Source organism: Streptomyces albireticuli (assembly GCF_021228125.1).
GTDB lineage: Bacteria > Actinomycetota > Actinomycetes > Streptomycetales > Streptomycetaceae > Streptomyces > Streptomyces albireticuli.
In genome coordinates this window covers 1-45392 of sequence record NZ_JAJQQS010000029.1, presented here as the reverse complement: position 1 = coordinate 45392, position 45392 = coordinate 1, and the positions used below count along the sequence as shown (strand labels likewise).

Here is a 45392-nt window from a genome sequence, read left to right as displayed (position 1 = left end):
TCCAGTACGTCATCCGCCCCCAGACCCCCACCCACCCCGACTACCGCGGCTACGCCGGCCAGATCGCCTCCGGCACCTTCCGGGTCGGCGACCACGTCACCGTCCTGCCCTCCGGCCGCACCAGCACGATCAGCGCGATCGACGCCCTGGGCACCGCCGTCGACACGGCCTTCGCGCCCCAGTCGGTCACCCTCCGGCTCACCGACGACCTCGACATCTCGCGCGGCGACCTCATCGCCCCGGCCGCCACCGCTCCCGTACCCACCCAGGACATCGAGGCCACCGTCTGCCACGTCACCGACCGGCCCCTGCGCGTGGGTGACCGCGTCCTGCTCAAGCACACCACCCGCACCGTCAAAGCCATCGTCAAGACCATCCCCTCCCGGCTCACCCTCGACGACCTCTCCCACCACCCCCACCCCGGAGAACTGACCGCCAACGACATCGGCCGGGTCACCCTCCGCACCGCCGAACCCCTCGCCCTCGACCCGTACGACCGCTCGCGCCGCACCGGCGCCTTCCTCCTCATCGACCCCGCCGACGGCACCACCCTCACCGCCGGCATGGCGGGCACCGCCTTCGCCGCTTCCCTCCAGAGGTGACTTCCCGCATGGCTCCTGCACCGCGCCCGCAGCGCTGGCTGCTGCGCAAACCCAAGGGAGACGCGCCCACCCGGCTCTTCTGCTTCCCGTACTCCGGTGTCGGGGCGTCGATGTACAACCGGTGGCCCAAGCACATCGGCCCCGCCGAGGTGTGCCTCATCCAGCTGCCGGGCCGGGAGAACCGCCTGCGCGACCCGCACTACGTCACGTACGAGCAGCTCGCCGGGCCGCTCGCGGAGGCGCTGCTGCCCTACCTGGACCGGCCGTTCGGCTTCTTCGGGCACTGCGGCGGCGCCCTGCCCGGCTTCGCCACCGCCCTCCACCTCCTGCGCGCGGGGCTGCCGACCCCGTCCGCGCTCTTCGTCTCCTCGCAGGTCGCCCCGCACGACGGCCCCTTCGGCCGGTTCCTCGGCATGACGGACGGCGAGCTGGCCGTCGAGCTGGGCGAGCTGACCCGGGCGATGGGAGGCACACCGCACCCCGGACTGATCGACATGAGCCTTGGGGTGCTGCGGGCCGACGTGGACGCCAACCGTGCCTACCACCTGGCCGAGCCGGTCCGGCTGCCCTCCGTGCTGCACACCATCGGCTGGGACGCCGACCGGGAGATCAGACCGGACCAGATGGGCGGCTGGGAGAAGTACGCGGAGCCCGGCCGCTTCCGGTCGACGGTCCTCCAGGGGGAGCACTACGCGTTCCTCGGCGCCCCCGATCACCTGGTCGACGTCCTCGCCGCCGGTATGCGGCGGGCGCACGAGGAGCACGAGAGGCAGGAAGGGGGTGTCACCGGTGGACCTGGCACCGACGCCTGAGCAACGGGCCTACCGCGACGAGGTGCGCGCGCTGCTCGGCACCGACGAGGTGCGCGCCGAGACCGCCGCGATCCGTACCCGCCCCGGCACCGAGGGCGGCCTCCTCGACGTCTACCGGAAGCTGGGGGAGCGCGGGCTGCTGGCGCCGAACTGGCCCCGGGAGTACGGCGGTAGCGGGCGCGGCATCGCCGAGAAGGCGATTCTCACGGAGGAGCTGATCGCGCACGGTGTGCCCGACATCGCGCACACCCTGAGCGTCGACATCGTCGGCCTGGCTTTGTTGCTGTTCGGCACCGACCGGCAGAAGGAACGGCTGCTGCCGCCGATCGCGCGCGGCGAGAGCGTCGCCGGGGTGCTGTTCAGCGAACCCGAGGCCGGGTCCGACCTCAGCGCCCTGAGGACCCGCGCCGAACGCGACGGCGACGGCTGGCGGCTCTCGGGCCGCAAGGTCTACAGCGCCAAGACCCAGCTGGCGGACTTCGCGCTGTGCGCCGCCCGCACGACCGAGTCGGAGGTCCGCTTCCACGGGATCACCGTCTTCCTGGTGCCCCTGCGCACCCCGGGCGTCGGCGTGGAACCGCTGTGGAACATCGGCGACGAGCGGTTCAACGAGGTGACGTTCTCCGGCATCCGCGTCACTGCGGAGGACGTGCTCGGCATCGTCGACGACGGCTGGCGGATCATCGGCGAGGTGCTCGGCCTGGAGCGCACCGGCATCGAGTTCCAGGCCAAGGCGCGCCGCTGGCTCGACGCCGCCCTGGAACGGACCGGCACCGCCGGGCTTTCCCCCGCCGAGGCCGGCCGGCTGGTGGCCCTCGACGCCGAGGTACGCGCGGCCCGGCTGCTGGCCTGGCGGTGCGTGGACGACATCCACGCCGGGCGGAGCGACGAGGTGCGGTCGGCGATGGCCAAGTACTGGGCGGGCGAGACGGGCCGCGAGGTCGCACTCGCCGCGTCCGAGACGGTGGGCCTCGACGCCCTGCTGGCCGGGGACGACGAGGAGAGCCTGGGTCACGGCGTCCTGGAGGCGGCCTGCCGGGAGGCGCCCGGCCTCACCCTGGCCTCGGGGACGTCCGAGGTCATGCTGACCGTCATCGCCTCCGCCGGTCTGGGACTGCTCGCCTGAGCGGGCGAGAGCCTTCGCGGGCCTCGCGCACCGGACAGAGCCCAAGCCACCAAGAGACCTCGAGCCACCAAGAGACCCCGAGCCACGAGAGAAGCCCGAGCCACCGAGAGAACCGGAGAGACCGGACCGTCATGGACGTCACACTCGACGCGGAGCACGAGGAACTGCGCCGGCTCGTCACCGAGACCCTGGGCGACGAGATCGCCCCGCTCATCCGCCGGATGGCCGACCGCCCGCGCCACGGCGCCGGTCCCGACGACACCGAGATCCGTGCCCTGGTCTGGCAGGCGCTGACCGGGATGGGCGCCCTGGGCCTCAACCAGTCGCCCGCCCCGGGCGCCCGCCGCGGTCTGCGCGCCCTCGCCGTACTGGCCGAACGGCTCGGCGAGGTCCTCTACCAGGGGCCGCTGCTGGACACGGTGCTCACCTCGGAGGCGCTGCTGCGCTGTACGCCGGGCCCGGAACGCGACCGATTCCTCAAAGAGATCGCCGCGGGCGCGTCCGTGGCCGCCGCCGTGCGCGACGGGGGCGTCCGCCCGTACGACACCCCCCTCACGGTGGGTGCGGCGGGGGGCACCGTCAGCGCCGAGCGGCGCTTCGTCGCCTTCGCGGCCGAGGCCGACTGGCTGCTGATCCCGGGCCTGACCGCCGACGGCGCCCACCGCACGGCACTGGTACGGCGCGACCGGCCCGGCGTCCACCTGTGCAGACACGAGGAGCTGGGCCGGGGCGAGCTGTACGCCGTGCGGCTCACGGACGCGCCGGTCACTCTCTGGCTCACCCCGGAGGACGACGCGGAAAGCACCTGGCACGAGCTGATCGCGTCCGCCCGTACCCTCCAGGCCGCTTACCTCGTCGGCCTCGCCCGGGCCGCCCTGCGGCTCGGCACCGACCGCCTCAAGGAGCGCCGGCAGTTCGGCGCCGCTCTGGCACGACAGCAGGCCCCGGCCTTCCTGCTGGCCCGCCTGGCCACCCGCGTGGACGCCGCCCACCTCCTCACCCGGCAGGCCGCCTGGGAGGCCGACACCGCCCGCGACCACCGCCTGACCGCAGGCCAGGCCCTCGCCATGGCCGCCGAACTGGCCCGCGACACCGGGCGTGACGTACTCCATCTGCACGGCGCCCACGGCATGACGGAAGCCAGCGACGCCCAGCTGTTCTACCGCCGCGCGACGGTCGAATCACGCGTACTCGGCTCACCCGCCCGGGTACGGGCCGACGTCCTGCCGCTGCTGCCGGCAGGGTGCCCGGGAGACTGAGGCCGGGGCCCGTCATCCCGCGCGGGACCGTGAACTCACGGGTGGTCCGCGAGGCGGCGGGCTTCGGCCACGACCTCGGCGTCGACCTCTTCGACTGTTCTGTCGGTGCAGCCGAGGCTGTCGTACACGTCGTCGAGGTCGGCGAGGGGTTCGGCCAGGGGCAGCCCATGGCCGAACAACTGATGAATGCGGAAAGCGAGCTCCCGGGGCGATATCCCGCCGGCCAGCATCCGGCCCGCGAGCGCGCGTGCGGCGGCTTCCCTGCCGGCATCGCTGCCGTACGGGTGGAAGTCGAGCCCCAGCTCGTCGAGAGCTTCAGGAACGAGCTCGGGCACGTCGCGATCCGCCTCGGCTCGCGTGCAGGCGGCCAGGGTCCTCAAGGTGGGGCTGTCGAGTCCGGCTACGAGCGCGTCGCAGGCGGCGTCGACGACTTCGACGGCGCGGACTCCGCCGATGCTCCAGAGCGCGGCGAGGTTTTGCAGGTCACGGGCTGATGATGCGGTCGGCGGCATCCGCCCATGATCTCTTGGCGGGTCCGTCCCGGGGCGAGCGGGGTCGCCTGTCGCCCCGCTCGCCCCGGGACGGGTCCGTGTGCGATCACCGGTCGCGGAGGGCGAAGATGGAGACGAGGGGCCGGAGTCCGCTGACGTGGCCAGGACGCAGGGCGCAGGACGCAGGGCGCGGCTCCGCGGAGCCGGAGCGGCGCTTCGCCTGCGGCGCGGTGGCAGCGCACCGGGGCCCCGACCGCCCCCCTCCCCGACGAGCAGGCAAAGGAGCGGAACCATGTCCTCCATGCTCGACCACCAGAGCGAACACGCCCAGACGGCAGCCGCCGGGCTGACGGTGTTCGCGGCGGTGATGCTGCTCATCGCGGGATTCCTGGACGTGTTCCGGGGTGTCTCCGCGATCGTCAACGACACGGTGTACGTCAGCGCGCCCGACTACGTCTACAAGTTCAGCCTGGCGGGCTGGGGCTGGGTGCACCTCTTCCTCGGGATCGCGGCCATCATGGTGGGCGTCGGCCTGTTCAAGGTCTCGACCTGGGCCAGGGTGCTGGGCATCGCCATCGCGGCGCTGCTCCTGATCTCCAACTTCCTGTTCATCCCCTACTACCCGCTGTGGTCGATCGTGGTCATGGCTCTGTGCGCCTTCGTGATCTGGGGCCTCTGCGTCGTCCGTCAGGAGTGAGGGCCGCCGCGGGGCTTCCGTCGGAGACGGGGCGTGCGGATGCCCGGAGACCGCCGCGCCGGCCCGCGCGGAGGGGACGGCCGAGGGCGACTCCGGCCAGGACCAGGGCGAGTCCGCACAGTTGCCGACCGGTCAGTACTTCGGCGGCGACCACTGTGCCGAGCAGCACGCCCGTCACGGGATTCAGCAGTCCGATCAGGCCGACCGTTCCCGCGGGCAGACGCCGCAGACCCGTGAACCAGGCGGCGAAGGCCAGCGCGGTGGCGACCAGGGCGACGTAGCCGAAGGCGAGGAGCGCCGACGCGGAGAGTGCGGGGGGAGGGCCTTCCACGACCGCGGCGGCCGGGAGCAGGAACAGGCTTCCCGCGGTGAGCTGCCAGGCGGTCGAGGCGAGCACGTCGGTGTCGGTGCTCCAGGTGCTCCACCGCTTGGCCAGGATGTGACCGAAGGACGAGACGAGCATGGCGGCGGCCGAGGCGAGGACTCCCCGGACGCTCACCCTCTCCGCTCCTGTGAGCAGCATCAGACACACCCCGGCGAGCCCGATCGCGGCGCCGGCCAGGTGGGCGGTCCGGGGGCGCTCGGACACCAGCGGCCAGGCTATGAGCATCATCGTCAGCGGGGACAGGGCCATGACGGTCGCGGCGACGCTCGTCGGCAGCAGCTGGGAGGCGACGTAGACGAGGACGAAGAACACGCTCACGTTGAGCAGTCCCAGCACCGCGGACCGCCACCACCACGCGCCACGCGGCCGCCGCCTGCACAGGGCCAGCAGGGCGAGGCCGGCGGGGAGCGCGCGCAGAGCGGCTCCGTACAGCGGACGGTCCGCGGGGAGGAACTCGTGCGTGACGAAGTAGTTGGTCCCCCACGCCACCGGTGCGACGGCGGTCAGCAGCACCCAACGCGCATTAGCTTCCATGGAAGGTAATATAACTTCCATGGAAGCTAACATGGTGACCATGGAAGAAAAGCAGCCGCTGGACCGTGTGGCCCGCATCCAGGCCGACTGGCACCGGGAGCGGCCCGACCTCGACGTCGGCCCGCAAGGTGTGATCGGCCGGCTGCACCGCCTGGCGGACCGGCTCACCGAGGAGCTCTGCCTCGTGTACCGCCGCTACGGCCTCAGCGAGGGGGAGTTCGACGTCCTGTGCGCCCTGCGCCGCGCGGGCGAGCCCTACGAGCGGGCGCCCGGCGAGCTCGCCGCGCACACCATGGTCACCACCGGCGCGATGACGAAGAGGATCGATCGCCTGGAGCGGGCCGGCCTCGTCACCCGCCGCCGTTCCCGGGACGATCAGCGCGGCCGGATCGTCGCCCTCACCGAACCCGGGCGCCGGCTGATCGACGAGGCGTTCACCGACCACATGCGCAACGAACGCCGGCTGCTGGACCTCCTGGCGTCCACCGAGGCCGAGACGCTCGAAACGCTGCTCACGACCTGGCTCTCCCGCATGGAGGATCCGAGCTCTCCCGGCGGGGAGTGACCCGCGCCCGTTCCGCCCGGCGTACGAGTGCCGGCGCGGCGAGTGCCGGGGAGCAGAGCGCGACGCCGAGTACGGCCCATCCGGCCGGCCCGTGGTCGATGCAGAGGAAGGTCACGAGAACGGGTCCGAGAGCCTTGGAGGCGCCGTACCCCAGGTTGAAGAATCCTTGGTACTGGCCTTGACACCCTTCCGGAGCGAGGGTCATGGACACCTCGAACCCCCCGGCTGTTGCCAGTAATTCGCCCACGGTGACCACGAGGGCGGCAGCGAGGAGCAGAGCGGCGTCGAAGCGCCCACGGGAGGTGAGGGCGGGCAGGGAGCATCCGAGGAGGAACAGTAGCCCGGCGTGGCGCAGCAGGCGGCCCGCGGTGCTGAGGGAGGAGGCGCTCCGTGACACGCGGACCTGGAAAAGGACGATCACCACGGTGTTCAGTGTGAGGATCACGGACGCCAGCCAGGCGGGGCCGGCGCCGGTGCGGTAGATCCACAAGGGCAGCCCGAGGGAGATCACCTGGAGGCTGACGGACAGTACCCCGTGCACCATGGTGAGCGCGATGTACGGGAAGTCCCGCAGGACCGGACGAGCGGTGTTCTCGATCCCTCGTCCGCCCGCGGCGGCCCGCCGCTCGGGGGTGCCGGGGGCCGTGAGCAGCTGGACGCCCGCCGCGGCGGCGAAGCTCAAGGCGTTCACCAGCAGGGCCATGACGAACGCGGCCCTGCTGTCCGCGTTGATCACCAGTCCAGCGAGCGCCGAGCCGATGGCGACCGCCGCGTTCGACAAGGCGGTCAGCTGCGACCGGTACCGGACGCGCTGCTCGCCCCCGATCTCGGCGATCAGCGCTCCTTGTGCCGAGCGGGCTCCCTGGGCGGCCAGCGCCCCGACGCAGGCGATGACGGTGAAGGCCGCCAGGCTTGCCACGAAGGGAACGGCCCCGGCGCTGACGGCCTGCACCCCGTACATGAGCAGAAGCGTCTTGCGGGAGCCCCGGCGGTCCGCCAACTTCCCCACGGGAACCGCGGAGAGCAAGCCGACGAGCCCGGCGATCCCGAGTCCGACACCCACGTCCCCCGCGGAGAGGCCGATCCGGGATGTGAGGTAGAGCGGGGCTAGCACGACGTACAGGCCGGTGCCGAGACTGTCGATCAGCACCGCGTAGGAGAAGATACGGGCCGGACCGGAGGGTGGCAGAAGGCCGGTGAGCCGGCCCCTCGCCGCTGTCACCGCACCGTTACCAGCACGCCGCATTCCTCCAGGGCCTGCACAAGGGCCTCCGCGTCCTCGGTCTTCGTTTCGGAGCCGGTCGCGACGAGGCCCGCGGTGGTGAAGTCGGCACCGCCCAGAACGCGGTCCAGCATGGGGGCGAACCCGCCGGGAATGCCGATCTCCGTTTCGGGAGTCCGTAGGCAGACGTCGTTTCCCTGGGGCAGGAGGTCGAATATCAGGCCTTCGCGTAACCGGTACCTGACCTCCCCGGGGCGGGCGGTCGGTACGTGCTCGTCTCCCGGCAGAACGGTCAGCGGGCGTGGCGGGAGATCCGCCCACGCGAGCTGCCGCAGCTTCCATCGGGCCTCGGCCGCCGGGGCGTCGAACGACGTACGCCGGGCCAGCTCCGCGAAAATCTCCCGAGCGTCGCTCCCCGTGAGGCCGGCTACGGGTACGGCTTCGCGAAGCCATTCGTCCTCGGCGGCCATGACGTCGAGCAACTGACGGAGCACATCGATCCTGGTGATCGGAGCCATGGCCGCGGTCAGATGGACAGAGGTGTGATCGACGGCCTCCGCTCCGTGCAGAAACCCTCGCGGTATGTAGAGTACGTCGCCTTTGTGGAGGGTCAACTCATACGGAGCCCCCAGTGATTCGAGGATCTCCGTGCGTTGCTGGTCCTGGAACTTCGTCCACGCCTGACTCGGCAGCGGGCTGAGGATCGGCGGATCCCAGATCTTCCAGAGTTTTTCCCCTGACATCTGAAAGATGAACACGTCGTCGTAGTCGAAGTGGGTGTTCACCGCCTGACTGTCCGGGGGTGTGACGAACACGTTCATGGTCACGGGGTGGCCGAGCCGTCCCGCGAGCCGCCGCGCGAAGGAGCCCGCCCGGGGCGAGTAGCGGTGCACCGAACGCAGGATGAGCGAGTACCCTCCGCGTACGGCCTGCCGGACCTTGTCGGGGTCGACGTAGGGCGGGGAGCCGGGCGTGTCACCGGGTGCCGGACGGCCGTAGTTCTCCTCGGGAAGATATGCGTCGTTCCGGACGACTCGCAGTGACCGGGTCCGCAGACCGGAAGAGGCCAGTGCCTCCTCCACTTCCTGTGCGGTCATCGGCACTTCGGCGTGCTGTCCCAGTTCCTCGGCGGTCGTGTGCAAGGGGGCCGTGCCGAAGAACCGCGCGAAGAAATCCTGGTGGGGCAACGCGACACAGGAGGAGAGGACATCGCTCTTGGTCATGAGTCCGCCTCCCGGGCGGGCGTAGGCACCGACGCGATCGGGATCTGCGGCGGAAGGCCGTCGGTCCGCCCGGCCGGAACTCCGGCTCCCAGTATGTAGAGCACGGTCTCGGAGATCCCGTCGATACCCAGGAACTCCTCGATCTCGCTGTCCCTGAAGGCGTCGGTCTGGAAGGGGCCGAGCCCGGCTGCCGTTGCGGTGAGCAGGAAGGTCTGCCCGAGGTGGCCCGCGTTGAGGAACAAGGCCCGGAGGATGCGGCCCTGACGGTACTTGTACGCCGCGCGTTCGATCTTCGCGGTCAGGAAGCACACGAACCCGGCGGCACCGACCATGTGCTGCCCGAAGGCGAGCCTCTGGACGGTCTCACGAGTGACTTCCTCACGCAGAGCGGCCAGGGAATGGTCGGACGGGGAGTAGTGGTAGAGGCCGGGCTGGATTCCTTCGACGTTGAGGACCGCCACATAGCACTCGTTCTCGTGCCGGGAGCCGGCGCAAGGACTTGTGCGCATCATGAGTGTCCCGAACCCCTCGCCATCGGCGAAAAACATCGGACCGAAGGTGAAGTGGAGAACCGTGGAGAAGGTGCGCAACGGAACCGGGTCGGTAAGGAATTCCCGATGGGTGCGGCGTGAAGTGATCGTGTCTTCGTATTCCCGGCGCAGGGGGAGGTATGCCTGCGGAAGGCGGAGTACGGGCGCGCCCGGATGGCGGGAGAATATCTCGGGACGCGGGCCCGATTCAAGTATTCTGTTCTTCTCGGCTTCCCGGTGGGAAATGTCGGATGCCTCTTCCGCGAGGTAGGTGACGTCCTTCGTGCCGAAAAGGAAGAGGCGCGCCTCGGGGCCCCAGTTCTTCCAGTGCCGCTCCAGCGTCTCGTCGCGCTCCGCCTGCTCGCGGGTCTGCAGGAGCCCGCTCGCGTGTAACTCCTTGACCGCACCGAGTACGTCCTCGCGGCCGTAGCCCTCCAGGAGGTGTGCGACGTCCTCCGGGTCGGCCCAGTCGTCGAAGAGGGTGAGGACCTCGACGGCCGCGCCGTTCACCCTGGTCGCCGGTATCCGGTCCGCTCCCTCTGGCTTTTGGGTCAGATAATCCTGGATCGCGAGCCCTCCGTCGTGCCAGTAGGCGACCAGGGACCGAGGCCGGCGCAGTTCCATTTCTCTCCTAGACGTCTCCGGGCCGGGCTATGGGCGGCGCCGCGCGGGATTTCTGTCGGCGCCACCCATAGTTACATCCTTACCAGGCTCAACGGGTCGGGTCGTGCAGAACCTTGTTGCTGCCCGTGGTCACCGGACGGATTTCGATCTTCTGCATGCTTCTTCCTCCTCTCCCATATCGGGGACTTGGAACAGTAAGGCGATTCGCGTGCGCGGTGCAACTATATGGGCGGTCTTGTTAAGTGGGGTGAAATCTGCTAGCCCTGGTTCTCGTGCGCATTTCCTGTCCCGAAAATAGCTACGGCGAGTCTGTCGTATGCCAGGGGAATTGCCAGGTCAGCCGAGAAGCGGGCTCAGGGGTTGCGGACCCTGCAAGCGGATCTTGAGGGGGATTATCGGGAAAGATTCACACATGAGACGCTTTGTGTGCGGTATTTTTGCGCCACTTCCGGGAGGGGGCCCGTAGGCCGGCCGTGCCGCGCGGAGAAGTGCGGCAATGCCGACCCTCGGCATGCTCTTGACCACCGTGACCGTGTCACGCGGTGCCCTCGGTACCCCGCCCGGGGAAGGAGGCCGACCCCCTCCCATCGGAGGGGGTCGTGTGGACCGGGGAGGAAGCTGAATAGCCGTTCGGGTGACGATTCACCGCCGTGGGAATTGAAAAAATCCGGACACCGGATCGAAATTCTCGCACGGCTACGGCAGAGGCAAAAAATGAGAAATGCAGGACGGCAGCGCGTCATACCCGGCGTCATACCCCGCGTCATCACGACCGTCATGGCAGCGGCCGTGGTGTTCGCCGTCACCGGTGAATCCACCGCTCTGGCCGCCCCGCCCGAAAAGCCGGGCAGTGCGGCCGCCGCACCGCAGACGCACGCCGATGAATACACCCATATCGTGGTCGACAAACGACCCCGGGGAGAAGCGAACCCCGACGAACTGCGCGCGTCCCTGAACAAGAACGGCCTCCAGACCTCGAAGAGCCGCTGGCTCACCGAAGGGAAGGACGTGGAGGCCGAACTGCGGAAGATGGGCTCCGGGTACGCGAAGCACGGGCACCACGAGCACGTCTTCATGTGGGACTCCACGAAGAAGGGCATCGAGGGCGGCAACGCCATCGAGGGCAACGGCGACGCCGTCCGGGTCAAGATCCGGTGGGACGCGCTGAAGAAGGACGGCAACTTCCTCAGCGGCACCCTCAAGGGGGACCACGGCGGCGGCCCGCTCGGCGGCGCGTCGACCAACGGCGCCTGGGCGTACAAGGGGGACATTCCCCGGAAGTACCTGTTCATCGTGGGGGTCGACGACCCCTCCCACCCCGGCATGAGCCAGTGGCTCGCCGGAAAGGGCTGGCCCGACGGCAACGGCGTGTGCGGCACCGGCGCCGCGTCGGGCAGGGCGAAGCGGTCGGCGGACGCGTGCGCCGTGGCCGCCGACGACGCCAAGGTCGCCCGTACCCACCAGGAGCGCCTGCGTGCCCAGGGCGCCGACGTCGAGTACGTCACCTCTCTGGAGGAGTTCGAGAAGAACCCCAAGGCGTTGATGTCACCGCTGCGCGAGACCAACAAGGTCCTCAACGACGCCGCGGCCGCCGAGCTCGGCGCGAAGGACTTCGAGTCGTTCTCCACCCAGGTCACCGAAGCCCTGGGCCGAGACCTGAAAGCCGTGCACGGGCTCACCACCGACACCGGCCTGCTCGCCAAGGTCGGCCGCCAGGTCGGCCGGGCCGGCGAGCTCGGCGTCAAGATCCTGCCGTACGCGGGGATCGCCGCCACCGGCTACGCCGTCGCCGAGGACGTCAAGGCCGGGGACTACGGCAACCTCGCCTTCGACTCGGTCGCCGAGGGCCTTCAGGTCGCCATGGTCGCCCAGCCGGAGCTCACACCGCTCCTCGAGCCCGCCCTGCTGGCCGAGCAGCTGGCGCAGCTCGTGTACGGCGAGGTCGCCGGGTGGATCGCGGAGCAGAAGCAGCTCGCCCACGACCGCGGCCAGTGGGACGACGCCGTCAAGGACCTGGTGGCACACCGTGACACGCAGTGGCGCGACCGCCTCGAGGGCCAGGCCCTCCAGGAGCTCTTCCCCCAGCTCAACGAGAAGTTCAACCGTGTACTGACGTCCGACGTGGTCACCCTCGGCAAGTGGGCCAAGGCCAAGAAGGCGGCCGTCGCCCGAATCGCCGAGCAGTCCCGGGCCCGCGCCGGATCCGACGAGGAGAAGCGGCGTATCAGCACACACGAGTCCGCGCTGAAGAAGAAGATCGACGCGAAGATGTGGGAACAGCAGGACGCCCGCACCGAGCTCTACGCCCAGGAGATCGTCAAGGTCGCCACCGGGGCCTTCGCCTCGGTGCTCAAGCCGGGCAAGGACGGCAAGAGCGGCTTCGACACCTTCAACGGCCACTTCGTCGACAAGAGCGCGAAGCCGTATCTGGACAAGCTGATCGGCAAGATCTCCGACGACGAGTTCCGCGCCGGCGGAGCCAGGGTGTGGGACCAGCGGGAGCTCAACCGCCGCCAGGCGCGCTGGAAGAGCATGACGGACGGCAAGCTCGCCGAGGTGCGCGAGGCCCTGTCCCGGGCGCCCGGAACCACCTTGTCCGGGGAAGAACTGCGGAAGATGCAGCAGAAGTACTTCCCGGCGAAGGAGGTCTTCCGCGACCCGGAGCGCGACCGGGAGCGGATCTTCCAGGAGCTCGTACGGGACCAGCGGAAGCCCTGAGCGGGGCAGCGCCCGGCAGGCCGGCGGCACTGTCCGGAGGGTGGCCGGAGGATAGACTTCACCACCCATCCGGACATAGTGTGATCATCTGAGGGGTGCACGGACATGGAGTGGTACACCGCGCTGTGCGACAGCCGGTGGAAGAACACCGTCCTGGCCGTGGCCTACGGCATCCCGCTCGTCGACATCGCGCTGGTCGTCCCGGACGCCGGGCTCGTCCCGAGCCGGACCGCGGGCCTGCTGGTGTCCCTCGCCATCGCGGTGACCACGGTGTGGCGCGAACGCCTCCTCCTGCCCTACAGCGTGCTCTCCGCCGCCGGAGTGATGATCACCGGCCATCTGCTGAGCACCACGGTGGCCTGCTACACCGCGGTCCGCAAGGGCCACTCCGTACTGGCCGCCACCCTGGTGCTCGTCTCCCTGGTCTTCGCGCTCGCGACGCCGGAGGCGCTCATCGCGCACGCCCCGCACCCGGAGGCCACGTTCTCCGGCGCCGCAGTCATCGTGCTCGTACCGGTGCTCATGGGCTGCCTGGCCAAGGCGAACAGGAAGATGGCGGAGCTCACCGCCGAACGGCAGGCCAGGGAAGCCCTCCTCCAGGAGGGCCGGCTCCGCGAAGCCGCCCTGCGCCAGCGCGAACGGCTCGTACGGGACATCCACGACGGGGTCGGGCGCCAGATCACGCTCATGGTGCTCCAGGCCGGCGCCATCGAGGTCCGCGCGGACGCCTCGGCACCCGTCAAGGACGGGTGCCGGGTCATCTCCGACGCGGGGCGCGACGCCGTCCACGCCCTGCGCGAGATCGTCACGCTCGCGAAGGCGCCCGACCCCGGCGACGTACCTCCGGCCGGACGCCGGCACACCCTGGCGGACCTCGCCCCCGTGATCGGCCGCTACCGCGACGGCGGCCACCCGATCACCGTCGACATCCACATCGCCCCGGTCCCTCCCGGCCCGGCCGCCCAGGACCTCGCCCACAAGGTCGTCACCGAAGGGCTCAGCAACGCCGCGCGCCACGCCGGCGGCGCCGCCGTCGACATCCGGATCCACCAGACCGGCACCGCACTGGTCGTCACCGTGGCCAACGAGACGCCCCCGCCGGACGGCGACCCGCTGCCGGGCACCGGCCACGGCCTGGCCTGGCTCCGCGAGGAGGTCCGGGCCTCGGGCGGCACCCTGACGGCGGCCCCCGCGCCCGGCGGGGGATTCGTCCTGCGAGCCCGGCTGCCGCTGCACGGCGACGACACCACCCGCCCCGCGTCCCCCGCCGAGGAGATCGTGTGATCCGCGTCCTGATAGCCGACGACGACACCCTGGTCCGCGCCGGCATCCGCGCCATCGTGGAGGCGTCCCCGCAGATCACGGTCACGGCGGAGGCCCGGGACGGCGTCGAGGCCGTCGACCAGGTCCGCCGGTGCCGGCCCGACGTGGTCCTGATGGACATCGAGATGCCGGGCTGCGACGGCCTGGCCGCCACGCGCCGGCTCCTCCAGCGGCCCGATCCGCCCAAGGTGCTCGTCCTGACCACGTTCGGCATGGACGAGAACATCACCGCCGCGCTGCACGCGGGGGCCTCGGGCTTCCTGCTGAAACAGCTCAACCCGGAACAGCTCATCCACGCGGTGTGCACGGTCGCCGCGGGCGGCACGGTGCTGTCCCCCACCGTCACCCGGCAACTCCTCGCCCGCGGGACGTCCGTGCCCCGGCGCGCGACCGAGACCCGCGCCCTGGTCGCCAGGCTCAGCACCCGCGAACGGGAGGTCTTCGCCTGCCTCGGCGAGGGCATGAGCAACGCCGAGATCGCCGAAAAGCTGTACATGAGCCCGTCCACCGTCAAGACGTACGTCTCCCGCGCCCTCACCAAGCTCGACGTCGACAACCGCACGCAGGCGGCACTGCTGGCGTACGAACTCAACCTGAGCGGGCCGGGCGATCGCGACCCGTAGAGCTTGTGGAGAGAGCCACGGGGACGACGGGACGACGCTGCACCTCAGACGGTCAGCCGGGAGCGAAGCAGTCGCCTGTCCGGCTTGCCCGCCGCCGTCAAGGGGAGGGCAGGCAGCAGGTGCAGGGCCTCGGGAGCGTAGAGGCGGCCCTTGCGGGCGGTGACGAAGTCCCGGATCTCCTTCAGCGAGGGCTGCTGTCCGGGTGCCGGAACCACGGCCGCGTGGACATGCTCCACCGACTCCTGGTCCCGGCTGCCGAAGACCACGCACTGGGCTACCGCGGGATGGCTCAGCAGCAGGTCTTCCAGCTCGGCCGGGTAGACGTGGCCCCCGACGACCACGATCATCTCCTTGATCCGGTCCACGATGTAGAGGTAGCCGTCCTCGTCGAGGTAGCCGACGTCACCGGTGTGCACCCAGCCGTCCCGCAGCACCTCGGCGGTCAGCTCCGGCCGCTTCCAGTAGCCCTGCATCATGTAGGGCGAGCGCACCTGCACCTCGCCCCGCTCCCCGGCCGGCAGGGTGGTGCCGTCGGCGTCCCGGATCGCGATCTCCACACCGGGCAGGGCCCGGCCGACCGTCAGGTGCCCGCCGACACCGGTCAGCTCCTGCTCCCCGGGGCCCGCCTCGGTGATGGACTGCGCCTCGGCCTGCCCGTACCAGCCGTAGAGCACGGGGCCCAGGGCCTTGACCGCCTGCCGCAGCCTGGCCGGTGACGCCGCGGTGCCGCCGTAGGTGACCCGGCCCAGGCTGGACAGATCGGTGCCGGGCAGGTCCGGGTGGTCCAGCAACTGGTAGAGCAGCGGGGGCAGCAGCCAGGTGTGGGTGACGCGCTCGCGCTCGATCGCGGCCAGCACGTCGCCGGGCTCGAAGCCGTGCAGCAGGACCACCGAGCCACCCTGGTAGAGCGTCATGTCGGTGAAGATCCCGGCCAGGTGGGCGAGGGAGGTGCAGGCCAGGTAGCGGGGCGGCTCGCCGGCGTCGGTGAGCCGGTGCTCCAGGCCCCGCCGGTACGCGCCATGGGTCATCCGGATGCCCTTGGGGATCCCGGTGGTCCCGCCGGTGTGCCGGACGCACCAGTCGTCGTCGGGACCCACCAGGCCGCCCATCGGCCGCGCCGGGCGCCGCGCGGCCGCCGCCAGCACGTCATCGGCGAAGCCGCTCGGTCCGAGCGAGAGCGCCGGGGGAACGTCGGCGAGCCGCAGCAACTCCTCGGCGGTGGTGTGCCGCCGGTCGTCCACCAGGAGGAGGGAGCAGTCCACGCTCTCCATGATGAGCTTCATGGTCGACGGGCTCGTGCCGTCGTAGAGGCTGACCACCCGGGCCCCGGCCAGGTTGGCGGCGTAGCGGGCGACGAGGGCTTCGGCGGTGTTGCCGGTGAGCAGGGTGACGGTGGTGCCGCGGGTCACCCCTCGCTCGGCCAGCTCACCGGCGAGCCGGTAGATCCGGTCCCGGAGCTCCTCACCGCTGATCACCAGCCCCTCGGCGGTGGTGACGACCGCACGCCGCGGCTCGGCGGACAGCACGGCGAGGACGGCCTCCACGTAGCCGCTGAAACCGCCGTCCTCGGTGGCGCCTTGCTGGCTCATCGCTGTTCTCCTTCGTCGGAAGCCGGTGGGCCCCTCCGACGGTAGTGAAGCCCGCTCATGCCTTCCACGACCTGTTCCGCCATGTGCTCATGCCTCCACGGGCATGATCCGTTCCATGGCCAGCCGACGGAATTCCAGGGCGGCGGGGGAGAGGTGGGCACCCTTGCGCCACACCAGGGTCAGCGTCCGGTGACAGTCCGCGGCGTCCAGCCGCAGCCAGGTCACCGGGCTGCGCTCACCCAGGGTCAGCCGTGCGACGGCCGGCATCAGGCCGATGCCCAGCCCGGCGCCTATCAGCTCGGGGGTGGCGGCGGCCTCGTCGCCCTCGCAGACCACCCTCGGCGCGAGCCCCTCGCGGGCGAACAGGCGCTCCAGCAGCGAACGTTGCCAGTGACCGGCACGCGTGCTGACGAACTCCTCACCGGCCAGCTCGGCCACCGTGACGCGCTCCCGGCCGGCCAGCGGATGCCCGGGCGGCACGGCCAGCAGTACCTCCTCCCGGGCCAGCTCCACCGAACACAGTTCGGGGCCGGCCAACGGCTGGGAGGCCAGTGCGAAGTCCACTTCGGCGGACCGCAGATGACGCCGCATCGACTCCAGGGGAGCCTGGAACAGGCGCACCTCCACCCCGGGACGGCGCTCCCGGAACGCGGGCAGCACCCCGGCCAGCTGGAGCAGCGTCTCCGCCGCTACGGCCACCCGCCCCGGGCCGTCACCGGCGGCGTCGGCCATCTCCCGACGGGCGTCGTCGAGCTCGGCCAGCGCCCGCTCGACCCGGCGCAGGAAGGCCGCGCCGTGCTCGTTGAGCCGTATGCGCCGACCCTGGCGGTCGAACAGCGGAATACCCAGTTCTGACTCCAGCCGGATGATGGTCCGGCTCACCGACGGCTGAGCGACCCGGAGTTCCTCCGCGGCCCGGCTGATGTGCTGATGACGGGCCACGGCCTGGAAATATCGCAGGGAGAGAAGATCCATGACGGTAGTCTCGCCGGATCTTTCGATCGGTGCGGTTCCGCGGAGACCGGCGATCGGTGGCGGCGTGAAAGCAAGGAGGACTACCCACTCCTTTCCATTTTCAAGATATAGCGCACCAAGGGGCTTGCGGCAAGGCCCCTGCCGTGCCGCAGAATCGCCCACCGAAGCCGGAAACCATGGAAATGGGGTCACGAAATGCGTGCGCTGTTGTCGACGTATGGATCGCGCGGGGACGTCGAACCACTGGTGGCACTCGCGGTGCGGCTGCGGGAACTCGGCGCGGAGGTGCGGGTCTGTGCCCCGCCGGACGAGGATTTCGCGCGGCGGCTGGCCGGTGCGCGTGTGCCGCTGGTACCGGTCGGCCCGTCGGCGCGGGCGCTGACGAAGGCCGGGGCGGCGCCCTCGTCACTGCCCCGGCGCGCGGCCGAGCTGATCGCCGAGCAGTTCGACACGGTCACCGCCGCGGCCGAAGGATGTGACGTGCTGGTGGCGACCGGCATGATGCCGGCCGCGGCCGGCGCGCTGTCGGTGGCCGAGAAACTGGGCGTCCGCTCCGTGTCCGTGACCTTCCAGCAGCTCACCCTGCCGGCGCCGCACCGCGCGCCGCTGGCCTACCCGGGCCGGCCGTTCCCGCCGGAGGTGACCGACAACCGGGTGCTGTGGGACCTGGACGCCCGGAGCAACAACGCGCTCTTCGGCGAGGCGCTCAACACCAACCGGGCGTCGGCCGGCCTGCCCCCGGTGGACGACGTCCGCGCCTACGTCATCGGCGACCGGCCCTGGCTGGCCACGGACCCGGCCCTGGACCCGTGGCGGGAGACGCCGGAGCTCGACGTCGTACAGACCGGCGCGTGGACCCTGCCGGACGAACGCCCGCTCCCCGCCGAGCTGGTGGAGTTCCTGGAAGCCGGAGAGCCGCCGGTGTACGTGGGCTTCGGCAGCATGCCCATGGGGACGTCGGAGGACGCCGCCAGGGTGGCGATCGAAGCGATCCGCGCGCAGGGCCGCCGCGCCCTCGTCGGGCGCGGCTGGGCCGACCTGACCCTGATCGACGGGCACGCCGACTGCTTCGCCGTCGGCGAGGCCAACCACCAGGCCCTCTTCGGGAAAGTGGCGGCCGTCGTGCACCACGGCGGCGCGGGCACCACGACGACGGCCACCCGGGCGGGCACACCTCAGGTCGTGGTGCCACAGGCGACGGACCAGCCGTACTGGGCCGCCCGGGTGGCCGATCTCGGCATCGGTGCGGCACATGACGGCCCGACTCCGACCTCCGAGTCCCTGTCGGCCGCCCTCCGGACGGCTCTGACCCCCGAGACCCGCGCACGGGCGAAGGCCGTGGCCGGAGCGGTACGCGCCGACGGGGCGTCGGTGGCCGCGAAGCTGCTGTTCGACGCGGCCGGCCGGTAGTCCTCCGGGCCGGGGTCGGCCTATCGGTCTCCGCCGGCGGGCGGCGACGTCACACGCGCAGAACCTGCGGCCCCAGGAGCGAGTAGCGGTGCGCCTCGCTCTGCGTCAGCCGTGTGTCCGTGACGATCGTCTCGAACGCGGTCGGCTCTGCGAAGCGGCAGAAGCTCACCGCCCCGAACTTCGTGTACACCCCGGAGAACACCCGTCGCCGCGACACCCGCACCGCCTGACGCTTGACCTCGCCCACCGCCGGATCGGGCGTCGTCAGCCCGTACTCGCGGGAGATGCCATTGGCACCGATGTACGCCAGATCGATCACCAGCCCCGCCAGCATGCGGGCCGCCCAGTGGTCGACCGTCGCCATGGTCGCGCCACGCACCCGGCCGCCCAGGAGCATCACCGTGACGTTGTCGCGGGCGGCCAGCAGCGCGGCGGTGGCCAGGGAGGCCGTCACGACGGTGAGCGGTCGCTCACGGGGGAGCGCGGCCGCGATCAGCTGAGGTGTGTACCCCTCGTCGATGAACACGGTCTCGGCGTCGCTGAGCAGCGCCGCCGCGCACGCCGCGATCCGTGCCTTCTCCGCCACGTGCATCGTGGTGCGGAACGCGAGGGTGGACTCGTAACCCGCGCTCTCCACCGGGTACGCGCCACCGTGCGTACGCCGCACCAGGCCGTGGTCCTCCAGGACCCGCAGGTCCCGCCGTACGGTCTCCTTCGCCACTCCCATATCCGCGGCGAGCTTGGCCACGTTCACCTCTCCGGCCCGGCGGGCCGTCTCCACGATGCGGCGCCTTCGTTCCTCGGCCTCCACCTCACACCCCTGTACCCGGCCCGCTCCCGCCGTCGACGCGGCGGTCGGGCCGGTGTCGGTCGTGCTCGACCTGTCGTGTGCGTACGCCCGTTCGGGCTTCGGGTCCTTTCTATCGGGGGTTCGGGGACTCCGGGGGAGGCTGGCCGGAACCGGTCTGCCCTCGATCGCGCGTACGGGGATTCCGGCGGCGAACCCGCGGACCGCCTCCGTGACCGTTGAGGACGCGGACTCGTCCGGGAAACGCGCCGATGTCCGCCCTGAACTGGGCCTGCCTTCATGCCCGTTCGGGCAGGGCGTCCGACGGGCGTGCCCGCTTCACCGCGACGGGAACGAGCGCCCCGCCACGTTGTCGCGGCCCCTTTGAGACGAACCGGGCCGGGGCTCTGGTTCCCGGCCCGGTCACGGGATCACCATGTTCTCCCACGTGTCTCCGGTTCACGGCTTGAGATCGCTCATCACTCCACTGACGTTGAGTACCTCGTGGCACCCGGATGCCTGCTGCCCGGTGGCTGGGGTGCCGGGCTTCGCGCAGGTCACGGCCGCGGTGACGGTGGCGTTCTCGGGCACTCCGAGGGGGGTGACCCAGTGGTAGTCCTGATTGCGGAAGGTCTCCAGCGCGATCGTAGTGATCTTGCGGTCGCCGAAGGTGATGGTCAGCACGCCCTCGTCGCCCTGGAAGTTGGCCACGACGACATCGGTGATGCCGAGGACCTTTCCGGCCGGCACGCGGTACGTCCCCACCTTCTCGGCGCCGCCGTCCGTCTGGACGTCGATCGTCGCCGAGCTCTGCCGCCCGCTGCCCGGCACCGTGTCCGCCCCGCCGCCCCCGCCTCCGCTCCCGGCACCGGGGCCTGCGCCCGTGCCCGTACCCGCTCCGGTGTCCGTGCCGCCCGTGGCGGGCGACCCCGGCTTGTCCTTCCCACCCGAGGCCGTCCCGGAGCCGCCGCCCTGCTTCCCCTCGCCACCGGTGGCCGGGCTGTTCCGGACGGCCTTGTCCGCGGCCTCTTCGGCTGCGCTCCGCACCGCGGGCCGGACCAGCGTGAACCAGGCGAGGAGCAGGGCCAGCAGCGCCGCGAGCACGGCCAGCAGCCACTTCGGCAGCACCGACAGCTGTACGAACTCTCCCCGCAACGCCTCGCGCCGTTCCGCCGGCACGGGGCCGACAGGGCCGACAGGACCGACAGGACCGACAGGGCTGACGGGGCTGACGGGGCTGACGGGGCCGCCGGGGACCTCGGTTCCGGCCTCGGTTCCGGCCTTGGTTCCGGCCTCTGTGACATCGAGCTCGAACGGCCAGGTCACCGGCGGGCCGAACCAGGTGAGCCGGTGGACCCGTACCCGCAGGCCCACCTCGACGGACTCACCGGGTTCGAGGGCCGGCCGATCCGGGGCGAAGCCGAAGCGCAGTTCCTCCCCGTCCTGTCTGCCGCCGAGGGCGACGTCGACAGATGTGTTCCCCAGGTTCCGCACCGCGGTCCGGTACCGCGCGCCCAGCCAGCCGCGCCGGCGGTGCGGTTCCAGCTCCGCCCGCAGCTCGTGGAACGCCTCGACGTGCACCGTGGTCTCCGGTACCGACACCGCTTCGGGGTGCTCGGCGGGCAGGACACGGATGCCCAGCGGCATCTGCCCGGCGCGGACCTCCGGCGACCGCGGCGGGGCGAGGCGCACCGTCACCGTCTCGGAGGTCCCGGGGTACAGCGAGACACGCGCCGGTTCGACGGTGGTCCACGCGGCACAGTCACCGACCACCTCCAAGGAGTACGCCTCGACGATGTCGCCGCCGTTGCGGACGGTCAGGCTCGTGGTCGCCTCTCCTCCCGGAGACACCCTCACGGCCGGGATTTCGAGTTCGGCAGATGTGGTCACCACCTGAACGTAGGACGGCCGGTCCCGTCGCACGAAGGACGACGGGGGCAATCGGCGGGCAGGGGCGCTGCCCCCGCGGAACCCGTCGTACTGCCCCGGCGCCCCCCCGGAAACCCGCCGGGCCGGGGGCCCGCGGCACCCGGGTTCCGGGCCCGGCCACTTGAGAACACCCGATTGAGAACACCCGATCCGAAGCGAAGAGGAAGAGAGCGGACGCGGATATGGCATCCACAGCGGATATGGCATCCATGACGGAGCGACACGTACGCGAGACGGCCCGTCGCCGGTACGGGCCGCCCGTGGAGAACACACCGGTGCGGCCGGCCGCGAGACCGGAGCCGGTGGCCGAGCGGCCGGCACCGGACGTACCGGTGTCTGACCGGTCGGCACCGGACAAGCCGGTCTCGGACCGGAAAGTGTCGGACAGGATCTCCGTGGCGGTGTACGCGGAGGACCTGATCCTGCACACCGGAGTCGTCCAGCAACTGCGGCAGCGGCCGGAGATCGAGCTGCTGTCGGGCGGCGAGGCCGACGGAGCGCGGACCTCGCTGGTGGTCGTGGACGCGCTCGACGACCCCACCGTCCAGCTGCTGCGCCGGCTGCGACGCGACACGAGGACCCGTGTCGGCCTGATCGTGGGCTCCTTCGGGGCCCGGGACCTCCAGCCGATGATCGAGTGCGGGGTGGCGGCCGTCCTACGGCGCTCGGAGGCCGACCAGGACCGGCTCGTCCACCTCGTCACGGCCATGGCGAAGGGCGAGAGCGTCCTGCCGGGAGACCTGCTGGGCAAGCTCCTGGAGCACGTCAACAGCCTGCAGCGGATGGTGCTCGACCCACGGGGGCTCTCCCTGTCCACGCTGACGACGCGGGAGGCGGAGATGCTCAGGCTGGTGGCGGAGGGCCTCGACACCGCCGAGATCGCGCAGAAGACCTCGTACTCCGAACGCACCGTCAAGAACGTGCTGCGCGAGGTGACCATCAGGCTGCAACTGCGCAACCGGGCACACGCCGTCGGCTACGCCATGCGGTACGGGCTCATCTGACCTGATCTGACCTGACCTGTCCTCGCCTCACCTCATCTCATCGGCCGGACCTGACCCGAGCCCGCCCGGTTGCCCCGAAAGGGCGGCTGCCGCTGCCCCCGGACCGGGCTCTCCCGGCCTGTCCTCCGCCGCGCGCCGCCGCCAGGCTCGTCCCCGGACTACGTCTCCCGGACTGTGAGGTGGATGTGATGGGCACCGCTGGCCCGGCGGGGAGATCCCGCCTCGGCAGACCGGGCCTGGCGGCCCTGGCCCTGGTGCTGCTGGTCCCGCTGCTCGCGGTGGGCGCCGTGTCCTGGCCATCTGCCCCCGTCGCCCGGCGGGACGCGGCCCCGGCGGCGGAGGACGCCGGGCGCATCGTCTACGCGGGCACGGAGCACCGCAGCCTCGGCCGGGTGACGGCGCCCGGGTCCAGTGAGCCGCTCTTCGGTTCCGGCCCCGCCCATCTGGACCGGCAGCCCTCCGCGCGCGGCGAACTGACTGTCTTCACCAGCCTCCGGGACGGTCCCCGGCCGCAGGTGTACCTGCGTCAGGGCGACGGCTCGGTACGCAAACTGACCACCGGCCGGGACGCCGCGCACCCCAGGCTCGCACCCGACCGCGCGTCGGTGGTGTTCGACTCCGTGGAATCCGGCGGGCGGCGGGACCTGTGGATCGTGGGCGTGGACGGGTCCGGGGCCCGCAAGCTCACCGACTCGGCGGCCGACGAGAGATCGCCGACGTTCTCCCCCGACGGCACCCGGATCGCGTACTCCAGCGACACCGACACCGCGCGCGGACGGCAGATCTACGCGCGGGCGCTGGCCGGCGGCCCGCAGACCCGGATCAGCCACGGGCCGGCCGGCGACGCCACCGAACCGGTGTGGAACCCGGTGGCCGACCCCGCGCACCGCGACCTCGTCGCCTACACACTGAAGCCGCGCGAGGCGTCGGGCACCCGGCTGCGGGTGACGGACGGCGGCGGCCTGGACGTCCCTCTGCTCGGCGGCGCCGCCGCGAACTGGAACGCCCGCTCGGCCGACTGGCTCCCGGAGGGGGACGAAACGGTCTTCGTCAGCCCCGAGCGGATATGCGACTGCAACACCACGTACGACCACGTCTACCGGGCGCGGGCACGGGCGGCCGAGGAGCCGCGGCTGGTGCTCGAGGAGGACCGCGCGGTAGCCTCCCCGACCTGGCTCGGCTCCCAGGCGGACGGCGCCGCCGTCGTCGAGCGGACCTCGGCCCCGGCGACCCGTACCGCGACCGTGCAGGACATCAGGGCGGACGGCGCGGACCCGAGAGACCTCGGCCTGACCGTCCTCAAGGAGGACCCGGCCGCCGACACCACCACCGACCCCGCGGCCGATCCGCTGTTCAACCCACGGGAGGGGTACGACCCGTGGACCGAACGGCAGAACTACACGCCGGACGGCCGGCGGATCGTGGTGACCCGCTTCGAGGACTCCGAGGCCGGCCGGATCCAGCGGATCTGGCTGGCCGACGCCGACGGTACGAACGCGGCGCCGATGCCGCTCGCCGGGCGGGGACCCAGGGACTGGGACACCGACCCCGCCTTCTCGCCCGACGGCAAGTTCCTGGCGTTCACCCGGACCTCACCGGGCGGCACGGGCGGGAAAGGGGGCCCCGGCCGGATCCTCATCGCCGACGCCACGAGCGGAGCGCTCGTCGGCCGGATCGAACCACCCGCCGGGCAGCGGCCCGGTGGCGACGCCCAGCCCGCCTGGTCACCGGACGGCACCGTGATCGCCTTCACCCGCAACCACGTGATCGACGGAGGCGGCGGCAACAAACACGTCTGGACCGCACCGGTGGCCTCGCCCGACCGGCAGCGTGACCTGAGCGCCGCCCTCTGCCCGGGCAACTGCCAGGTGATCGACGACAGCCCGGCGTTCTCCCCGGACGGCCGGACCGTCGCGCTCAACCGCAAGGACGGCGGCGGCCGGATCAACGAACGCAACGGCGTCCTGCTCGCCTCCCCGGCCGGCGACGGCTGCCGGGTCGTCCTCCCCGTCGGTCTGCGCGACGACCCCGGAGCGTGCCGCCGGGAACTGCCCGACAACACCACGACCGGCCCGTTCCAGCCCCGTGACGTGGCCTGGTCGGCGGACGGCGGCACGCTCGTGTTCAGCGCGCGCCGGGCCCTCGCACCGAACTCACCGGAGGGCCTCAAGACCCTGGACCTCGCCGACGGCAAGCTCACCCACCTCACCCGCGCACTGCCCGGACGGCAGAAGGAACCCGGCGTGCGGCAGTCGGTCGACCTCGCACTCGACGCCCCCTCCACCTCACCCCCTGTGAAGGTCGGCTCCGCCACGTCCGTGACGGTCACCGTGACCAACAAGGGCCCGGCCGCCTCACCGGGCACCGTGTTCACCGCGGCCCTGCCACCCGGCGTCCGCCTCGACCGGCTCTCCAGCACGACGGGCCGCTGCGCCGACGGATCCCCGCAGTGCGCCCTGGGGGTACTCGCGCCCGGGGCGTCGGCACAGGTGACGGCGCGTCTGACCGGTGTGACGACCGGACGGCAGCGGCTGGACTGGTCCGTGGCCGGTGCCGTGATCGACCCCCGGCCCTCCGACAACGCCGCGTCGACAGGCATCGAGGTCGAGGACCGGGAACGCCCGCCGACCCGGCCCCCCACCACGGCACCGCCGACCCCGACCACCCCGCCGACCCGGCCTCCCACGACCACGCCCGCCCCGCCCACCGTCCGGCCGCCGGCACCACCGGCACCGCCCCCACCGCCGGCCGCGGGCCCCGGTGTGACCGTCATGGCGCAGCCGACCCCCGGCTTCGTCGGCGGCCGGGTCGTCGTGACCTACCTGGTCCGCAACGGCGAGAACGCCCTGGCCACCGGGCTCCGCCTGAAACTCGGGCTGCCCGCCCGGGTCCCCGCCGAGCCGCTGCCCGCGGGCTGCGCCGCCGGTGAGTGCGCGCTGCCCGACCTGGCACCCGGCGACACCACGGTCACCCGCGTCGTCCTGAAGCCGGACAAGGCCCTGACGGCCCGGATCGTCGCGACCCTGACGACGACCGGCACGGACGCCGACCCCGGCGACAACGTCGCCCAGGTGCCGCTGCGCATCCTGCGACCCCGCATCGTCGCCGTGCCCCCCGTCGGCAAACCCGGGTCCGTCACCCTCGTGCGCGGCAGGGACTTCCCGCCCGGCGCGCCCGTGACGCTCACCTGGGACCCCGGCATCACCGCGGCCGCCGCGCCGAGCAGGCCCGGCGCCGACTTCCGGTTCACCGCGCAACTGCTGATCCTCACCAAGGACCGGACCGAACCGCGCACCATCACCGCCCGGGGCCCCGGCTTCAGCCCCGTCACCACACCCTTCCTGGTGGTCAACGGCAGCGTCCAGCCGCCGTACGAGGTGGACCGCCGGTGATCCACGAAGTCGACGAAGGGCTGCGGCTGCTGCTGGACGAGGCGGGCCTGCGGGACAGCGGTGTCGAGGTGGTCTTCGACGCGCCCACCAGGGACTGGTCCGCACGCCGCAACGCCCCGACCGTCAGCGTGTACCTCTACGACATCCACGAGGACGTCACCCGGCGGCAGACCGGCTCCACCGAGGTGTACGACGGCGACGGCCACGTCACCGGACGGCGTGTTCCGCCCCGGTGGTTCGCGCTGACCTACATGGTCACGGCGTGGACCACCCGCCCGCAGGACGAGCACCGGCTGCTGTCCCAGGTGCTCCGGTGCCTGGCGTGGGTGGACGTGCTGCCGCCGCGTCTGCGCACCGGCTCGCTCGCCGAGCTCGGCCTAGGCGTCGAGATCGACGCGGCGGGGCCGAGTACGGCCGGGGCGTCGGTGGCGGACGTGTGGTCGGCACTGGACGGCGAGATGAAGGCGTCGATCGAGGTACGGGTCACCGCGCCGCTGGCCGGTGACGTGTGGCCCGCGGGGCCGCCGGTCACGGAGGGACTGACGGTGAGGTCCGCCGTGCGGGTCGGCGGTGACGGGGACGAAGGCGCCGGGCGCGACGGTGACGGGGATGCGAGCGCCGGGGGCGACGGTGACGGGGATGCGGGCGCCGGGCGCGAAGGCGGGCGCCGGCTGCGCTACGAGGGGGTGCCCGACCCCGGACCGCGGGGGTTCGCCGCCCCGCGCGCACGCGAACTGCCACCCGGCCGCCGTCGCCGCCGGGGAGGTCCGACCCCATGACGACGCCGAGCGTACGCGCGCGACCGGACGCCGACGCCGGGACGGTCGGCCGGGACCACCTCTGGGAGAGGCTGTGCCGGGTGGAGCGTAGGGTCCGGCGGGTCGTCGCCGAGCGCCGGGCCGCCGACCCGGAACCGGACGACCCCTACCGGGGGCAGTACCTCACCCCCGAGGCCGTCGAGCGGATCCTCGACGGACCGTCCGCGTTCCTCCCCGCCTCGCCCGACGACCGCCGGCCGTCCCCGCAGCCACCGCCGGGGTCCCGTGTCGAGCGACTCGCCGCGGACTTCGGCCTGGTCCCGCTGGACGTCGAGCTGTTGCTGATCGCGCTCGCCCCCGACGTCGACGCCCGCTTCGAGCGGCTCTACGGATACCTCAACGACGACCTCCTCCGGTGCCGGCCGACCGTCGGGCTGGCACTGGAGCTGTGCGGGCTCCCCGTGGCGGGAGCGGGCCGGTTCCGTCTCTCCCCGTCCGCTCCGCTCGTGGCGGGAGGGCTCCTGGACGTCACGGACACCGAACGTCCCCTGCCGTCACGGGCGTTGACGGTGCCCGACCGGGTGACCGCGCACCTGCTCGGTGACGACGAGCTCGACGCCAGGCTGTGCGGACTGGTGACCGTGGGCCGGGCGGCGGGGGAGGCCGCCGAGGGGACGGCGTGCCGGGTGGCGGCCGCCGCGGGCACCGGCGGCGGCCTGGTGCACCTGCTCGACCGGGGCGGTGACGCCGGCCGGCTGGCCGTCGACGCCCTGGTGGCGGCGGGCCGTACCCCCCTGGTGCTCGACGTCGCCGGGCTGGCCTCCGGGCCGGTCCCCGCCGAGCTGCCGCGCGCCCTGGCGGCGGAGGCCAGGCTCAGGGGCGGCGGCATCGTCCTCGGCCCGCTCGAAGCACTGGAGCCGGAACGGCCCGAGCGCGCCCGGCTCCTGCGCGGCCTGTGCGCGGCCGCCACCGGGATCCCGCTGATCGCCCACGGCACCAGGCACTGGGACCCGCTGTGGACCGCGGAGAGCCCGGTGACGTTCACCGTCGCACCACCCACCCCCGCGCAACGGACACGGCGGTGGCGGCACGCACTCGCCGCGGCATCGCCCGGCCCTGACATGCACGAGCCGCCGGAGGACGGTTCGGCCGACGCGCTCGCGGAGGCGGTCGCCGGGTACCGGCTCGACGCCGAGCAGACGCGCAAGGCCGCCGCCGTGGCGACGAGGACCGCTGCGGCCGAGCGACGGCCGGTGCGCACAGAGGACGTGCGGGCCGCGGTCCGGGCGCAGAACGGCGCCGGTCTGGCCCGGCTCGCCCGGCGCGTCGAACCCGCGGTCGGCTGGGACGACCTCGTCCTGCCCGCCCCGACGCGCCGTCAGCTCGGTGAACTCGCCCTGCGCGCCCGCCACCGGGACCAGGTGCTCGGGCAGTGGCGGATGCGGCCGGGCGGCGGCCGCGGACGTGGCGTGGCCGCGCTGTTCGCGGGGGAGTCCGGCACCGGGAAGACCATGTCCGCGGAGGTCGTCGCGGCGGAGCTCGGCATGGAGCTGTACGTCGTCGACCTGTCCACCGTCGTCGACAAGTACATCGGCGAGACCGAGAAGAACCTCGAACGGATCTTCGGCGAGGCGTCGGAGGTCAACGGCGTGCTGCTCTTCGACGAGGCCGACGCGATCTTCGGCAAGCGCTCGCAGGTCAAGGACGCGCACGACCGGCACGCGAATATGGAATCGGCCTACCTGCTCCAGCGCGTGGAGTCCTTCGAAGGGATCGCGGTCCTCACCACCAACCTGCGGGCCGATCTGGACGAGGCGTTCACCCGGCGCCTGGACGCCATCGTGGACTTCCCCATGCCCGCGACCGAGCAGCGGCTCGCCCTGTGGGACCGCTGCCTGGGGCCGGAAATGCCCCGCGAGGACGGGCTCGACCTGGAGTTCTGCGCCCGCCGCTTCGAACTCTCGGGCGGCTCCATCCGCGCCTGCGCGGTGACCGCGGCCTATCTGGCGGCGGACACGGGCCGGCCGCTGACCATGGCGCAGGTGATGACGGCGGTCCTGCGGGAGTACCGCAAGCTCGGCCGCCTGGTCCTGGAGAGCGAGTTCGGGCCGTGGCTCGGCCTCGACGAGGAACGAGCCGAGGCCGGACCGTCGTAGTGCCGTGGGTGTACGGGCGCCGATCGCCTCGCCGGAGCCGGAGCCGGAGCCGGAGCCGGCTCCGGTGACGGGCGGTGGCGGTCAGGCGTTCGGCGCCCGGCCGGTCACATGATGACGCAGCACTTGCAGCTCGCGTCGTGCTCCGCCTCCGGGGCGTACCTGACCACGAACGCGTTCCTGCTCGCGATGTACGCGGCGAACCCGTCGGCGTCGCGCGTGGTGGTCCGGCCCGTGTTCGGGTCGTACATCAGGAACTGCCCCGCCGCGGCCACCACGGCCGCCTCGGCGTGCCGGCTGGTGCCGAACCAGATCAGCGTGCCCGGGGGCAGCTTGCCGGAGGTGGCCTGACCGGCCAGCCTCGTGCCGTCGACCGTGGCGCCGCCCAGCCTCGTACGGGCGTACTGCTCCTGGGCCTCCAGACCTCCGGAGGCCGCCCAGCGGCGCACCGTGTCGGAGGCGTCGCGCCGGGTGGCGTCGTCGAAGTCCTCGTAGCGCAGCCCGGTAGGTGTTCCGTGCAGCAGCCAGTGGGTGGCCATGTACGCGCAGTGCTGGTCGACGTCGAAGAAGCCCTCAGGGGGGTTCGGACCGACCCAGAACTGTGTGTCGCCGTCGGTGTAGAGGAAAGGGTTGGCGGGGAGCGACGGGGCGAACGAGAAGACCGGCTGGGTGGACTGGTGCGAACCCGCCCCGGAGTGCTGCGACCCTCCGGAGTCCGCCGCCGGAGCGCGCTGGACGCACCTGTGGGCGGACGACACCGACGGGCCCGCCGCCGTCGCCCGCTGCACGGCGGGCGCCCCGGCGGCTGCCCCGGCCGGTACCGGCGAGCTGATGAGCTCGTGGGCGACCGCCGCCGCCTCCCGCTCCTCCGGGGAATCCGGTTCGGAGACCTTCAGCCCGTCCCCGTTGTCCCTTCCGGAGACCGGCCCACGGCTCTGCTGGAAGGTGTGCCACACCTCGTGGAGGACATCCTCCGTGGTGCTTCCGGCCCCCAGGACCATGTGGTCGCCCGACGTGTAGGCACGGGCACCGATCTCGGCCGCCGAGCGCTGCGCGACGGCGCCGGTGTGCACCCGCAGGTGGGAGAGGTCCGTACCGCCGTAGCGCGCTTCGACCTCGTCGGCCAGCGCCCCCGTGAAGGGACGGCCGGGTTCGCTGAGGACCTCGTGGACGGCTGAGCGCCGCACGGGCTCCTCTTCGGAGGCTTCGGACGTCCGGTCCTTGCTCCTGGCCACCAGACCGGCCACCGCGGCGTTGCCGGCGCTGCGCTGAAGGGCCCGGAGGGCCCGCGGGGAGGGCCGGGGCGGTCCGCCCGCCGGGCGCCGGGGGACGGCCGGTGCCGTCGTGCCGGTGGGGCGCCGGGACGCGGCAGGCCCCGTGGCCTGACCGGTCGTCCTGTCGGGCCGTGGCTCGGGTATCCGCACGGGTGACCTCCTGTCGGTGCGCTCGGACTTTCGGTGCGCTCGAAGCCCGGTGCCGGGTCACGGGGCCGGTGCGCGCCAAGCCTAGGACCGGGAGAGCGGTGGCGGGGATGTGCGAGGAGGAACCCGCCCCGGACGTCCGGCAGTCGTGCCCTGGCGAGGTGCCCGTAAGGGCAGCGTCCCTGCCCCGCGCCGGGGACCCGGGGGCCTACTGCCCGGAACAGCCCCCGCTGAGACTCGGCGGTGACCGATCGGCGACCCGAAGGAGCGAGCATGCCGTCGTACCTCACCCCGGGCGTCTACATGGAGGAGGTGCAGTCCGGAGCACGGCCGATCGAAGGAGTCGGCACGGCGGTCGCCGCCTTCGTGGGCTTCGCGGAGAGTGGGCCCTTCCACCAACCGACCCTGGTGACCACCTGGGACCAGTACGTACAGACCTTCGGCTCCTTCACCGAGGGCACGTACCTGGCGCACGCGGTCCACGGGTACTTCGCCAACGGCGGCGGCACCGCCTACGTCGTCCGGATCGGTGGAGCCGCCGACGGGGCCGAGGTGCCCGGGGAACCGCCCGTGACACCGCCCGCCGCGCCGCCGGCGATCGGCGGGTTCCTGGTCTCCGCGCTGCCGGGCGCCGGCGGTGACATCTCCGTGGAGGTCGCCGACGCGGAGGGCGAGAACCCGCCCGAGGACCGCTTCAAGCTGGTGGTCCGCAAGGGCGGCAAGGTGGTGGAGACCTTCGACGTCACCACGCGCAGGAACGTCAAGGGCTATCTGGTGCAGCAGGTCGCCGAGTCGAAGCTCATCGAGGCCGTCGAGCAGCCGGGAGTGCAGCAGACCCGCCCGGAGAAGCAGACCGTCCGTGTCCCGGCGGCCCCGCGGGCCGCGGCCGCCCCCGGGCGCCGCGGCACGCCGCGACTGGATCCGGGCGAGTACGTCGGCGACGCCGAGGCGCGCACCGGCTTCGCCGGACTCGAAGCGATCGACGAGATCACCATGGTCGCGGTGCCCGATCTGATGAGCGCGCACCAGCGCGGCGAACTGGACGCGGAGGGCGTCAAGACCGTACAGCTCGCGGTGATCTCGCACTGCGAGCAGATGGGCGACCGGGTCGCCGTCCTGGACACCCCACCCGGAATGAACGCGCAACGGGTCCGCGCCTGGCGCACCGAGGGCGCCGGGTACGACTCGCGCTACGCCAGCGTGTACTACCCCTGGATCAAGGTGTTCGACCCGGCGACCGGCGGGAACACCCTGGTGCCGCCCAGCGGCCATATCGCGGGCGTCTGGGCGCGCAGTGACGGTGAACGCGGCGTCCACAAGGCCCCGGCCAACGAGGTCATCCGCGGTGCGGTGGACCTCGGTATCCGCCTCAGCAAGGGGGAGCAGTCCCTCCTCAACCCGATCGGGGTCAACTGCGTACGGGCCTTCCCCGGCCGCGGCATCCGTATCTGGGGCGCGCGGACGCTGTCCTCGGACCCGGCCTGGCGCTACCTGAACGTGCGCCGGCTCTTCAACTACCTCGAGGAATCCATCCTGCTGGGAACCCAGTGGGTGGTGTTCGAGCCCAACGACGACCGGCTGTGGTCGAGCATCCGGCGCAACGTCACGGGGTTCCTCACCGAGGAATGGCGCCGGGGAGCGCTGTTCGGCCGCGTCGCCGAGGAAGCCTTCTACGTGAAGTGCGACCGGGACAACAACCCCCCGGAGTCGATCGACCTCGGCCGGGTGGTGTGCGAGATCGGAGTGGCCCCGGTGAAGCCCGCCGAGTTCGTGGTCTTCCGGCTGGCGCAGTTCTCCGACAGCACCAGCCTCGTCAGCGAATGACCCCTGTGGGCCCTCCGCCGCGAGGGCCCGCGGCACGGGTCGGCGCACACATCGGACTGTAACGGACTGTATCGGACTACATCGGACCGCATCAGATCAAGGGAACAGGTGACACACGGTCATGGCAGAGGGCGACGCTCTTTCCACCCATATCTTCGGCGTCCAGCTGGGCGGCTACCTCGTCGAGTCCATCCAGGAAGTCAGCGGCTTCACCGTCGAGGAGGAGGTCGTCGAGGTCCGCCAGGTGACCGCGGAAGGGAAACACATCATCCGCAAGCAGCCCGGCGCCCGGCAGGCCGGCGAGATCACCATCACCCGCGGACTGGACAAGAGCAGCGAGTTCACCACATGGATCAAGGAGACCCTGAACAACGGCGCGGTCGACACCGCGCGCCAGAACATCACCATCGAGGTCAAGGACTCCACGGGTGAGACCGTCCGCCGCATCCAGCTGATGCAGGGCTGGGCGAGCAAATGGGAAGGGCCCTCGCTCAGCGCCCGGGAATCCTCGGCCGCCACCGAATCCGTGACCATCACCTTCGAGGAGATCGTGGTCGAATGAGACGCCGGACGGTGACGGCCGGCAACCTCGACGAGACCCACGAGGGCACCGACCCGGCCGAGCGGGAGACCACCCCCGCGCCGCGCGCCGCGGCGCGGCACCAGGAACACCGCACGGAGTTCACCTTCGAGCTGCCGCGCGGATACGTCGACGAGGACGGCAACGTGCACCACGACGGTGCGATGCGACTGGCCACCGCACGGGACGAGCTGCGCCCGCAGATCGATCTGCGGGTGAAGGAGAACCCGGCGTACCTGAGCGTGGTGCTGCTCAGCCAGGTGATCACCAGGCTCGGCACGCTCAGGGACGTGCACGCGGGTGTCGTGGAGCGGATGTACGCCACGGACGTGGCGTTCCTCCAGGACTTCTACCGGCGGATCAACAGCGAGGGGCACACGCGTGCCGCGGTGACCTGCCCGCTGTGCGAGGGCTCGTTCGAGGTGGACCTCTCGGGTGGGCGCCTGGGGGAATCGTGACGTACGCCCTTCCCCGGCTGCGGGAGGAGATCGCGTACGTCGCCTACCACTTCCACTGGCGGCTCGAGGACATCCTCGACCTGCCCCACGGGGAGCGCCTGCGATGGGTGCGGGAGATCGCGCGGATCAATACCCGCGTCAATGAAGGCGGGTGAGGGTGTGGGAATGCGGGACGCGCTGCGTGGGCGGGGGAGCCGGTCGCGTAGGGAACGGCGGGGCGGCGGGGCGTCCGCCCGCGGACGTGTGGACGCAGGACTGCCGGGGGAGGCGGTGGCGCCGGCCGCCGACCCGGTGTCGGCGACGGGCGGGTACGTCGCGCCGCCCGGCTGGGACGGCGGCTGGCGGCGGGTCGCTCCACCGGAAGTGACCGTCGCGCGGTCGGCGACCGGAGTGAGCGATGGACTCCGCTTCCGGTCGGGCCTGGCCGCCTGGCAGCGGACCGTCTTCGGCGCGCCCCTCGGCCACGCGGTGCTGCCGTCCGCGCCGGCCGGAGTGATCCACGGGGTCACGCGCCCGTCCGCGCCCGGTACGACTTCCGGTGGCGGCCCGTTGCTGTTGGCTGTCACCGGGCCGGAGCCCGGGTCCGGGGGACAGGTGTTCTTCGGCGGGGGCACGACGGGGTACGGGCACGGGCCCGGGCCTGGCACCGGTGCCGGTGCCGGGAGCCTGCCGGTTCAGCGGCGGGAGCGGGCCCGGGGCGAGGCGGGTGGACGGTCGGCGCCGACGACGGGCTCGACATTGACGACAAGCCCGGTGGCGAGGCCGGTCCCGGAACCGCAGCGAGGGCGGCCGGGCCCGGCGTCGGGGTCTCCGGAGTCGCGACCTCCGGCGTCGGGATCTCTGATGCCCGTACGACCGGCGCCAGGGCCCGGCGCGGCGGCGGGGCCGGCCTGGGCGTCAGGGGTGGCAGACGCGACAGGGACAGCACACGGCCCCCGGTCCGTGAAGGAAACGGGACCGCTGCGCCGAGCCATGGTGAGGCCTGATCCGGCCTCAGAGCCGTCCCCGGCCTCAGAGCCGTCCCCGGCCTCAGACCCGGCCCGGGGCTCAGCCCCGGGCCCAGTGCCTGCCTGGGTCCCGCCGCAGACCTTGGCCCCAGCCGTAGCCCCGGCCCCGGCCCCGGTCTCAGCCTCAACCTCGCCGCCCTCGGCCCCGCGTCCGCGATCGAAGGCGCAGGCCGGATCCGGGAGCGCCGTACCGTCATCCGCTCCGACGAAGCACTCGGCCGCTGCGCCGGGGACGTTTGGGCACCTGCCGACCGGCCCACAGCCCCGATCCGTCCCACCGCTGCCCCGGCCTGCCCTGGTACGGCCGAGGCCCCTCGGCCCACCACAGATCGTGGCCAGAAGTCCGGCGATGCCGGTGCGCCGGATCCACGCGGTCCCGGCAGCCGGCAACCGCCCCTCGTCGGCCCGTGACTCGGGCGCGGTGCCCCCGGCCGGTGGACGCGGTCCCGCGGCGGAATCCGCAGCCTCCGCGCAGGCCGGACCGGTTCCGGCGGGCGCCGGTCCGGCCGTGTCCCGCACCTCCGCGTCGGCACCGGACACCCGGCAGGGCTCCGGCCGCTCGCGCGAACAAGTGCGCCCGGCGTTAGGGGAACCGCTCCGGCGGCTGCCCGACGGCGCCGTGCCACCGGTAGGCCATGGGCCGGTGACCGCCCCCGGCCACGCGGCGGCGGTGGACGTCGGCCCGATGCCCGTACCGCAACGGCGAACGGCCCCGGGACCCGTGGACCTGCCGGGTGTTCCGCAACCGCCGACGGGCTCGGCCCGCGCGGGCGGCGCGGCGCCGTCAGCGCGGCCGAGCGCGCCACTGCCGCGACCACCGAAGCCGTCGCAGTCCGACGGCCCGACGCGTCGGCCCGGGATCCACGGGGGGATCGGTGCCCCGCTCTCGGAGCTACCGCCCACCGCTGTGCCCCTGCCGGACGGATCCGGCCGGACGCACGGAAGCGCCGGACCGGTACAAGGGCCACTCGCTGTTCCCCGGCCGGTGCCGGAGCCCTCTCGCGTTCTGCCGGTGCGTGACGTCTCCAGCCGGACCCGGAGAAGTGCCGGACCGGTACAAGAGCCGGCCGCTGCTCCCCGTTCCGCGTCGACGCCTCCCCGCGTCGTGCCGGTGCTTGACGGCCCCGGCGAGATACGGGGAAGTGCCGGACCGGTACAGGGGCCGGCCGCTGTTCCCCGGCCCGTGCCCGCGTCTTCTCCCGCAGCCCTGCCCACTTCTGCCGCTGCCGGTGACAGCGCGGCGGTCCAGCGGAAGACGATGCGAGGTTCCGCGACCCCCGAGGCGGACGGCGGGCCGCCGTCCGCACCCCTGCTCGGCGAGCCTGACCGAACGCGGGGAAGGGTCCTGGAGCCGGACGCCGGGAGCGGTACACGGCCCTCGTCCGACCCGATGCCGGAGGCCGGTCCGCAGCCCATGCCGTTGCGTTCCCCGGACGCCTCACCGCCTGAGCGGTCACATACCTCGAAGACCACACGGGTCTCCTCGCGGCGTGACACCCAGGGTGCGAGACAGGGCCGCGACAGCGGGGGAACGAACACGGAGCGCTCCACCGGCACGCGACCAGTCGGCCACGACTCTCCGGTGCCGGTGCGGCCCGTCACGTCGGCTCCACCGGGTCCGTACACCGAGCCCTTTCCCGCGTACACCGAGCCCTTTCCCACCGGTGGTGGTGGACAAGCGGCACCCGTCGTCCAGCGAGCGCTGGGACTGCTCCCGGCCCGGCCCTTGACGGTCAAAACAGGTGCGGCAGAAGACTTTTCGCTGCCCCGGCAGACTGCCGCACCCGGCCTCCCGGTCGTACCCGCGACATGGAGGCGGGATCCGCGACCCGTGGCGAACACAGGCCGGACGCCGACGTCGACCCCGGCGTACCCGCATCCGCGGACGACCGCAGCAGGACACAGTGGCACTCCCGCGAAGCGAGCCCGGCCGCTTCCCCCGGCCTCCCCGGCCGCAACAGCCCGTCCGGTCCATGCCGTACAACGCGCGCGATTGTCCGACCCGGAAGCGCCACCGACGGCCGACACACCCCTGCCGATGGTCTCCCGCCCGTCGGCGCCCGCCCACCCCGCGACCGGGACTCCGCCGCCCGGAGCCCCGCGGGCCGCACCCGCCGGACGCGCCCTCCAGCGGTCCGCGTCCGGCGCGGTGACGATGGGCGTCCCGATGACGACCACCCCCACGCGCGCCCCCGTACAGCGCTCCGAGGCACCAGCCGCACCGGCAGGCAGCGGCGGCGGTACGGGCACGGCCGGCAACCGGGCCACCGCCCGATCCGACGGCATCGACACCGAGGAGCTGGCCCGGCGCCTGCTCGACCCGCTCAGCCGGTTGCTGCGCGCCGATCTGCGGCGGGGACGGGAACGCGCCGGACGGCTGTACGACGACCGCCGCTGACCGGCGGCTCCCCGACGGCGACCGACGGTCTCGCGAGGGCAGGTGACGCAGCGACAGGTGACGCGGCGGCAGGGTGACGGAACGACAGGGTGACGGAACGACACGGATGACGGAGAGGCTCGGATGACCGACAAGACCTTCGCGACGAGCGTGTTCTTCACCCTCGCGATCGGCGGCAACGACCTGGGCGCCTTCCACACCTGCGACGGGCTCGGCGCCCAGGTGGAGGTGGAGACGTACGCCGAGGGCGGCAACAACGGATTCGCCTGGCAACTGCCGGGGCGCATCACCTGGTCGAACATCACCTTGACCCGCCCGGTCACCTCGGACACGGCCAAGATCGCACGGTGGCTCGACGAACTCGTCCGGCGGGTCGAGCCGAAGAACGGCGAGATCGTCGCGCTGAAGCCGGATCTGAGCCGCATCGTCAGCTGGCAGGTGCTCGGCATCGTGCCCGTCCGCTGGCAAGGCCCGTCCTTCGACCCGTCGAGCTCCCGGGCCGCGACCGAGACCCTGGAGATCGCGCACGAGGGCCTGCGCCCGGCCTGACCCCGCGTCGGTCCGTCGCTCGTCCGGCCCCTGCCGCCCCCTGAACCGACAACCGACAACCGACAACCGACAGCACAGCGCAGCACGACCCCACACACCGCGCCCCGCCGGAAGGAGGACCGGATGGCAGCCGCCCGCGCGAACCGCGCCCGGGCCCAGTTGACGATCATGGAGCCGCCCGCGAAGGTCGGCGGCAAGCCGGGCGCCACGCTGGTCCGGCTCAGGCTCCAGTTCAACCCCGCCAGCCTGTCGATGAGCAAGAGCACCGAGTGGCGGCGCACCCCGTCACGGATGGCCGGGCAGTCCGCGCTGCCCGAGTTCGTCGGCAGCGGTCCGAGGTCGCTGTCGCTGGACGTCTTCCTCGACGCGACGGCGAAGCACGACAACTCCGTGGAGGAGGCGGTGGAGAAGCTGATGCGGGCCTGTGTGCCGACCGCGGCCAGCCTGGCGCGCAAGGCACCCGCGAGCCCTTGGGTGCGGCTCGACTGGGGCAGCGCGAAGACGACGTCGTTCGACGGGGTGCTGTCGAGGCTCTCCGTCGACTACACCCTCTTCGACGTCGACGGAAAGCCGCTGCGGGCCACCTGCGGCCTCTCCATCGAGGAGGCCACCGTCGATCCTCCCGGACAGAACCCCACCTCCGGCGCGCGGGAGGCGCGCAGCACGCGCCGGGTGGTCGCGGGTGACAGCCTGCCGCTGCTGGCCTGGCAGGAGTACGGCGTCCCCACGGTGTGGCGCGTGATCGCGCGGGCCAACGGCATCGACGACCCGATGTCCCTCACCCCCGGCACGGAGCTGATCGTGCCCGGACCGGACGAGGCACGGACGGCGGAGGGGGCCGACGGGGCCGACGGGACGGAGGCGGCTGCAGAGGTGGGAGAGTCGGGGCAGTACGGGCCGCACGGCACGGCCGGAGTGCCGAGGCCTCCCCTTCCCCTGCCGGAGGCCCGGCGGTGAGCGGCGCTCAGGCGGGCGGCGGCCGGTCGTTCGCGGCGGATCCGATCGTCGAGGCGCCCGGCGAACTGCCCCGGTTCTGGGCCACCCAGCTGGTGAGCTGCGTGGTGGACGAGAACGTGGGCCTGCCCGACAGCGCCGAGCTGACCTTCCGGGACCCCCAGCACACGATGCTCACGGAGACGGCCGTCACCATCGGTACCCGGCTGACGGTCTCGGTGGTCACCGTGCGGGGCGGGGCCCGGCAGCGGCTGTTCGGCGGCGAGGTGACCGCGCTGGAACTGGACTCCGACACCACCGGCTCGTTCACCGTCGTCAGGGCGTACTCGAAGGCCCACCGGTTGCAGCGCGGCCGGAAGGTGGTGGCGTTCCGCAACATGTCGACGGCGGACATCGTCCGCAAGGTGGCCGCGGGCGCCGGTCTGCGGTGCGGCAGGATCGACGCCGCACCGGTCACCCATCAGCAACTGTCTCAGGCCAACGTCTCCGACTGGGAGTTCCTCCAGTACCTCGCGGGCGAGAGCGGGGCGCGGGTGAGCGTGGACGACGACGGTCTGCTCCAGTTCACCCGGCCCCGGCCCGCCGCGTCGGCGCCGCCGCCCTCGACCCCCGCCACCGTGAACCCGATGGTCCTGGAGTACGGGCGCAACCTCCTCGCCCTGCGGGCCGCGCTGACCAGCGCCGAACGGGCCGGCAGCGTCGAGGTGCGGGGCTGGGACGTACGTACGAAGAAACCGCTGGTGGCCAAGGAGCGGTCCGTCATCAGCAAGGTGGTGAACCCGGGGCTCGGCCCGGGGGTGATAAGCAGCGCGTTCGGCGCACCCGCCCGGCTGACCGTCGCCGACACCCCCTACCGCACCCAGGCCGAGGCCATGGCCGTGGCCGGGTCCCTCGCGGCGTCGGTGAGTTCCGGCATCGGCGAGATCGAGGCCGTCGCCGAAGGGCACCCCCGGCTGCGCGCGGGCGCGCCGGTGGCGCTCGGCAACGTCGGCCCCGCGTTCTCCGGGCGCTACACCGCGACCTCCGTGCACCACGTCCTGGAGCCGTACCGCGGTTACCGCACGACCGTCACCGTCAGCGCCGCGCCCGACCGCTCCCTCGCGGGCCTGACGACGGGCGCGAACGCGCCGTCCCGGGGGCCGCGCATGCCGGGTCTCGCGATCGGCGTGGTCACCGACATCCGGGAACAAGGCGGTCAGCGCGGCTGGGTGAAGCTGAAGTTCCCCTGGCTGGACGACACCTACGTCACCGACTGGGTCCGCACCGTGCAGTGGGGCGGCCAGGGTGGGGGAGGAGTGTTCAGTCCGGAGGTCAACGACGAGGTCCTCGTCGGGTTCGAGCAGGGCCTGCTGGACAGCCCGTACGTCCTGGGCGGGCTCTACAACGGCGTCGACAAGCCCTCGCCGCACGACGTGCCGCTGGTCGACCGGACGAGCGGAAAAATCAACCGCCGCTCCCTGGTGTCCCGTTCGGGCAACCGGATCGAACTGCTCGACACCCCGCGCGGCCCCTCCGGCGTCCGGCTGACCACCGGCGACAAACAACTGGTCGTCAACCTCGACGAACGCCGGAACCGCCTGGAGCTGAAGGTGCTCGGCCCGGGCGGCAGACGGCCGCTGAGCTCGGTGACCCTCAGCCCGACCGGCATCACCCTCGACGCGGGTACGGGCGAGGTGAAGGTGCGCGGGCGCTCCGTCCTCGTCAACGGCACGCAACAGGTCGTCGTGAACGGCGGGCTGCTCGGCATTCTCAAGGCCAAGCTCATCCGCATCAACTAGTCAGGAACCCAGCGGCCCGACGCGTCCACCGCGCGAGCGCCCCCGCCGAGCAAGGAGAAACGACCATGCCTCCCGCAGCCCGCACGGGCGACATCACCGCACACGGCGGCGTCATCGGCACCCCGCCACCGGGGGCCGTCCAGGTCACCACCGTTCTGATCGGCGGCAGGCCGGCCGCCGTCACCGGGAGCCTGCACGCCTGCGTACCACACGCGTACCTCGGCCCCGGGAACGTCATCGTGCCCGACCCGGCCGCGGCGGTCACCGGCCCCGTACTGATCGGGGGGCTGCCCGCCGCGCGGATGCGGGACCGCACCACGTGCGGGGCGGTCATCACCAGCGGAGCCCCGAACGTGCTGATAGGAGGGCCGGTGTGAGCGAGCGGTTCATCGGCCGGGGCTGGGCCTTCCCCCTCCGGGTGGGGCCCACCGGCGGCATCGGCATGGTCGAGCGGGACCGCGAGATCGCGGAGGCGATCCGCCTGGTGCTGGGCACCGCGCCGGGGGAGCGGCCGATGCGCCCGGACTTCGGCTGCGGCATCCACGACTACGTCTTCGCGCCCGGCGACGGCGCCACCGCCGGCCGCGTCGCCCACCACGTCCGGGCGGCGCTGGAGCGGTGGGAACCGCGCGTCGAGGTCACCGATGTGGCGGTCGCGTTCGACGCGGTCGACGACGGCACCCTCTACATCGACGTCCGCTACACCGTGCGGTCCACCAACGACCGCCGCAACCTCGTCTTCCCCTTCTACACGATCCCCTTCACGGAAGACGCCCCGGACGGAGGCGCGCACTGATGGCGCTCCCCTCGCCCAACCTGGACGACCGCCGCTTCCAGCAGCTCGTCGACGAGGCCAAGCGCTACGTCCAGCAACGCGCCCCCGAGTGGACCGACCACAACGTCTCCGACCCCGGCGTCACCCTCATCGAGACCTTCGCCTACATGGTCGACCAGCTGCTCTACCGGCTGAACCGGGTGCCCGACAAGAACTACTCGGCGTTCCTGGACCTGCTGGGCATCCGGCTGTTCCCGCCGGCCGCGGCGACGGCGGACGTCGACTTCTGGCTCTCCGCCCCCCAGCCGGAAACGGTGACGCTCCGGTCGGGCACCGAGGTAGCCACCGCCCGCGGCGAGACCGAGGAAGCCGTGGTCTTCACCACCACCGCAGACCTGCCGATCGTCCCCAGCGCCCTCGAACGGCTGGTGACGGCACCGGTGTCGGGCGAGCACACCGACCGTACGGCCGAGCTCGCGGAAGGCCGGGACATCCCCTGCTTCCAGCCCCGCCCCGAGCCCGGCGACGCGCTTCTGTTCGGCCTGCCCGCCGCCGTACCGCGCTGCGTCGTCGCCGTACGCCTGGACAGCCGGGTCGAAGGCGTCGGCGTGGACCCGCGCCAGCCGCCCCTGGCGTGGGAGGCGTGGGACGGCGCGCGCTGGAGCGGCTGCGAGACCGGCACCGACACCACCGGCGGGCTGAACCGGCCGGGCGAGATCCTCGTGTACGTCCCCGCCGGCCACGTCGCGTCGGTGGTCGCCGGGACCCGCGCGGGATGGCTCCGCTGCCGGGTGACCCGGCCGGAACCGGGCCAGCCGTTCTATTCCGAGTCGCCGACGATCCGCGAAGCAGAGGTGTTCACGGTCGGCGGCACCGCCACCGTCGAGCACGCCGAGACGCTGACCGACGTGCCGCTGGGCGTCTCCGAAGGCGTCGCGGGCCAGCGGTTCCTCCTGGACCGCCCGCCGGTCCTGCTCGACGGCGAGCCGCCGGTGGTCGAGGTGTCCTCGGCCGAGGGATGGCAGACCTGGACCGTCGTCGAACACTTCGGCGGCGGCTCGCCCGAGGACCGGCACGTCGTACTCGACGCGACCACGGGGGAGTTCGCCTTCCCGCCCGCCGTGCGCGAACCGGACGGCACGCTGCGCGCCTACGGCGCGGTACCCGAGAAGGGGGCGTACCTCAGGGTTCCCCGCTACCGGACGGGCGGGGGAGCGGCGGGGAACGTCGCCCGCGCCACCGTGTCCGTCCTCCGCAGCTCCGTGCCGTACGTCGCCAGGGTGGAGAACCGGGAGGCGGCCCGCGGCGGGGTGGACGGTGAGACCGTCGCCAACGCCAAGACGCGGGCACCCCACGAACTGCGCGTACAGGAACGGGCCGTCACCGCGCGCGACTACGAGTTCCTCGCCCGCCAGGCCGCTCCCTCGGTGCGCCGGGTGCGCTGTCTACCGGCGGTGGCGGGCGAGGGTGGCGCGGTACGGGTCCTGATCGTGCCCGACGCGGTCGCCGACGAAGGGGACCGGTTGCGCTTCGAGCAGCTGATCCCGTCCGAACAGGTGCTGTCCGCGATCACCGCGCGCCTCGACGAGCGGAGACTGCTGGGCACCCGGCTCGTGGTGGAACCACCCGTCTATCAGGGAGTGACCGTCGTCGCCCGCATCGTGGCGGACGGCGACCCCGACCGGGTGCGCGAGGACGCGCTCGCCGCGCTGTTCCGGTACCTCAACCCCTTGCGCGGGGGAGCCGGCGGCGACGGCTGGGCGTTCGGCAGGCCCGTGCAGTACGGGGAGGTCTTCGCCGAGCTTCAGCGGGTGGCCGGAGCCGGCCTGGTCGAAGGGATACGGCTCTTCCCCGCGGACCCGATCACCGGGCGGCGCGGGGCGGCGGCCGAACGGATCGACGTGGCGGACAACGCGCTGGTCTTCTCGTACCAGCATCAGGTGATCGTCACCGAGAGCGACTCGGGCGGCTCCTCGTGACGGGGGCGATGTCATGACGCAGGGTCATCTTGGAGCAGGGGAAAACTCATGACGCGACGTCATTTCATCAACGGGGCGGCCGTCTCATGACCAGAGCAGCGATACCCGGACTGGCCGGACGCCATGCGATCGGCACCCTGCTCCCCGCCCTGTACGCGGACGATGACCTCGCCCAGCGGTTCACCGCCGGACTCGACACCGTGCTGGCCCCCGTCCTCTCCACCCTGGACAACCTTCCCGCCTACCTCGACCCCCGGCTCACGCCCGCGGACTTCCTCGACTGGCTGTCCTCCTGGGTGGGCGCGGGCCTCGACCCGGCGTGGCCCGAGGAACTTCGCCGGGCCGCCGTGGTCCGAGCCGTGGAACTGCACCGCCGGCGCGGCACCCGGCGAGGTCTGGCCGAACGGCTGTGGCTGTGCCTCGGCGCGCGGGCCGAGATCTCCGACGGCGGCGGCGCGCGCTGGTCGACGACCGCGGACTCGGAACTGCCCCCGGCGCCGGCCGGGGAACTCCTCGTACGCGCTTGGCCCGTGCGCACCGACCGGCTGGACAGGGCCCAGGTCCTCGACGTCGTCCGGGCGTCGTGCCCGGTCCACCTCACCTGCCGGGCCGAGATCCTGCCCGGGCCGCCCGACCGCGGAGAAGGGTGACCTCATGCGCGCATGCCCGAACTGCCAGGCGGCCAACGAGGAGACCGACGACTTCTGCGGGAACTGCGCCTCCTATCTGGGCTGGTCCGAGCCGTCGGCGGCTCGAGCCGAGGAGCCGCCCGTCGCGCCGCCGCGCCCCGGAGCCCGGGGTCCCTCGGCGGCGCCCGGAGCCTCCGGCCGTGGGGAAGGGCCGGAGCCCGCCCCGGAGGACAGGGCGCCACTCGCACCGGCGGATCCGACGGTGCTGTACGAACGTGACGGCGCGGCCGGTCCCGACGCGCCCGCGCACCCGGACGTGAGTGACCCGGTGGCCCCCGTCCAGCCCGCGAGACCGGTCGCGCGCCGCCCTGTCGTCCGTACCGCTCCGGTGACCGAGACCCCGGGCGGTCCGCCGTGCCCGTCCTGCGGCACGCCCAACCCGCCCGAGCGGCGCTTCTGCCGGCGCTGTGCCGCGCGGCTGACGCCATCTCAGCAGGTGGCGGCGCTGCCGTGGTGGCGTACGCGGTGGCCCTTCCGGCGCCGGGTGCGCGGCGGCTCCGGCCGGGGATTCCGGAGGCTCCTCGCGGTGCTGGTGGTGGTCGCCCTGGCGGTCGGCGTGTTCCTGCTCCTCCCGGCCGGCCGTGCCCTCTTCGAGGACACCCGGGACAAGCTGGGCAAGGCGGCGGAGGTCGGCCCGGCAGCGGTGACCGCGAGCGCCGAGCTGCCCGGCCACCCCGCTTCCCAGGTCGCGGACGGGCTGTCCAACAGGTACTGGGGAGCCCCCGCGCTCGGCGACTCGGTCTCGTTCACCTTCGGAGCACCGTTCCGGCTGGTGGCCCTCGTGGTGCACACGGGGCCTTCGGCGAAGCCGGAGGAGTTCCGGCGCGAGGCACGGCCCGTCCGGGCGGACCTCGTGGTGAACGCGGCGGACGGCAAGGTCCACACCACGGCCCTGACGTTCAACGACAAGCCCGGTCCGCAGACGGTGCGGCTCGGCGTCAGCGACGCCGTGAAGGTCACCCTGGTCGTACGCGCCGCGGCCGGCCTGGAGCCGGGCCGGCACATCGCTCTGGCCGAGGTCGAGTTCTTCAAGCGCGCCTGAAGCCAGGCCTCGTGCGGCGGACGTGACGCGAGGCTTCGCCGGCTTCGTTCACATGGTGCCACCGAGAACCGCGGCGGTGAACTTGGCGAGCTGGCCCCGTAGTTCTTCTCGTCGTGCCCCCTTCTCGTCGGCCAGGTAGGCGACGAGGTCGGCCCGGGTGGCGGCGAGAAGCGCGTGGGCGGTGAAGTCGCTGTCGGCCGGCGCCGGGACGCGTCGCAGCAGGTCGCGGAGCAGGGTGTGCCAGCGCTCGTAGTGTTCCGTCCGGTAGGGGCTGTCCGCGCCGGTTCCCTCCAGGGCCTGCGCGAGGTGGCGGTTGTCGAGCTTGAAGCACAGGAGGGCGTCGAGCAGGGCCGGTACGCGTTGCGGCGGCGGGGTGGCGGGGCCCAGCGGCGGCGGGCCTTCTTCGATGGCGTTCCCGAGGGGTTCGAGCCGGGCCTCGAACAGGGCGCGGATCAGCCCGGTGCGGTCGCCGAAGGCGCGGAAGAGAGTTCCCTTGCCGACGCCGGCCGCTGCCGCGATGTCGGCCATGGTCACTTCCTCGGGGCTCCGGCAATCGGCGAAGAGCGCGTCGGCGGCCGCGAAGACGGCTGCCCGGTTGCGGGCCGCGTCCTTGCGTGGCTTGCGTGGTTCGGGCATGAGGTTCCTCCGGTCGCGATGCGGACCGGCGGGCCGTATCTTCGCAGGAAAAAGCGGACCGCTGGTCCGTATCGTACGGGACGGAGAACCCCATGCCCGAGATCGTCTCACCGATGGATCCGTATCACCGGAACGCTCGCGCCGTCCGCGCTTCAAAGTCGCCGCCTGCTGCCGAAGAATCTCCGACTCAGGTCACTAGCCAGGTACCGCAGATAGGACGACGTCGACCAGGCGGTCAGCCACGTCGGGCCGACTGTGGGCGCGGGCCCGCTTGCACGTGCCGGGGAGATGGGGCGGCGCGGACTGCAGGGCGGTACGCCCGCGCTCCCCGCTCGTGCGCCTTTCGCGCCCTGTAGCGAACCGCCGTCCCTCCCTAGCGTGTGGAGAGCACACTTCCGCTTATGGCCGGGCCCCGGCCGTACAGTTCTGGGGGACGAGATGAAGGGGCCTTGACCCCGGAGTTTGAACACGTCTATGCGGCTTGAGTCAGGGTAGTTGCTGCTGGTTGGAAGTCGTTCTCGTAGGCGATCGGGGACCGCTGGCCGAGGCGGGAGTGCCGGCGTCGGGTGTT

Annotated in this window: 38 protein-coding genes; 27 read left to right on the top strand and 11 right to left on the bottom strand. The window is 72.5% G+C overall.

Annotated elements, in window-relative coordinates; genetic code table 11:
* The 4 genes from LUZ64_RS34440 to LUZ64_RS34425 all read left to right on the top strand — a co-directional run.
* Positions 1 to 602: elongation factor 1-alpha C-terminal domain-related protein (locus LUZ64_RS34440; protein WP_443729037.1), on the top strand; the 602-nt coding region annotated here is incomplete at its 5' end.
* A gap of 8 nt (positions 603 to 610) precedes the next feature.
* On the top strand, positions 611 to 1414 hold the full coding sequence (locus LUZ64_RS34435; RefSeq protein WP_095581660.1) for a thioesterase II family protein: 804 nt from the start codon (positions 611 to 613) through the stop codon (positions 1412 to 1414).
* Complete coding sequence (locus LUZ64_RS34430; RefSeq protein ID WP_170116754.1) at positions 1392 to 2540, top strand: acyl-CoA dehydrogenase family protein; 1149 nt, start codon at positions 1392 to 1394, stop codon at positions 2538 to 2540. The genes LUZ64_RS34435 and LUZ64_RS34430 overlap by 23 nt, the downstream gene beginning before the upstream one ends.
* Positions 2541 to 2671: 131 nt before the next feature.
* A complete protein-coding gene (locus LUZ64_RS34425; protein WP_095581662.1) occupies positions 2672 to 3799 on the top strand; it encodes an acyl-CoA dehydrogenase family protein in 1128 nt (375 codons plus the stop codon).
* A gap of 35 nt (positions 3800 to 3834) precedes the next feature.
* On the opposite strand, the gene LUZ64_RS34420 is transcribed toward LUZ64_RS34425, so the two are convergent.
* Positions 3835 to 4311 (bottom strand): hypothetical protein, encoded by a 477-nt coding sequence (locus tag LUZ64_RS34420; protein ID WP_095581663.1) that lies wholly within the window; start codon positions 4309 to 4311, stop codon positions 3835 to 3837.
* Between the two features lie 271 nt (positions 4312 to 4582).
* On the opposite strand from LUZ64_RS34420, the gene LUZ64_RS34415 reads away from it, so the two are divergent.
* Positions 4583 to 4987, top strand: coding sequence for a DUF7144 family membrane protein (locus LUZ64_RS34415; RefSeq protein ID WP_095581664.1), 405 nt, complete (start codon positions 4583 to 4585; stop codon positions 4985 to 4987).
* On the opposite strand, the gene LUZ64_RS34410 is transcribed toward LUZ64_RS34415, so the two are convergent.
* Positions 4932 to 5906 (bottom strand): EamA family transporter, encoded by a 975-nt coding sequence (locus LUZ64_RS34410; protein ID WP_170116755.1) that lies wholly within the window; start codon positions 5904 to 5906, stop codon positions 4932 to 4934. The two genes, LUZ64_RS34415 and LUZ64_RS34410, sit on opposite strands and share 56 nt — an antisense overlap.
* Positions 5907 to 5946: 40 nt before the next feature.
* On the opposite strand from LUZ64_RS34410, the gene LUZ64_RS34405 reads away from it, so the two are divergent.
* On the top strand, positions 5947 to 6471 hold the full coding sequence (locus tag LUZ64_RS34405) for a MarR family winged helix-turn-helix transcriptional regulator (protein ID WP_095581675.1): 525 nt from the start codon (positions 5947 to 5949) through the stop codon (positions 6469 to 6471).
* Here the strand turns inward: LUZ64_RS34405 and LUZ64_RS34400 are convergent.
* The 3 genes from LUZ64_RS34400 to LUZ64_RS34390 all read right to left on the bottom strand — a co-directional run bounded on the left by LUZ64_RS34400 (position 6419) and on the right by LUZ64_RS34390 (position 10070).
* The gene (locus LUZ64_RS34400; RefSeq protein ID WP_170116756.1) at positions 6419 to 7693 is read right to left on the bottom strand and encodes an MFS transporter; all 1275 of its coding nucleotides are present in this window, start codon (positions 7691 to 7693) and stop codon (positions 6419 to 6421) included. The genes LUZ64_RS34405 and LUZ64_RS34400 overlap by 53 nt on opposite strands.
* Positions 7690 to 8835 (bottom strand): JmjC domain-containing protein, encoded by a 1146-nt coding sequence (locus LUZ64_RS34395; protein WP_170116757.1) that lies wholly within the window; start codon positions 8833 to 8835, stop codon positions 7690 to 7692. Before LUZ64_RS34395 ends, LUZ64_RS34400 begins: the two co-directional genes overlap by 4 nt.
* A 77-nt stretch (positions 8836 to 8912) precedes the next feature.
* Entirely contained in the window at positions 8913 to 10070 is a 1158-nt protein-coding gene (locus LUZ64_RS34390) for a SagB/ThcOx family dehydrogenase (protein WP_095581667.1), read from the bottom strand.
* A gap of 777 nt (positions 10071 to 10847) precedes the next feature.
* On the opposite strand from LUZ64_RS34390, the gene LUZ64_RS34385 reads away from it, so the two are divergent.
* The 3 genes from LUZ64_RS34385 to LUZ64_RS34375 all read left to right on the top strand — a co-directional run bounded on the left by LUZ64_RS34385 (position 10848) and on the right by LUZ64_RS34375 (position 14734).
* Positions 10848 to 12788, top strand: coding sequence for a hypothetical protein (locus LUZ64_RS34385; RefSeq protein ID WP_095581668.1), 1941 nt, complete (start codon positions 10848 to 10850; stop codon positions 12786 to 12788).
* 105 nt (positions 12789 to 12893) lie between these two features.
* The gene (locus LUZ64_RS34380) at positions 12894 to 14072 is read left to right on the top strand and encodes a sensor histidine kinase (RefSeq protein ID WP_095581669.1); all 1179 of its coding nucleotides are present in this window, start codon (positions 12894 to 12896) and stop codon (positions 14070 to 14072) included.
* Positions 14069 to 14734, top strand: a complete 666-nt coding sequence (locus tag LUZ64_RS34375) for a response regulator transcription factor (protein ID WP_095581677.1) — start codon at positions 14069 to 14071, stop codon at positions 14732 to 14734. The genes LUZ64_RS34380 and LUZ64_RS34375 overlap by 4 nt, the downstream gene beginning before the upstream one ends.
* A gap of 44 nt (positions 14735 to 14778) precedes the next feature.
* On the opposite strand, the gene LUZ64_RS34370 is transcribed toward LUZ64_RS34375, so the two are convergent.
* Complete coding sequence (locus LUZ64_RS34370) at positions 14779 to 16323, bottom strand: AMP-binding protein (RefSeq protein ID WP_095581670.1); 1545 nt, start codon at positions 16321 to 16323, stop codon at positions 14779 to 14781.
* Positions 16324 to 16410: 87 nt separating this feature from the next.
* Positions 16411 to 17298, bottom strand: coding sequence for a LysR family transcriptional regulator (locus tag LUZ64_RS34365; RefSeq protein WP_095581671.1), 888 nt, complete (start codon positions 17296 to 17298; stop codon positions 16411 to 16413).
* A gap of 195 nt (positions 17299 to 17493) precedes the next feature.
* On the opposite strand from LUZ64_RS34365, the gene LUZ64_RS34360 reads away from it, so the two are divergent.
* Positions 17494 to 18708: a glycosyltransferase gene (locus tag LUZ64_RS34360; protein ID WP_095581672.1), complete on the top strand. Its 1215-nt coding sequence runs from the start codon at positions 17494 to 17496 to the stop codon at positions 18706 to 18708.
* 49 nt (positions 18709 to 18757) lie between these two features.
* Here the strand turns inward: LUZ64_RS34360 and LUZ64_RS34355 are convergent, their stop codons facing one another.
* Positions 18758 to 19519: a DeoR/GlpR family DNA-binding transcription regulator gene (locus LUZ64_RS34355; RefSeq protein WP_095581673.1), complete on the bottom strand. Its 762-nt coding sequence runs from the start codon at positions 19517 to 19519 to the stop codon at positions 18758 to 18760.
* Positions 19520 to 19954: 435 nt separating this feature from the next.
* Positions 19955 to 21385 (bottom strand): COG1470 family protein, encoded by a 1431-nt coding sequence (locus tag LUZ64_RS34350; protein ID WP_170116753.1) that lies wholly within the window; start codon positions 21383 to 21385, stop codon positions 19955 to 19957.
* Between the two features lie 248 nt (positions 21386 to 21633).
* Here LUZ64_RS34350 and LUZ64_RS34345 point away from each other — a divergent pair, with 248 nt between their 5' ends.
* The 4 genes from LUZ64_RS34345 (at position 21634) to LUZ64_RS34330 (ending at position 28734) form a co-directional block, all read left to right on the top strand.
* Entirely contained in the window at positions 21634 to 22428 is a 795-nt protein-coding gene (locus tag LUZ64_RS34345) for a helix-turn-helix transcriptional regulator (RefSeq protein ID WP_095581678.1), read from the top strand.
* A gap of 188 nt (positions 22429 to 22616) precedes the next feature.
* Positions 22617 to 25820, top strand: a complete 3204-nt coding sequence (locus LUZ64_RS34340; protein ID WP_232399044.1) for a DUF11 domain-containing protein — start codon at positions 22617 to 22619, stop codon at positions 25818 to 25820.
* On the top strand, positions 25817 to 26599 hold the full coding sequence (locus LUZ64_RS34335; protein WP_095582752.1) for a Pvc16 family protein: 783 nt from the start codon (positions 25817 to 25819) through the stop codon (positions 26597 to 26599). Before LUZ64_RS34340 ends, LUZ64_RS34335 begins: the two co-directional genes overlap by 4 nt.
* Entirely contained in the window at positions 26596 to 28734 is a 2139-nt protein-coding gene (locus tag LUZ64_RS34330) for an AAA family ATPase (RefSeq protein WP_095582751.1), read from the top strand. The genes LUZ64_RS34335 and LUZ64_RS34330 overlap by 4 nt, the downstream gene beginning before the upstream one ends.
* 104 nt (positions 28735 to 28838) lie before the next feature.
* Here LUZ64_RS34330 and LUZ64_RS34325 read toward each other — a convergent pair whose 3' ends face one another.
* Positions 28839 to 30155 carry an eCIS core domain-containing protein gene (locus tag LUZ64_RS34325; RefSeq protein WP_095582750.1) on the bottom strand — a complete coding sequence of 439 codons (1317 nt, stop codon included), beginning with the start codon at positions 30153 to 30155 and terminating at the stop codon, positions 28839 to 28841.
* A 270-nt stretch (positions 30156 to 30425) separates the two neighbouring features.
* Between LUZ64_RS34325 and LUZ64_RS34320 the strand changes: the two genes are divergently transcribed.
* The 13 genes from LUZ64_RS34320 (at position 30426) to LUZ64_RS34255 (ending at position 44185) form a co-directional block, all read left to right on the top strand.
* Positions 30426 to 31976, top strand: a complete 1551-nt coding sequence (locus LUZ64_RS34320; protein ID WP_095582749.1) for a phage tail sheath family protein — start codon at positions 30426 to 30428, stop codon at positions 31974 to 31976.
* Between the two features lie 121 nt (positions 31977 to 32097).
* Positions 32098 to 32538, top strand: coding sequence for a phage tail protein (locus LUZ64_RS34315; protein ID WP_095582748.1), 441 nt, complete (start codon positions 32098 to 32100; stop codon positions 32536 to 32538).
* Positions 32535 to 33014: a hypothetical protein gene (locus tag LUZ64_RS34310; RefSeq protein ID WP_095582747.1), complete on the top strand. Its 480-nt coding sequence runs from the start codon at positions 32535 to 32537 to the stop codon at positions 33012 to 33014. The genes LUZ64_RS34315 and LUZ64_RS34310 overlap by 4 nt, the downstream gene beginning before the upstream one ends.
* Complete coding sequence (locus LUZ64_RS34305) at positions 33011 to 33169, top strand: DUF6760 family protein (RefSeq protein ID WP_170116835.1); 159 nt, start codon at positions 33011 to 33013, stop codon at positions 33167 to 33169. Before LUZ64_RS34310 ends, LUZ64_RS34305 begins: the two co-directional genes overlap by 4 nt.
* Positions 33170 to 36014: 2845 nt before the next feature.
* Positions 36015 to 36419, top strand: a complete 405-nt coding sequence (locus tag LUZ64_RS34295; protein WP_143593309.1) for a hypothetical protein — start codon at positions 36015 to 36017, stop codon at positions 36417 to 36419.
* 123 nt (positions 36420 to 36542) lie between these two features.
* The gene (locus tag LUZ64_RS34290; protein WP_095582745.1) at positions 36543 to 36968 is read left to right on the top strand and encodes a phage tail protein; all 426 of its coding nucleotides are present in this window, start codon (positions 36543 to 36545) and stop codon (positions 36966 to 36968) included.
* 123 nt (positions 36969 to 37091) lie between these two features.
* Positions 37092 to 37925 (top strand): CIS tube protein, encoded by an 834-nt coding sequence (locus LUZ64_RS34285; protein WP_170116834.1) that lies wholly within the window; start codon positions 37092 to 37094, stop codon positions 37923 to 37925.
* Complete coding sequence (locus LUZ64_RS34280; RefSeq protein ID WP_095582744.1) at positions 37922 to 39700, top strand: VgrG-related protein; 1779 nt, start codon at positions 37922 to 37924, stop codon at positions 39698 to 39700. Before LUZ64_RS34285 ends, LUZ64_RS34280 begins: the two co-directional genes overlap by 4 nt.
* A 65-nt stretch (positions 39701 to 39765) precedes the next feature.
* Positions 39766 to 40077, top strand: a complete 312-nt coding sequence (locus tag LUZ64_RS34275) for a PAAR domain-containing protein (protein ID WP_095582743.1) — start codon at positions 39766 to 39768, stop codon at positions 40075 to 40077.
* Positions 40074 to 40496, top strand: coding sequence for a GPW/gp25 family protein (locus LUZ64_RS34270; RefSeq protein WP_095582742.1), 423 nt, complete (start codon positions 40074 to 40076; stop codon positions 40494 to 40496). Before LUZ64_RS34275 ends, LUZ64_RS34270 begins: the two co-directional genes overlap by 4 nt.
* On the top strand, positions 40496 to 42454 hold the full coding sequence (locus tag LUZ64_RS34265; RefSeq protein ID WP_095582741.1) for a putative baseplate assembly protein: 1959 nt from the start codon (positions 40496 to 40498) through the stop codon (positions 42452 to 42454). Before LUZ64_RS34270 ends, LUZ64_RS34265 begins: the two co-directional genes overlap by 1 nt.
* Positions 42455 to 42540: 86 nt before the next feature.
* Positions 42541 to 43104, top strand: a complete 564-nt coding sequence (locus LUZ64_RS34260; RefSeq protein ID WP_095582740.1) for a phage tail protein — start codon at positions 42541 to 42543, stop codon at positions 43102 to 43104.
* Positions 43105 to 43108: 4 nt separating this feature from the next.
* The gene (locus LUZ64_RS34255; protein ID WP_095582739.1) at positions 43109 to 44185 is read left to right on the top strand and encodes a zinc ribbon domain-containing protein; all 1077 of its coding nucleotides are present in this window, start codon (positions 43109 to 43111) and stop codon (positions 44183 to 44185) included.
* A 48-nt stretch (positions 44186 to 44233) separates the two neighbouring features.
* Here the strand turns inward: LUZ64_RS34255 and LUZ64_RS34250 are convergent, their stop codons facing one another.
* Positions 44234 to 44821 carry a TetR/AcrR family transcriptional regulator gene (locus LUZ64_RS34250; RefSeq protein WP_095582738.1) on the bottom strand — a complete coding sequence of 196 codons (588 nt, stop codon included), beginning with the start codon at positions 44819 to 44821 and terminating at the stop codon, positions 44234 to 44236.
* Positions 44822 to 45392 lie beyond the last annotated feature (571 nt).

Excerpts from the sequence above, each read along its gene's own strand:
- LUZ64_RS34415 (WP_095581664.1), top strand. The coding sequence starts at position 4,583 with ATGTCCTCCATGCTCGACCACCAGAGCGAACACGCCCAGACGGCAGCC.
- LUZ64_RS34380 (WP_095581669.1), top strand. The coding sequence starts at position 12,894 with ATGGAGTGGTACACCGCGCTGTGCGACAGCCGGTGGAAGAACACCGTC.
- LUZ64_RS34285 (WP_170116834.1), top strand. The coding sequence starts at position 37,092 with ATGGCAGCCGCCCGCGCGAACCGCGCCCGGGCCCAGTTGACGATCATG.
- LUZ64_RS34290 (WP_095582745.1), top strand. The coding sequence starts at position 36,543 with ATGACCGACAAGACCTTCGCGACGAGCGTGTTCTTCACCCTCGCGATC.
- LUZ64_RS34315 (WP_095582748.1), top strand. The coding sequence starts at position 32,098 with ATGGCAGAGGGCGACGCTCTTTCCACCCATATCTTCGGCGTCCAGCTG.
- LUZ64_RS34340 (WP_232399044.1), top strand. The coding sequence starts at position 22,617 with ATGGGCACCGCTGGCCCGGCGGGGAGATCCCGCCTCGGCAGACCGGGC.
- LUZ64_RS34260 (WP_095582740.1), top strand. The coding sequence starts at position 42,541 with ATGACCAGAGCAGCGATACCCGGACTGGCCGGACGCCATGCGATCGGC.
- LUZ64_RS34345 (WP_095581678.1), top strand. The coding sequence starts at position 21,634 with ATGACGGAGCGACACGTACGCGAGACGGCCCGTCGCCGGTACGGGCCG.
- LUZ64_RS34385 (WP_095581668.1), top strand. The coding sequence starts at position 10,848 with ATGGCAGCGGCCGTGGTGTTCGCCGTCACCGGTGAATCCACCGCTCTG.
- LUZ64_RS34275 (WP_095582743.1), top strand. The coding sequence starts at position 39,766 with ATGCCTCCCGCAGCCCGCACGGGCGACATCACCGCACACGGCGGCGTC.
- LUZ64_RS34420 (WP_095581663.1), bottom strand. The coding sequence starts at position 4,311 with ATGCCGCCGACCGCATCATCAGCCCGTGACCTGCAAAACCTCGCCGCG.
- LUZ64_RS34330 (WP_095582751.1), top strand. The coding sequence starts at position 26,596 with ATGACGACGCCGAGCGTACGCGCGCGACCGGACGCCGACGCCGGGACG.
- LUZ64_RS34250 (WP_095582738.1), bottom strand. The coding sequence starts at position 44,821 with ATGCCCGAACCACGCAAGCCACGCAAGGACGCGGCCCGCAACCGGGCA.
- LUZ64_RS34360 (WP_095581672.1), top strand. The coding sequence starts at position 17,494 with ATGCGTGCGCTGTTGTCGACGTATGGATCGCGCGGGGACGTCGAACCA.
- LUZ64_RS34310 (WP_095582747.1), top strand. The coding sequence starts at position 32,535 with ATGAGACGCCGGACGGTGACGGCCGGCAACCTCGACGAGACCCACGAG.
- LUZ64_RS34405 (WP_095581675.1), top strand. The coding sequence starts at position 5,947 with ATGGAAGAAAAGCAGCCGCTGGACCGTGTGGCCCGCATCCAGGCCGAC.
- LUZ64_RS34255 (WP_095582739.1), top strand. The coding sequence starts at position 43,109 with ATGCGCGCATGCCCGAACTGCCAGGCGGCCAACGAGGAGACCGACGAC.
- LUZ64_RS34425 (WP_095581662.1), top strand. The coding sequence starts at position 2,672 with ATGGACGTCACACTCGACGCGGAGCACGAGGAACTGCGCCGGCTCGTC.
- LUZ64_RS34265 (WP_095582741.1), top strand. The coding sequence starts at position 40,496 with ATGGCGCTCCCCTCGCCCAACCTGGACGACCGCCGCTTCCAGCAGCTC.
- LUZ64_RS34365 (WP_095581671.1), bottom strand. The coding sequence starts at position 17,298 with ATGGATCTTCTCTCCCTGCGATATTTCCAGGCCGTGGCCCGTCATCAG.
- LUZ64_RS34435 (WP_095581660.1), top strand. The coding sequence starts at position 611 with ATGGCTCCTGCACCGCGCCCGCAGCGCTGGCTGCTGCGCAAACCCAAG.
- LUZ64_RS34390 (WP_095581667.1), bottom strand. The coding sequence starts at position 10,070 with ATGGAACTGCGCCGGCCTCGGTCCCTGGTCGCCTACTGGCACGACGGA.
- LUZ64_RS34320 (WP_095582749.1), top strand. The coding sequence starts at position 30,426 with ATGCCGTCGTACCTCACCCCGGGCGTCTACATGGAGGAGGTGCAGTCC.
- LUZ64_RS34370 (WP_095581670.1), bottom strand. The coding sequence starts at position 16,323 with ATGAGCCAGCAAGGCGCCACCGAGGACGGCGGTTTCAGCGGCTACGTG.
- LUZ64_RS34410 (WP_170116755.1), bottom strand. The coding sequence starts at position 5,906 with ATGGAAGCTAATGCGCGTTGGGTGCTGCTGACCGCCGTCGCACCGGTG.